The following is a 54,716-nucleotide window of genomic DNA, read 5'->3' on the forward strand; positions in this document are numbered from 1 at the left end:
TGCCCGACACGACGGATTTCAGATCGTCGAGGCTCTTGATGTCTTCGGCCATAATCACGCGCTCCGGGTGTTCTTGGCGTTCAGGACCTTGACGTCCAGAACTTCGGGCTGCTGCGCCTCGTGCGGGTGCGCGGCACCGGCATAGACGCGCAGGTGGGTCATCTGCTGCTTGCCCAGCTTGTTGCGGCTGATCATGCGCTCGACGGCCTTGATCACCACACGCTCGGGGTGGGCGCCTTCCAGCACTTGGCGCGCGGTGCGGTGCTTGATGCCGCCCGGATGGCCGGTGTGCCAGTAGTATTTCTTGTCATCGCGCTTGTTGCCGGTCATCTGCACCTTGTCGGCGTTGATGATGATGACGTTGTCACCCATGTCCATGTGGGGGGTGAAGGTCGGCTTGTGCTTGCCGCGCAGGCGATTGGCGACGATCGTGGCAAGGCGGCCCAGAACGACACCTTCGGCGTCGATCAGGATCCACTTCTTCTCGATCTCCGCCGGTTTCGCGGTATAGGTTTTCATCTTTCGTCCCTTCAGGGTCGTGAAATTCGAGATGGCGGTGTATCGGGGATCGCGGGCGATCCGTCAAGCGCGGATGCAGCGATTAAATCAAACGTTTTCAGTGGATTGATATTTAGGTATCAAGATACCACATCACAGCTTCTTGTTTTATGGTCGTTTTGGGGGAATCGAGTAGGTCATCGAACAGCGTGCCGCCGGCTCATCCGCCCCTTCGGAGAAGATCAGCGCCTCGACCACCGCCAGGCTGCGGCCCAGCTTGAGGATGCGGCACTCTGCCAGAAGATCGCGCCCCGCCGCGGGTTTTCGCATGAAATCGATCGAGGCATTGGTGGTCACCGCCAGGGCCACCGGACCGATCCTCGACAGGATCGCGCAATAGATGGCGACATCCGCCAAGGCAAAGATCGACGGGCCGCCGACCGTGCCGCCTGGGCGAAGATGCCGTTCGCCGACGCTCAGACGCGCGACCAGACGGTCTGGGGCTACGGATTCGACGCGGTGATCGCTTGCCACCTGCGGGAAATCCCGTGCCAGAAAGGCGTTCAGCGCCTGCGCGTCCATGACGATATCCATGCTTTCCCCTTTGCTTGCCGCGGCATAGGCTTTGGGCAAAGAGGGAGAGAGATCAAGATGGCAGACCTGATCGAACGGCAGGACAGCGGCCCGATCGCGCGGCTGGTGCTGAACAGTCCTGGCAACTACAACGCGCTGTCGGCCGAAATGATCGTGGCGCTGACAGATGAACTGGACCGGATCGCGGGCGATGACAGTGTCCGCGTGGTCGTCCTGGCAGCCAGGGGCAAGGCCTTCTGCGCAGGGCACGACCTGCGCCAGATGCAGGCTGCGCGCGGGGATGGGGATGGTGGGATCGCGGCCTTTGCGGATCTGTTCGATCGCTGCGCCCGGATGATGCAGATGATCCCTGCCCTGCCCCAACCTGTCATTGCCGAGGTGCAAGGCATCGCGACCGCCGCAGGCTGCCAATTGGTCGCGTCCTGCGACATGGCGGTCGCATCGGAAGGGACCCGTTTCGGGGTGAACGGCATCAATATCGGCTTGTTCTGTTCGACGCCGATGGTTGCCTTGACCCGGGCCGTTCCGGCCAAGGCCGCCTTCGAGATGCTGACGACCGGCGAATTCATCGATGCTGCCCGCGCCAGGGAACTGGGCCTGGTCAACCGTGTCGTGGCAGCCGAGTCCCTGACCGAAACGACCATGCACATGGCCGCCACCATCGCCGCCAAGCTGCCCGCCGCTGTCCGCCTGGGCAAGCGTGCTTTCCACGATCAGTTGCGCCTGGGTCTGGCTGACGCCTATGCGACGGCGGGTTCGGCAATGTGCCAGAACATCCTGCTACCCGACACGGCAGAAGGCATGGCGGCTTTCCTGGAAAAGCGCCCGCCAAACTGGTTCTGACGCATTTTCTTCTGTGTCCAAATATCCTCGGGGGTGAAGGCCGCCTGCGGCCGAGGGGGCGCGAGCGCCCCCTGCTCCGCCACCGTCAGCGCGGCCCTAGGGCCTTGACCAAATCCGTGAAATGCTCGCCCCGCTTTTCGAAGTTCGGGTACTGGTCGAAGCTGGCTGCCGCCGGTGCCAGCAACACGGTCTCGCCCGGTTGGGCTTCGGCTGCGGCGCGCGCGACGGCGGCTTCCATCGTTTCGGCAATCTCGTAGGGGGTTTGGCCGATTTCCAGCGCGAAGTCGCGGGCGGAATGACCGATCAGATAGGCCTTTGCGACTCGGTCCAGATAAGGCGCCAGCGCCCCGATCCCGCCTTCCTTGCCCAGACCACCGGCGATCCAGCGGATCCGGTCGAAGGCCTGCAGAGCCTTGGCGGCCGCATCGACATTGGTGGCCTTCGAATCGTTGACGTAGCGGATGCCCCCGATCTCGGCCACCGTCTGGCTGCGATGCGGCAGACCCGCGAAGCTGTGGAAGGCGGTCTCGATCTCTCGGGGCGCAAGGCCCACAGCGCGGCAGGCGGCATAGGCTGCGCAAGCATTCTGGTGGTTATGCGCGCCGGGCAGGCCGCGAATCTCTCGCAGGTCGATGGATGCCGCCTGCCGACCCTTGCGGTATTCGCACAGGAACCCCTTGCGCGCGAAGACCGACCAGGCCGCTCCGTCCAGCTTCTGCCCGGCCGAGACGCGGATCACCCGGTCGTCCGCAGGTCCCATCGCCAACTGGTTCGCCAGATACAGGCCCTCGATTTCGTCGATGCCGATCACTGCGCGGTCGGGACCACCTTCCGCGAACAACCGCCGCTTCGCCGCGAAGTAACCACCATGGCCGCTGTGCCGGTCCAGGTGGTCGGGCGAAAGGTTGGTAAAGACCGCGACATCCGGTGTCAGCGCGCGGGCCAGTTCGGTCTGATAGCTGGACAGTTCCAGCACCACGACCTCTCCGTCGATGGCGGGTTCCAGCGACAGCACGCCGGTGCCGATATTGCCGCCCATCTGCGTCGGACGGCCTGACTGTTCGAGGATATGGTGGATCAGCGCGGTCGTCGTGGACTTCCCATTCGACCCGGTGACGGCGATCACGCGGGGGGCGCGGTCGAAGCCTTCCCAATCCTCGGTCGCATAGCTGCGGAAGAACAGGCCGATATCGTTATCCACCGGAACGCCCAAGGCATAGGCCTTGGCGATTACCGGATGGGGTTTGGGATAGAGATGCGCAATACCGGGACTGGTGATCAGCGCGGCCACCCCTGTCCACGCATCCTCGCGGTTCAGGTCGACGATGGTCAGGCCATCGGCTGCCGCAGCCTCTCTCGTGTCGTTGCCATCGTCCCAGGCAATGACCTTCGCGCCGCCTGCTGCCAGGGCCGCGGCCGTTGCCTTGCCGGATCGGCCCAGGCCCAGAACGGCAATGGTTTGTCCTTCGACGCCTTGAACCGGGATCATCGGATGCTCCTGATGTCGCGGCCGGGGGTTTCACACCCCCGGACCCCCGTGGGATACTTATGCCAGAATGAAGATCAGCGCAGCTTCAGCGTGGCAAGCCCGATCAGCGCCAGGATGAGGGCGATGATCCAGAAGCGGATGACGATCTGCGCCTCGCCCCAGCCTTTCTTCTCGAAATGATGGTGGATCGGCGCCATCAGGAAGACCCGGCGGCCGGTGCGCTTGAAATAGGCGACCTGGATGATGACCGACAGCGCCTCGACCACGAAAAGCCCGCCGACGATGGCGAGGACGATCTCGTGCTTGGTGACGACGGCGATGGCGCCAAGCGCGCCGCCCAGGGCCAGCGACCCGGTGTCGCCCATGAAGACCGCCGCCGGGGGGGCGTTGTACCACAGGAAGCCAAGCCCGCCACCGATAAGGGCCGACACGAAGATGAGGATCTCGCCCGTGCCCGGGACGTGGTGGACGCCCAAGTATTCGGTGAAGTCCACCCGGCCCACGGTATAGGCGATGACGCCCAAGGTGCCGGCCGCAATCATCACCGGCATGATGGCCAGTCCATCCAGTCCGTCGGTCAGGTTCACGGCATTGGCGGAGCCCACGATCACCAGCATCCCGAAGGGGATGAAGAAGATCCACAGGTTTATCAGTGCATCCTTGAAGACCGGCAACGCCAGTTGGCCTGTCAGGCCTGCCGGATGCAGCCACATCGCCCAGGCCGAGGCGACAAGGGCCAGCACCAGCCCCATTGCCATCCGTTTGCGTCCAGACACGCCCTTGGTGTTCTGCTTGCTGACCTTGGCATAGTCGTCGGCAAAGCCGATCGCGGCATAGCCTGCCGTGACCAGCAGCACGATCCAGACATAGCCGTTGTCCAGCCGCGCCCAGAGAAGCGTGGAAAAGAACAGTGCCGACAGGATCAGGATGCCGCCCATCGTGGGCGTGCCCGCCTTGACGAAATGGCCTTCGGGCCCATCGTCCCGGATCGGCTGCCCCTTTTTCTGCACCCGGCGCAGATAGTTGATCAGCGGTCGCCCGAAGATGAAGCCGAAGATCAGCGCCGTGAAGAAGGCCGCGCCTGCCCGGAAGGTGATATAGCGAAACAGGTTGAAGAGGTCGCCCCCTTCCGAAAGGCCGCTCAGCCAATAGAGCATCGTTTATTCTTTCGTTTGGGATGCGAGCGTTTGCGCAGATTTCCGCAAGGCGTCAACCACGGTCGAGATCTTCGAGGACTTCGACCCCTTCACCAGCACGATGTCGCCAGGCGCGACCAGATCAGCCGCCCGCGACGCCAGCTCCGCCGCATTGTCGGCCCAGATGCCGCGTTTCGCAGAGGGCAGCGCGTCATGCAGGTGGCGCATCCGGGCGCCGGCGCTGTGGACCAGATCCACCTTGGCCATCGCCGGATCGTCGGCCATGCCGCGATGCATGGCGATCTCGTCCTCGCCCAGTTCCAGCATGTCGCCCAGGATCGCGACCCTGCGGCCGCCCTCCAGCCCCGCCAGCGTGGCAAGCCCCGCCGACAGCGAGGTCGGATTGGCGTTGTAGGCGTCGTCGATCAGGCGGATGCCGGCCAGATCCTCGACCGCGCCGCGGCCCTTGGGCGGCAGCCAGTCGCCAAGACGCTTGGCGGCTTCCTTCAGATCCGCGCCGGCGGCGCCAAGCGCGGCCAGAACGCCAACCGCGTTCAGCGCAAAATGGCTGCCCGTGGTCTGCAGGGTGAAGTCCACCGTCTCGCCGCCGATCCTGGCACGGCATTTCAAGGCGCCGTCTTCGATCCTGGCCTGCACCAGCTTGGCCTGCCCGTCTCGGCCAAAGCCCATCACCAGGGCGCCCGCCGCATCCGCACAGTCGCGCAGGATTTGCGTGACCGGCAGATCCTCGGGCAGGATGGCGTGGCCGATGGGTTCAAGGCCTTCGAAGATCGAGCCCTTCTCGCGGGCGATCCCCTCGATGGCGCCGAAGGCCTCCAGATGGGCGGCGGCCACCGTGGTGATCATGGCGACATGCGGGCGGGCCAGGCGCGACAGGGGCGCGATCTCGCCGGGGTGGTTCATGCCGATCTCGATGATGGCGAAGCCGGTGTCCTGCGGCATCCGCGCCAGCGTCAGCGGCACGCCCCAGTGGTTGTTGTAGCTGGCCTCGGCGGCGTGAATATACCCCTGCCCCGTCAGCGCGACCCGCGCCATGTCCTTGGTCGAGGTCTTGCCGACCGAGCCCGTGATGGCGATCACTTTGCCCGTCATCCGCTTGCGCCCGGCGCGGCCAAGCGCCTCCAGCGCGGCCAGCACATCGGGCACGACCAGCAGCGGCGCATCGGCGTCCACCCCGTCGGGGATGCGGCTGACCAGGGCGGCGCAAGCGCCCTTGTCCAAGGCCTGCGCGACGAAGTCATGGCCGTCGCGCGCATCGGTCAGCGCCACGAACAGGTCGCCCGACTGGATCGTGCGGGTGTCGATGGACACGCCCGTCGCAGTCCAATCCCCCTGCGCCCGCCCGCCTGTGGCGGCGGCGGCTTCCTTGGCTGTCCAAAGGCTCATATCTTGCCGTCCAGTGCTGCAACCGCGACGGATGCCTGTTCGGCATCGTCGAAGGGATAGATGTCGTTGCCGATGATCTGGCCGGTCTCGTGGCCCTTGCCGCAGATCAGCAAGGCATCGCCTGGCAGCAGCGCATCGACGCCGCGCAGGATCGCCTCGGCCCGGTCGGCGACCTCGGTGGCGTCAGGACCTGCGCCCTCAAGCACGGCGGCACGGATAGCGGCCGGATCCTCGGTCCGGGGGTTGTCGTCGGTGACGATCACGACGTCGGCGAACTGGCGCGCGGCCTCGCCCATCAGGGGGCGCTTGCCCCGGTCGCGGTCGCCGCCTGCGCCGATCACGCAGACGATGCGACCCATGACATGCGGGCGCAGCGATTGCAGCGCGGCCACGACCGCGCCGGGCTTGTGGGCGTAATCGACAAAGACCGTGGCGCCGTTCTCGCGTTGGGCCACAAGCTGCATCCGCCCGCGCACGGTCTGAAGCTCGGGCAGCGCGCGCAAGACGGCCTCGGCGGAATCGCCCGTGGCCAGCACCAGCCCCATGGCCGCCAGCACGTTTTCGGCCTGGAAGCCCCCGATCAGCGGCAGGCGCACCAGATGCGGCTGGCCCATCAGCGAAAAGCGCAGGTCCTGCCCCGTGGCGTCGTAACGCTGGCCCAGGATCCGCAGCATCGCGTTTTCATTTGTACCGACGGTCGTCACGGCCAGTCCGCGGTCGGTGGCGATGTCCAGCATCTGCCGCCCGCGCTCGCCGTCGATGTTGATGACCGCCGCCGCGCCGTCTTCCAGGATGTGGTTGAACAGCAACGCCTTGGCCGCGAAGTATTCGTCAAAGCCCGCGTGGTAATCCAGGTGGTCCTGGCTGAAGTTGGTAAAGGCCCCGGCCTCGACCCGCACGCCGTCCAGGCGGCGCTGGTCCAGGCCGTGACTGGATGCCTCCATCGCGGCATGGGTAACGCCGGCTTCCGTAGCCTCGGCCAGGATGCGGTGCAGCGTCAGGGGATCAGGCGTGGTATGGGCAAGCTTCGCCTGGTAATCGCCCTCGACCCCCATGGTGCCCAGGCTGATCGCCTTGTGGCCCAGGTGCTGCCAGATCTGGCGGGTGAAGCTGGCGACGCTGGTCTTGCCCGAGGTTCCTGTGACGGCCACGACATGGTCGGGCTGCGCCTCGAACCACAGGGCGGCGGCACCGGCCAGGGCGGCACGCGGATCTTCGGCCACAACCACTGCGCCGTCCCAGCCCGACAGCACCCCGGCAGCCATTTCGGCGCCTGCGCGGTCGGTCAGGATGGCGCCTGCGTCCATCCGAAGGGCATAAGGGATGAATTCCCCGCCGTGCAGCGCCGATCCCGGCAGGGCGGCGAACAGGTGGCCTGGCTTCACGGTGCGGCTGTCCAGCGACAGTCCGGTGACGGCCGGATCGCGCCCGTCCCTTGCCCGCAGCCCCAGCTGCGACAGCGTCTTCGTGCCTTGCCCCACTGTTTCACCCGTCATTGGTTTGCGACGACCTTTAGCTCATCGCCCGGTTGGGGTTCAACACGGGGGGCAAAGCGGGGGGCGATGACCGGCAGTTTTTCGTCGGTGACGGGTTCCAACCCGACCAGCGGCGCCAGGCGGCGGATGATGGCGGATGCGACCGGTGCGGCGGTCGCCCCCGCCGTGCGGCTTTCTCCACCCGGCCCGGTGACCGAGGGTTCGTCCAGCGTCACGATCATCACGTATTTCGGATCGCTTGCCGGAAAGACCGAGGCAAAGGTCGAAACGACCTTGTTGTCGTAATACCCGCCCGTGGGGCGCGGCTTGTCAGCCGTGCCGGTCTTGCCCGCGACCTCGTATCCCTCGACCTCGGCCTGCTTGGCGGTGCCGCGCGTCACGACCTGGCGCAGCATGTCCACGGCACGGTCGGCAGCACGTTCCGACAGGATCTGTTCGCCCTGCGGCCGGGTGCGGCCATGGATCAGCGTGGGCGTCACCTTGCGACCGCCATTGGCAATGGTGGCATAGGCCGCAGCCAGGTGCAGCGGGCTGGCGGCAAGACCGTGGCCGAAGGACACGGTGGCGGCAGTCACGGCGGGCCAGCGGGTCGGCACCAGCGGCTTGCCGGTGGGCGCCTCGACCATCTCGATCGGCAGGGGATCGAAGAAGCCCAGCTTCTGCAGGAACTCCTTTTGCCGATCCACGCCGATCATCTGCGCAATGCGAACCGTGCCCACGTTCGAGGATTTGACGATCACGTCCGTGGCCGACAACTGCGCACCATAGTTCGAAAAGTCGCTGATCCGGTATTTCCCGATCCGCATCGGCGTCGTGGTGTTGATGCCGCTGTTGGGGTTGATGATCTGCAGATCCAGCGCCTGCGCGACAGGGAAGATCTTGAAGGTCGATCCCAGTTCGTATTGGCCCTGCACGGCGCGGTTGAACAGCGGGCTGTCCGAAGGATCCCCCTTCAGCAGCGGGCGCGGGCGGTCGTTGGGGTCGAAGTCCGGCAGACTGGCCATGGCCAGGATCTCTCCCGACTGGATCTCCATCAGGATGCCGGTGGCGCCCTTGGCGCTCATCACCTCCATGCCGGATGCCAGAACCTGTTCCATGGCCGACTGCACGGAAAGGTCGATGGACAGTTGCAGCGGCGCGCCTTCGTTGGCCGGATCGCGCAACCAACCGTCGAAGGCCTTTTCCACGCCCGCGACGCCCAGAACCTCGGCGCTGCTCACGCCCTCGTTGCCGAAGCCCGATCCGCCCAGGATGTGGCTGGCGATGTGGCCGTTGGGATAGACGCGCATCTCTCTCGGGCCGAACAGCAGGCCCGGTTCGCCGATGTCGTGGACCGCCTGCATCTGTTCGGGCGACATCTTGCGCTTGATCCACATGAACTTGCGGCTGCCGGTGAAATCCCGCGTCAGCTTCGCCGCGTCCAGGTCGGGAAAGATGCGGGCCAGCTCGTTGGCCGCGCCGACCGGATCGACCATCTGGTGCGGATGGGCGTAAAGCGAATGGGTCAGCAGGTTCGTGGCCAGCACCCGGCCATGGCGATCGGTGATATCGGCCCGCTGCGACACGATCCGGGCCGACATAACCTCGCTTTGCGGCTCGATCGGATCGCTTGACGCCAGGGTGCCCATGCGCACGCCGACGACCCCAAAGGCCAGGACGAAACAGCTTGCCATCAGCGCCAATCGACCCTCGGCGCGGCGACGGGCCTTGTCCTGGGCCGCCTCGTGCCGCAGGCGGCGGTTTTCGGCCTCGATATCGTCGGGATTTTCGCCCCGGTCGCGCGCGCGGAGGATCTTGGCCAGGGGACGCAGGGGAATGCGGATCATGACGGTCACTCCTGGGGGGCGGCTTCTGCCGGTTCGGGTGGTTCGGGCGGCGCAGGCGGTTTGGGATAGTCGATATGGCCCAGGCCCACCGTCTGCCCGGCTTCGCGCGGGATCAGTTGCAGGCGGTGGAAGTTCAGGTCCACCAGTTCCCGCAGGCGTTCGGGCCGGTTGAGATAGGCCCATTCGGCGCGCAAGACGCCCAGATCCTCTCGCAATCCCGCGATTTCCCGCTGGATCTGGCTCATCTCTCCGATGGCGGCCTGGGTGCGATAATTTTCGCGATAGGCCCAGAAGGCCAGGCCCATCACCAGCAGCGCGCAGGCCAGATAGGTCAGCGGACGCATCAATGGCCCCCTTTTGGCAGGCGTGGCATGGCCAGGGCATCCGCATCGACCGCCCCTGCGGGGGCAGCGGTGCGGACCGCCACGCGCAGCAGGGCGGACCGGGCGCGGGGGTTCGCGGCCTCTTCCTCGGGGTCGGGACCGATGGCGCGGCGGAAGGGCATGGTGAAGGCCGGCGGCGCCAAGTCCTGCACCGGAGCATAGCGGCTGCCGCCGCCCGCGCTGTTCGACCGTGCCTGCATGAAGCGCTTGACGATCCGGTCTTCCAGCGAATGAAAGCTGACCACGGCCAGCTTGCCGCCGGGCTTCAAGGCGCGTTCGGCCGCGGACAGGCCATCGACCAGTTGCCGGAATTCGTCGTTCACCCAGATGCGGATCGCCTGGAAGCTGCGGGTGGCGGGATGGCTCTGCCCCGGCTTGGGGCGCGGCAGGCATGACGCCACGACCTCGGCCAGTTCGGCGGTGCGGGTCAGCGGGCGGGCGGCGACAATGGCACGGGCGATGCGGCGGGCGGCGCGCTCCTCTCCGTAATGATACAGCACGTCGGCGATCACCGCTTCGTCGGCCGTGTTCAGCAGATCGGCGGCCGACGGCCCTGCCTGCTCCATCCGCATGTCCAGCGGACCGTCGCGCAGGAAGGAAAAGCCCCGTTCGGCCAGATCAAGCTGCATCGAACTGACGCCAAGATCCAGCACCACCCCATCCAGTGATTCGCCTGCAAGTTGATCAAGATCGGAAAACGTCCCTTCGACCAGCCGCAGCCGGTCGCCGTATTCGCCGGCCCAGCCTGCCGCCATGTCGAAGACCAGCGGGTCGCGGTCCACCCCGATCATCCGGCCCGCCCCGGCATCCAGCAACCCGCGAGAGTAGCCCCCTGCCCCGAAGGTGCCGTCGAGCCAGACCCCGGATACGGGTGCAACGGCGCGAAGCAGCGGCGCAAGAAGAACGGGGACATGCGATTCGGCCATCGCCTAGCCCTCGTCCGCCTGATCGAGGAAGGACCGCGGGTCGAATTCCGGGCCGTGCTGGGTGGTGAAATCCTCCAGCGCGGTGACGTCCTTGGGCCGAGAATCAGGATGATAGACCTGGATATAGTCGCCGCGCGATTCGAAGATCGTCTCGGAACCCTCGGTAAAGCCAAGCTTCTCGCGCAGCTTCTGCGGCAGGACCAGGCGTCCTTCCTTGTCGATTTCCAGATCGGTGGACTGGCCGTTCATCAGCATTTCCAGCCAGCGACGCTGCGGGCTGCCGCGCGTCAGCTTGTCGATCTGCTCGTCGATCTCCTCGATGGCCTCGATCGTGTAAAGCTCGATCCAGTTCCACCAGTCGGGACCATAGACGGCCACCAGTTGCGTGCGTCCGGTATTGGCCGTGGCAAAGCCGGGATCGCCGGCATCGAACACGCGGCGCAGCCGGGCCGGGACGGACATCCGTCCCTTGCCATCGACCTTGACGGATTCAGTGCCTCTGAACTTCCGCGCCACTCTGGCCCTGCCTCACTGTCCGTTCTTCCGGTTGCCCGAAAGAGAAAGGGCGGACCGGGCTGCTGCCACTGCCCGATCCGCCGCCCTCGTTCCCACGTCGCGACCCCGTTTCGGGGTCCGTCCTTGTCATGCGCCACCTGGGGGAGGTGCTGCTCGCGCATGCGGACGGCTTTGTTGGAAAACGGACGCCTGTATGAAAGCCTGCTTCGCCCTTGGGGTCTTGATCGCCCCTTTACTGCCCGTTTTCGTGATCTGGTTGTGGCATGGGAATTCATGGGAAGCAATGGAATTCTGTGCCCTGTGAGGAAGCCAAAACGCGAACGGCGGATTGTCGCGACACTGTTGCAAAAGAGAAACGAATCTCTTGCGGCCCAACAGCTTGGGAGAGATTTCCCGATTCTCCTCAAAATATAGGGACCTAACATTTGTTGTCTGCGCTAATGGCAGCCAGGCCCTTCTGTTTCCACAGGAAAAGCTGTTGCCACTTATCCACAGAAAACAGCAAAGAGCATTTTTGCTGCTCACAATTGATCACGCCAGCGTGAGCAGCAGGGGGCAGGGACCAGGTTTCCGGCTATTCCCGTGTAATCCCAGGGGTGACCGTTCAGGCAATGCCGTCCTGGATCAGCCGCTGCGCCAGACGGGCATAGGCTTGGGCGGTCGCACCTTCCCCTAATGCCACGGGCCGTCCCGAATCGCCCGCCAGGCGCACCTCCAGTTCCAGCGGCAGTTCACCCAGGAAGGGCAGGCCCAGTTGCCGGGCCTCAGACGCCACGCCGCCATGGCCGAACAGATGCGCTTCGTGACCGCAGTTCGGGCAGATGTAAGTGGACATGTTTTCCACCAGCCCCAGGACCGGTGCCTTCAGCTTGTTGAACATGTCGATGGCGCGTCGCGCATCCAGCAGCGCGACGTCCTGCGGGGTGGATACGATGATGGCTCCGGTCACGGCGGCCTTCTGGCACAGGCTCAACTGCACGTCGCCCGTGCCGGGGGGCAGGTCGATCAGCAGCACGTCCAGTTCACCCCAGTTCACCTGCTGCAGCATCTGCTGCATGGCGCCCATCAACATCGGCCCGCGCCAGACCACGGCTTCGCCCTCTTTCAGCATCAGGCCGATGGACATGACGGTGACGCCATGCGCGTGCAGCGGTTCGATATGCTGGCCGTCGGGACTGGCCGGGCGGCCCGACACGCCCATCATGCGCGGCTGCGAGGGACCATAGATATCGGCGTCCAGCAGCCCCACCCGGCGCCCTGCCCGCGCCAGTGCCACGGCCAGATTCGAGGTGACGGTGGATTTGCCCACCCCCCCCTTGCCGGACCCGATGGCGACGATGTTCCTGACGCCGGGAATCGGCTGCGGCCCGGCCTGCCCGGTCGGGTGGCGCCCGATCTGCAAGGATGGCGCAGCCCCCGACGAACGGACGGGCTGGCCCTGCGGCTTGCCCGCCGGGGCGGTCATGACGATCTGGACGCGCCCGATGCCGGGCAGCGCCTCAAGCCGGCGCTTCGCCTCGGCCTCGACCGGGGCAAGGCTGCGCGCGACGCCCGCATCCGCCACCTCGAGCACGAATCTGACAGTGTCTCCCTCGACCGAAAAAGCCCGCACCAGATCCGCTTTTTCCAGGGTCCGGCCGTCCGGCAGAACGATATCAGAGATTTCCCTTAGGGCAGTTTCGCGGTTCACGGACATGTCAAGGACCTTTAGATTGGTTTACGGCAACATGGTTCAGTCGGCCCCTGGCATCAACCACCCGCCGCAATATGCGGCATCTTGGCGCCCCTCTCCCGAAAGCCGCCGATTTTTGCAGCGCAGCGTGATCGCTAACGACAGAATTCCGTCACATTACCGACATAATTCTTAACGCGATTTCTGGGGCATGACCGGCCAGTCATGCGAATGCTGCATGGCAGCAATCCCAAAGGATGCATTGTGCAGTCGCAGCATCGGCGCCATCTTGGGGACATCGAAAGGCGCCGGGCCAATCCGGGCAGGGCGCAGACGCTGAACGAAGGAATACATCATGGCTGCCATCGCCCACACCCACAACGCCGCTGCCGCTTCCGGCCTGTTCGGCCGTTTGATGGTCGCGATCCAGCACATGCAGGAAAACCGCGCCCGCCGTGCGATCTATCGCCAGACGGTTCGCGAACTGAACGTGCTGACCAACCGTGACCTGGCCGATCTGGGCATCAACCGCGCGATGATCGGTCGCCTGGCCCATGAAGCGGCTTGGGGCACGAAATAAGACAACCTTTCCGGCCCCCTCCTCCCTGGGGCACGGAACTGGCGGCATCCTTTCTCCTCCTCCCTTGAGGATGCCGCCCCAAAGACAGCGCTGGAACCCATCTCCTCCCTCGGGGTTCAGCGACAGGCGGCGGCCCTCTCTCCTCCCATTCGGGGCCGCCGCAAAAACCATATAGCCGCCCCGTTTTGCGGCACCGGAATACGGCCCGCCCTCTCCTCCTCCCATACGGGGCGCGTGCTGTCTGCGGCGAAGCCCCTCCTCCTCCCGGCTGAGCCGCACCCTATATAGCCGCCCTGATCGCGGCACCCGGATGCGACGGACCCCTCCTCCCATTGGTCCGCTCGTTGGCGGCAAAGGCCCTCTCCTCCTCCCTGGCCTTGCCGCACTCCAAACGCGGCCCCTCCCTCCTCCCTGGGCCAGCGTTCCGCGGCGGCGCCCCTCCTCCTCCCTGGGCGCCGCCGCTTTTCGTTTCAGCCCGGAACTGTGCCCCAAAGGCCGCGTTGTCGCGGACAGCCATGGGGATCGGCATGACCAAATTCCGCGTCGGATCAAAGGTCGAATGGGACTGGGGCAAAGGCACCGCCCAGGGCAAGATCACCGAATCCTTCACGGAAGCGGTCGAGCGCACGATCAAGGGCAGCAAAATCAAGCGAAACGCCGACCCGGACAATCCCGCTTATCTGATCGAGCAGGAGGACGGCGACCAGGTGCTGAAAAGCCATTCCGAACTGCGCAAGTCGACATAGACCTTTTCCAGTGAGATGGCACGGAGTAAGGGCCGGTCATGCTCAGCTATCAACACGCCTATCATGCGGGAAACCTGGCCGACCTGCACAAGCACGCGCTGCTGGCCACGGCGCTGGATTACCTGACGCGCAAGGACAAGCCGCTGTCCTATCTTGAAACCCACGCCGGACGCGGGCTTTACCGGCTGGACGCAGCCGAGGCCGTCAAGACGGGCGAAGCGCGCGCGGGCATCCAGCGGGCCGAGGCCGAAGGGTGGCTGCCAGCAGGGCATCCGTTGCTGGAGGCGCTGGCACAGGTCCGTCGCAGTCATGGTCCGCAGGCCTATCCTGGATCGCCGCTGATTGCCGCGCATTTCCTGCGGCGGGGCGATTCTGCCCATCTGGCAGAACTACACCCTGCCGAACACGAGGCGCTGATGCATGTGGCAGGCTTTGCCACCCTGCACCGCCAAGACGGTTTTCAGATGGCGCAGGCGATCTGCCCGCCCACCCCCCGGCGCGGCCTGATCCTGATCGACCCCAGTTACGAGGTGAAGGCGGACTATGCTGCCATCCCGCGCCAGGTCGCGCTGATCGCGCGCAAATGGAATGTAGGCGTGATCGCCCTGTGGTATCCGATCCTGACGGATGCTCGCCACGTCCCGATGCTGACGGCGTTGATGACAGCTCACCCCGAGGCGCTGCGGTCCGAGGTGTCGTTCCCGCCTGCCCGCGTCGGCCATTCGATGATCGGATCGGGCATGTGGGTCCTGAACGCCCCGTTCGGTCTTGGCGATGAAGCCAGCCGAATCGAAGATATCTTCCGCCGGAACGCCTGATCGGGGGATTCCCCTGCCCCACGGCCTGTGGCATGATCCCACCGCAAACCCAGAATGGCCCGTCCATGTCGCAGCGTCTTTCCATCAGCGCCACCGTGCTTCTGGCCCTGGCCGTCGCCCTGGGGCTGTATTTCGCCTTTGCCGCCGTGCAAGGCCCGTCGGGCATCCTGCGCCGAATCCAGATCGAGGCCGAAACCCTGGAACTCCAGGCGGAACGCGACCGGCTGAAGGCCGAGGTGCAAGAGATGCAGAACCTGACGCGGCGCATGTCCGACGAGTATCTGGACCTTGATCTGCTGGACGAACGCGCCCGTGAGGTTCTGGGCCTGATCCGCGCGGACGAAGTGATCCTGCGCTGACGCCGCGTCATTCTGCGAGGACGTTCGCGGATTGCACCCGTTTTCCCGATACGCTACGGATAGTTTAACGCTGAACTATTCTGACCGCGCTTTGAGGAGGAACCCCCGCATGGCCAGGAAGCCTGCCCCCGCAGCCGAGACACGCGCCGACACGCTGTCCAATGTGTCTCGCGACGAGCTGCTGCAATATTACCGCGACATGCTGCTGATCCGCCGTTTCGAAGAAAAGGCCGGCCAGCTTTACGGCATGGGCCTGATCGGCGGCTTCTGCCACCTGTATATCGGCCAGGAAGCGGTCGTGGTGGGCCTCGAAGCGGCCACCAAGGAAGGCGACAAGCGCATCACCAGCTATCGCGACCACGGCCATATGCTGGCCTGCGGCATGTCCGCGCGCGGGGTGATGGCCGAACTGACCGGGCGCGAGGGGGGATACTCCAAGGGCAAGGGCGGCTCGATGCATATGTTCAGCCGCGAAAAGCATTTCTATGGCGGGCACGGCATCGTCGCCGCGCAGGTGCCGCTGGGCGCGGGCCTGGCCTTTGCCGACAAGTACCTGGGCAATGACAACGTGACCTTTGCCTATTTCGGCGACGGCGCGGCCAACCAGGGCCAGGTCTACGAGACCTACAACATGGCCGTGCTGTGGGATCTGCCGGTGATCTTCGTCATCGAGAACAACCAGTATGCCATGGGCACCTCGATGAAGCGGTCTACGCGGTCGACCACGCTGTTCGGCCGGGGCGAAGCTTTTGGCATCCCCGGCGAACAGGTGGACGGAATGGACGTGCTGGCGGTGAAGGCCGCGGGCGAAAAGGCGGTCGCGCACTGCCGCGCGGGCAAGGGTCCGTATATCCTTGAGGTGATGACCTATCGCTATCGCGGCCATTCCATGTCCGACCCGGCGAAATACCGCACGCGCGAGGAGGTGCAGAAGATGCGCGATGAACGCGACGCCATCGAGCATGTGCGCGAACTGCTGCTGCAGGGCAAGCACGCGTCCGAGGATGACCTGAAGGCCATCGACAAGGACATCAAGGACATCGTGAACGACTCGGCCGAGTTCGCCAAGGAAAGCCCCGAACCGGCCCTGGAAGAACTGTGGACCGACATTTACGCCGAAGACCTGCCCCAGGGCAGCGCCGAAGAAGTCGCCTGAGGGAGGGCTGAGTATATGGCAACCGAAATCCTGATGCCCGCCCTGTCCCCGACCATGGAGGAAGGCACGCTGGCGAAATGGCTGAAGAAGGAAGGCGACGCGGTGAAATCCGGCGACATCATCGCCGAGATCGAAACCGACAAGGCCACTATGGAATTCGAAGCGGTCGATGAAGGCATCCTGGGCAAGATCCTCGTGTCCGAAGGCTCGCAAGGCGTGAAGGTGAACACCCCCATCGCCGTCCTGGTCGAGGAAGGCGAATCCGCTGATGACGTGAAGGCCGAGGCTCCTGCCCAGGCCGCCCCTGCCGAAGCGAAGGCGGAGGCCCCCGCCGCATCCGCCGTCGAGCAGGTCAAAACGCCCGAGCCCGACCGCAGCCCCGACTGGCCCGAGGGCACGAAGATGAAGACCATGACCGTGCGGGAAGCCCTGCGCGAGGCCATGGCCGAGGAAATGGAACGCGACGAGACCGTCTTCCTGATGGGCGAGGAAGTGGGCGAATACCAGGGCGCCTACAAGATCAGCCAGGGCCTGCTGGACAAGTTCGGCCCGCGCCGCGTGGTCGATACCCCCATCAGCGAGATCGGCTTCGCGGGCATCGGCACCGGCGCCGCGCTGGCGGGCCTGCGTCCCATCGTCGAGTTCATGACTTTCAACTTCGCCATGCAGGCGATGGACCACATCATCAACTCGGCCGCCAAGACGCTCTACATGTCTGGCGGGCAGATGGGCTGCCCCATCGTCTTCCGCGGCCCGAATGGCGCCGCCGCCCGCGTGGCGGCCCAGCACAGCCAGGACTATGCGGCCTGGTATGCCTCGGTCCCCGGGCTGAAGGTGGTGATGCCCTATTCGGCAGCTGACGCGAAGGGCCTGATGAAACAAGCGATCCGCGACCCGAACCCGGTCATCTTCTTGGAAAACGAAATCCTCTACGGCCGCAGCTTCGAGGTGCCGGACCTTGAGGACTTCACCATCCCCTTCGGCAAGGCCCGCATCGCGCGGTCCGGCAAGGACGTGACCATCATCAGCTTCGGCATCGGCATGGCCCATTCGCTGGAAGCCGCCGACAAGCTGGCGCAGGAAGGGATCGAGGCCGAGGTGATCGACCTGCGCACCCTGCGCCCGATCGACTATGCCACGATCATCGACTCGGTGAAGAAGACCAACCGCGTCGTCACGGTCGAGGAAGGCTTCCCCGTGGGCTCCATCGGCAACCACCTGTCGGCCTACATCATGGAAAACGCCTTCGATTACCTGGACGCGCCCGTGATCAACTGCACCGGCAAGGACGTGCCCATGCCCTATGCCGCCAATCTGGAAAAACACGCGCTGATCACGCCGTCCGAGGTCGTGGACGCCGTGAAAAAAGTCACTTACCGCTGAGGGGGAACGCGTCATGCCGACAGAAATCCTGATGCCCGCGCTCTCCCCCACCATGGAGGAAGGGACGCTGGCCAAATGGCTGGTCAAGGAAGGCGACGAGGTAAAATCCGGCGACATCATCGCCGAAATCGAAACCGACAAGGCCACGATGGAATTCGAGGCCGTCGATGAAGGCACCATCGGCAAGCTGCTGATCGCCGAAGGCGCGCAGGGCGTGAAGGTCAACACCCCCATTGCCGTGTTGCTGGAGGAGGGCGAGGATGCGTCCGCCGCAACCAGCCCGGCACCCGCAAAGGCAGCCCCTGCCGCCGAGGAAAAGGCCGCAGCCCAAAAAGGCTATGGCGGCCCCAATGACGCGCCGGTTGCGGGCGACATGCCCCTCGCCCAGCCCTCGCCCCCGAAGGCCCAAGGCGGCAGCCGCGTATTCGCCTCGCCCCTCGCCCGCCGCATCGCGGCCGAAAAGGGCATCGACCTGTCAGGCATCACCGGCACCGGCCCCCGTGGCCGGATCGTCAAGGCCGATGTCGAGGGCGCGAAACCCGGCGCGGCCAAGCCTGCCGCGGCACCCGCCGCCGCACCGGCAACCGCCGCCCCAGCTCCGGCCGCCGCCCAGGCAGCGAAGGGCCCGTCGGCCGACGCAATCCTCAAGATGTATGCGGACCGCGAAACGACCGAGGTTCCGCTGGATGGGATGCGCCGCACCATCGCCGCCCGCCTGTCCGAGGCCAAGCAGACCATCCCGCATTTCTACCTCCGCCGCTCGGCCAAGCTGGACGCGCTGATGGAATTCCGCGCCATGCTGAACAAGCAGCTTGAATCGCGGGGCGTGAAGCTGTCGGTCAACGACTTCATCATCAAGGCCTGCGCCCTGGCCCTGCAACAGGTGCCCGACGCCAATGCCGTATGGGCAGGCGACCGGATCCTGAAGCTGAAGCCGTCCGACGTGGCCGTGGCCGTCGCCATCGAGGGCGGGCTGTTCACCCCGGTCCTGAAGGACGCGCAGCAGAAGACGCTCTCGGCCCTGTCGGCCGAGATGAAGGATTTGGCCAGCCGCGCCAAGACGAAAAAGCTGGCCCCTCACGAATACCAGGGCGGCAGCTTCGCGATCTCGAACCTCGGCATGTTCGGGATCGAGAACTTCGACGCGGTCATCAACCCCCCGCATGGGGCGATCCTGGCCGTCGGCGCAGGCATCCAGACTCCCGTGGTGGAAAACGGCGAGGTGGTGATCCGCAACGTCATGTCCATGACCCTGTCGGTCGACCACCGCGTCATCGACGGCGCGCTTGGCGCCCAACTGCTGGAGGCCATCATCGGCCATCTGGAAAACCCGATGGGGATGCTGGCCTAAGACGATTTCAGAGAAACGAAAGGGGCGCCTCAAGAGCGCCCCATCTTTCTTCTGTGCATAAATATCCTCGGGGGGTCCGGGGGGCGAAGCGCCCCCGGCCACCGCGGGACGCAATCAACGCAGCGCGTCCTCGATTGCGCCGACGAAGGCGTCCAGGTCATCCGGCTTGCGGCTGGTAATGATGCCGCCGTCCACAACCACCTTCTCGTCCACCACATCCGCGCCTGCGTTCTTCATGTCGGTGCGAATCGATTCGTAGCTGGTCAGGCGCTTGCCCTTGGCCAGCCCCGCCTCGGCCAGCAGCCAGGGGGCGTGGCAGATCGCGGCGACCGGCTTGTCGGCATCGGCAAAGCTGCGGATCAGGGCGATGGCCGCCTGGTTCGTGCGCAGGTTGTCCGGGTTTATGACGCCGCCCGGCAGGACCAGGATGTCGTAATCCCCCGCGCCGACCTCCGCGATCGCCTTGTTGGCAGTCACCGACTTGCCCCAGTCGTCCTTGTCCCAGGCCTTGATATCGCCTGTCCTGGGGGCGGCGATGTCCACCTGATGGCCCGCGTCCTTCAGCTTTTCCAGCGGCACGAACAGTTCGGACTGTTCGAACCCGTCCGATGCCATGATCAGAATCTTTGCCATGAATGGCCTCCTTTCGTGTCAGCCCACCCAATGCGGTGCGTCTGGCGAAGTTCCGACCTATTCCGCCGGCTGACGGGGCCGGTTGACGCCGACGCGGCGGGCGATCCAGCCGGTCAGCCGCCCCTGCCCGCCATGGATCAGGGAAAACAGCGCCGGCACGAACAGCAAGGACAGCACGGTGGACAGCAGCAGCCCGCCGATCACCGCGATGGCCATGGGCGCGCGGAATTCGCCCCCCTCGCCCGTCGCCAAGGCGGACGGGATCATCCCCGCGCTCATGGCGATGGTGGTCATGACGATGGGACGCGCGCGCTTGTGGACCGCGTCCAGGATCGCGTCCTTCTTGGCCACCCCGCGTTCGATGGCCGTCAGCGCGAACTCGACCAGCATGATCGAGTTCTTGGTGACGATCCCCATCAGCATCAGGAATCCGATCACCACCGCCATGCTGATCGAATGGCCCGTGACGAACAGTGCCAGGATCGCGCCGCCGATCGCCAGGGGCAGCGACAGCAGGATCGACACCGGCGTGATGAAGTTGTGGAACAGCAGCACCAGCACGACATAGACCAGCAACACCCCCGCCCCCATTGCCGTGCCGAAGGCGCCGAAGACCTCGCCCATGATCTCGGCATCGCCAGAGGGCTGGATGCGGGTGCCGGGGGGCAGTTCGATCTGGGCCTGCAACTCTGCAACCTGCGCGCTGACGGGGCCAAGCAGTTCCCCGTCGGCCAGGTTCGCGCTGACCGTGGTCTGGAACTGGCGGTCATAACGGCCGATCTCGGTCGCGCCCGCCGACAGGGTGACATCGGCCACGGCCCCCAGCGGCACCTGCCCGGCTTGGGAATTGACCCGCAAGTTCTGCACCGTCACCAGGTCGGCACGGGCATCCGCGTTCAGGCGCACGACGATGGGGATCTGTTCGTCGCCCGCGTTGAACTTGGCCAGGTTCGATTCCATATCGCCCAGCGTCGCCACGCGCAGCGTCGTCGCCATCTCGCTGGCCGAGACGCCCAGCTGCGCCGCCACATCCGCGCGGGGCGTGATCTGGATCTCGGGCCGTTGCAGGCGGGCCGTGGTCGTCACGTTCTCAAGCGAGGGAAGCTGCGACATCGCGGTCGCCAGCCGTTCGGCGGCCAGGGCCGCGCCCTCCTCGGTTGCGCCCAGGACATTGATGGTCAGGTCGTTCTGGCCGTTCTCGTTCTGGAAGTTGATGCGCATGTCGGGCGTGTCGGACAGGCGTTGCTTCAACTCCTCCTCCAGCACGAATTGCGACCGCTCGCGCGTTTCCTTCTTGCCATAGTTGATCATCACCCGCGCCTCGGTCACGTCGGACCCGTCGCTGTAGACGAAGACCGACTGCACCTCGGGCACGTCGTCGATCTGCGCGGACAGGCGGCGGGCGGCGTCCTCGGTTCTGTCGATGGTGGCGCCGGGGGGCAGTTCGACCTGGATCTGACTGCGGCCGATGTCGGATGCGGGGATGAACTCGGTTGGGAGCAGCGTCGCGGAATAGATCGACCCCGCGAAGATCCCCACGCCGGTCAGCAGCGTCAGACCACGGTGGCGCATGGTCCAGCCGACGATGCGCATCAGGGCGCGCATGATGAAGCCGTCGCGTCCCTCGGTGCCGTGGACGGTGCCGCGCATCAGATAAGCCGCCATCATCGGCGTGATGATCCGCGCGACCAGCAGCGAAAACAGGACCGAGACCGCGACCGTCAGCCCGAACTGCTTGAAATACTGCCCCGGTATCCCGCCCATGAAGCTGACCGGCGCAAAGACCGCGACGATGGAAAAGCTGATCGCGATCACCGTCAGGCCGATCTCGTTCGCCGCTTCCTCGCTGGCCTCATAAGGCGGCACGCCCATGCCGATATGGCGGACGATGTTCTCGATTTCCACGATGGCGTCATCGACAAGGATGCCGGTCACCAGCGTAATCCCCAGCAGGCTGATCCCGTTCAGCGTGAAGCCCAGCCAGTGCATCACGAAGAAGGTCGGGATGATCGACAGGGGCAGCGCCACGGCCGCGACCAGCGTCGCACGCCAGTTGCGCAGGAACAGGAAGACCACCACCACCGCAAGCGCCGCGCCCTCGTACAGCGTGTGCATCGCGCTTTTGTAGCTGGCCTCGGTATAGGTGGTGGCGTCGTCGATCAGGCTGATGCGGACGTTGGGATAACGCTCGGCGATCTGCGCCAGCCGTTCCTTGGCCGCGTTCCCCGCCCCCAGATCCGAGGCGCCGGTGGTGCGATAGATTCCGAAGGCCACGACCGGCTGGCCGTCCAGCAGCGCGAAGCTGCGTTCCTCGGCCGGGCCGTCGATCACCTGGCCCAACTGGTCCAGCCGGATCGTGCGCCCGTCCGCGATGCTGATCGGCGCACCGGCAAGCTGTTCGACACTGTCCGCCGCACCCAGCGTGCGGATCGAATATTCGCGCCCCGCCAGGTCGCCGCGCCCGCCGCCCAGGTCGATGTTGCGGGCGCGAAGCTGGTTCGACACGTCGGCCGCCGTCAGCCCATGCGCCAGCAGGCGGTCGGGGTCCAGTTCCACCTTGATCTCGCGCGCAGCGCCGCCGATGCGGCTGGTCTTGCCGACGCCGTCCACGGTGGACAGCTCGCGCCCGATCACGTCGTCCACGAACTTCGACAGGGACTCGAGCGACTGGGTCGGATCGCTGACCGCATAGGTCAAGATCGGCATCCCCGTGACGTCCAGCCGCTGCACCAGCGGTTCGTTGATGCTTTCGGGCAATTGCTGGCGGACGTTGGACACGGCGTCCTTGATGTCGTTGACGGCCCGGTCGCTGTTCGTTTCCAGCTCGAACTCGACCACGATCACGGCGGCGCTGTCCGTCGCGGTCGAGGTGATGTGGCGCACGCCGGTCACGGATGCGATGCTGTCCTCGACCGGCTGGATCACCTGGCTGGTCAGTTCGGACGGCGCGGCGCCCGGCTGGTTGATCGTGACCTGCACCAACGGCAGGTCAATGTTGGGCATCGCCGTGACCGGCAGGCGGTTGAAGCTGTAAAGCCCGACGATCAGCAGGACCAGGAAGATCGCGACGGGCGGGACCGGGTGGCGGATCGACAGGGTGGCAAAGTTCATGGCCCGCCCCCATCGGCTGCGGCCGGGCGGACCTGGTCGCCGGTGCGGAAGAAGGCGCCGGACCGGGCGATCACCTGTTCGCCCAAGGCCAGACCTTCGATGATTTCGCGCCGCCCATCCCACAGCAGGCCCGCCCGGACAGGACGGGTTTCGACCTTGCCGTCCTTGACGACCTGCACACGTTCGCCGCTGTCGTCCGCCAGAACCGCCGAGGCTGGAACCGTTACCGCCTGCCGGCGGTCGGTGATGACCCAGCCGCTGGCGAACTGGCCGATGCGGATGCCCGTGCCGTCGTCCAGCGCGATGCGCATGACCCCCAGCCGCGTCACCGGATCGACCGAGGCCGGGACCAGCCGCACCGTCCCCCCTACCGTCCCCGCGCCCGCGACGGTGATTTCGGCCGGATCGCCCACCTTCAGGCGGCCAAGCGCGGTTTCGATCACCTCCGCCGACATCTCGACCGCGCCGTCCGCCAGCAGGACGAACAGCGCATCCCCGCCCCCGCCTGCCAAGGCGCCCAGTTCAGCGTTGCGCGTGACCACCACCCCGGCGACGGGTGCGCTGATGGTGGCACGGTCAAGATTCAGTTCCGCAATCCGCCGCGAAGCCTCGGCCTGGGCCAGGGCGGCACGGGCGACGGCCAGCCCGTCGGCCGCCGACGCCGCTTGGGCGCGGGCATTCGCCTCGGCGGCGATGGCGTCATCCAGGGCAGACTGGGATGCGGTGCCCCCCTGGCGCAGCTGGCGCACCCGTTCCAGGATCGACTGCGCCTGCGTCAGCAGGGCATCGGCGCTGTCGATGGTGCTTTGAGCCTGCCCCACGCTGGCCTCGGCCCGCAGATACTCCGCGCGCGCCTGCTCCAGCTGCGCCGACAGCGTGTCGGCGGACAGCCGGGCCAGAACCTGGCCCTTGGTCACGCTGTCGCCCGCCTCGACCAGGATTTCGGTGATTTCGGGGCCGGACACCTGGGGAAAGACCTGGACCAGCTGGCGCGCGACGATGCTGCCCGATACCGGCACGCGGGCCTGGACCTCGGCGCGAGAGGCAGCTTCGACGGTGACGGCAGGCGCCACGCGCTTCGGTGCCTCGGATGCGGTCGCGGCCTCGTTGGCCGATGCGGACAGCGGCAGGGCGAATGCGACAAGAAGGGCGAAAAGAACGCGCATGAGACAGACTGCCATGATGACTTGTCCGGCAAGATAGGTGTTGAAGGGGCCGGCAACAACGCGCCTGCGCGGCGCTGCCTAGAAGTTGACCGTGACGCCGGGCAGGTTCAGTTCCGCAAGCAGGTCGCGCAGTTCCTGCCGCGCGGCGATGTTGGACATCGACAACTGTTCGGTGCCGATATCCTTCAGGTCCAGCAACGTCAGCCCGCGCGGAAAAAGCTCGCGGAAGATGACGCGCTCGGAAAAGCCCGGCGCCACGCGAAACCCGATGCGCTTGGACAGCGCCTGCAATGCCCCGCCCACCTTGCGCTTGTTGTGCATCTGCTGCGTGCCCAGGCGGTTGCGCAGCACCAGCCAGTCGATCGGCCCCGCCCCCGCCTGCGCCCGCATCTGCCGCGCCGCCCAGACCATTTCCGCATAGATAGAGGGGCCGAGGATCTTCCCCTCGGGCGACAGGCGGGCAAGCAGGTCGAAATCGACAAAGCTGTCATTCATCGGCGTGATCAGCGTGTCGGCAAGGGTATGGGCCATCTGGCTCAGCTTCGTGTGCGAGCCGGGACAGTCCAGCAGGATAAAGTCGCAGGTCTTTTCCAGTTCGGTCAGCGCGGGCGTCAGCGGGTCGCTGCCATCGCCCATGGTGCCGATCACGGGCATGGGCAGATCCAGCCCCTCGCGCTGCAGGAAATGGGCGCGGTTTTCCAGATAGCGGCCAAAGCTGCGCTGGCGCACATCCAGATCCAGCCCGCCGACACGGTGGCCCATGCGGACAAGCGCCGTCGCCACATGCATCGAGGTGGTGGACTTGCCCGAGCCACCCTTTTCGTTGCCCACAACGATGATATGCGCCACGAAGCCGCCCCTTGCCGTCCCCTCATCCGGTGCGGACCCTAGCGGGGCCATGACATGAAAGAAAGCGGCGCCCCTGCAATCGTCGCGCGGGTGATGCGCCAAGGACGCGGGTCAGTTGGCCCGCACCGCCCCGCCCGCCGGTTCGTCCGATTTCAGCAGCAGCGCCAGGGCGCCCAGGATCGCCAGGATGCCCGGCAGCAGGACCGGGCCGGGCAATCCCTGGCCAAGCGCGGCCTCGGACAGGATCACCCAGATCGGCGTCAGATAGGTATAGGCCATGACCTTGGCCGCAGGCAGGCGCATCGCCGCGTATTGCACCAGCAGGGTGGTAAAGGCGCTGGCGAAGATCGCGACATATAAGATCGTGATCCAGACGATCGCCGGAAGCTGACCCCATGCGGTCGAGGTCAGCGCGCCCCAGCCCCAGGCAGCCGTCAGCAGCCCGCCCGCGACCAGCGTCCCCAGGCTGGAGATCAGCGGCCCCTCGTTCCGGCTCAGCTTGCGGACCAGGGCCGCGTACAGGGCGTGCAGCGCGCAGCCGATGAAATAGATGGCCTCGCCGCACCCGATCTCCATCCGCATCAGCGCCGCCGGGTCGCCGCGAAAGATCACCCACAGCGCCCCAACTCCGCCCAGGGCCAGGGCAAGCGCCAGATGCCCCGTCATCCGCTGGCGCAGCAGCAGCCAGCCGAAACCTGCCGCCATGATCGGCGTCAGCGTGAAGACGGCGCTTGCCGCCACGGCGGGGGCAGTCTTCAGCCCCTCGAACATCAGCACGAAATATCCGGCAAAGGCCCCGCCCAGCAGAAGGTATCGCCAGGGCGCCTCGATCAGCGCGCGCGGCCTGCCCCGGCGCGGCATCAGGATCGCGATCCCGGCCAGCACGCCCGCCGCGATGATGAAGCGCACAACCGTGATGGCAGCCGGGTCAATCAGGTTCGCGGCCCGGACGCCCAGCGAGAATGACCCCGCGACCAGGGTCGAAAACAGCAGCATGGCCGCATGGCCGCGCAGGGCCTGGGATCGGTTCACCCGCGGCCCAGCATGTAGAATTCATCGTTGGCGCGAAAGTCCCCTGCATTGGCCATGCGGTTGGACATGCCGAAAAAGGCCGCGATGGCGCCGATGTCCCAGATCTCGTCCCCGTCAAAGCCCGCCTCGCGCAGCGCCTGGTGATCCGCCTCGCCGATCTGATGGGCCGCGACCGTGACCTTTTCGGCATAGGCCAGCATCGCGCGCTGACGGTCGGTCAGGTCCGCCTTGCGCCAGTTGATCGCCACCTGGTCAGCGATCAGCGGGTTCTTGGCCCGGATGCGCAGGATCGCGCCGTGGGCGACCACGCAATACTGGCAGTTGTTGATGCCGCTGACCGCGACCACGATCATCTCGCGCTCGGCCTTGGTCAGGCCGGTGTCCTTGTCCATCAGCGCCGCGTGATAGGCGAAGAAGGCGCGGAATTCGTCGGGACGATGTGCCAGCGCCAGGAAGACATTGGGCACGAAGCCCGACTTCTCGGCCACCTTGGCAATGGCGTCCTGCATGTCCTGGGGCAGGGTTTCAAGATCGGGCACCGCGAAGCGGCTTATGGGTTGGGTCATGGGGGTTCCTCCGATGCGGCCACCTTGGCCTGCGGCTTGCAGACTGTGAAGGGGTCATGCGTCGCGCAGGGCCGCCACGGCCGCCTGGACCTTGAGCGTGCGGTGCAGATCGACATGCGTGACCAGCCACAGACGCGATTCCCATTCCGGCAGGGCCATCACCTCGATCAGGCCGTTGGCGCGGGACGGCGAAAGTGGGCCGATGGCGAGGCCAGCGCGGATCACGGCCTCGCGGGCCGATTCGTCATTGGCGGTCATGACGATCTGCCGCGGGTCCACGCGGTCCTGCAACCAACGCATCAGCGGCGCATTGCGCGCCTGCGGCCCCATCAGGACCATACGGTGCCCGTCGATCCCCGTCACCTCTCCATGCGCCGCGACATAGGCGGGCGCGGCATAGATCGGATGGCGCACCGTGCCCATCGGGCGGACGACATAATCCGGTTCCGTCGGCTGGCTGCCCGCGCGGATCGCGACATGCGCCTCTCCGGCGTCCAGGCGGAACAGGCGCACATCGGTGACATAGTTCACCCGAAGCCCAGGATGCTGGCGCATCAGCCGGATCAGCCGGGGCATGACCACATCGGCCAGTTCGGGAAGCGAGGTCACGACCAGTTCGCCCTCGATCCGGTCGCCTCCGCCCGCGATCTGAGCGGTCAACTGGGCAAAGCGCTCATCCGCGTCGCCCGCGACCTTCAGCATCGCCTGCCCCGCCTCGGTCAGGGCATAGCCGCGGGGGTGGCGCTGAAACAGCTTGACGCCAAGCTGCGCTTCCAGCCCGTCGATGCGGCGGATGACGGTGGCGTGGTGGACGCCCAAGGCCTCGGCCGCGCCGCTGACGGTGCCGCTGCGCGCGACGGCCAGCGCAATGCGAAGGTCGTCCCAACTTTCAATCGTCATGTGCTCTCCGCACAGATATTGCGCGTTTATCGCCATTTCGCCGCTGTCGGCCTAGCCCTAAATCAGTATCAACGCACCAAACCTGAACGGACAAGCCGATGAACATCCTGCATATCGACAGCGCCATTACGGGCGAGGCCTCGGTCTCGCGCAAGCTGACGGCCGACATCGTGGCCAAGCTGACCGCGACCAATCCAGACGCGACCGTCACCCATCGCGACCTGAACGACGGTGTTCCGGCCATCGACAGCGCCTGGTTTGAAGCCGTGCGCATGGCCCCCGAAAGCCCGACGGCCGAGCAGCAGCGCCTGATCGCCATCTCGGACGCCTATCTGGCCGAGGTGCAGGCCGCCGACGTGCTGGTGATCGGACTGCCCGTCTATAACTTCAACCTGCCCGCGCAGTTGAAGAACTGGCTGGACCAGATCGCCCGCGCCGGCAAATCCTTCCGCTATACCGCTGAAGGTCCCGAAGGTCTGCTGAAGGGCAAGCGCGCCATCATCGCCTACAGCGCGGCGGGCACGCCCATCGGGTCGGACTTCGACCATGCCTCGGGCTATGTCCGCTTCATGCTGGGTTTCCTGGGCATCACGGATGTGGACTTCGTGGCCGCCGACCGACTGGCGATGGACCGCGACGCAGGGCTGGCCCGCGCCCAAGAGGCCCTGGAAAACCTCGCCGCGTAATCCCGCAAGTGTAACAAGTGCGACGGCCTGCGTTGACTCGCGGGCCGTTTTTTCGTATCAGCCCCCGGATTCCCGGAAGGATTGGCCTTCCGGTCCCTTCCTTGCGTGGGGATCGCCCTCCGTCAGCGCGTCGCGCCCACGGGGGCTGCAGTGTTTTGGACCGAAGGAGGCCCGGCGATGTTCGAGAACCTTTCCGACCGTTTGGGCGGCGTCTTCGACCGGCTGACCAAGCAGGGCGCCTTGACCGAGGACGACGTCACCGCCGCCATGCGCGAAGTCCGCGTGGCCCTGCTGGAGGCTGACGTCTCGCTGCCGGTCGCGCGCAACTTCGTCAAGGCGGTCACCTCCAAGGCCACCGGGTCCGCCGTCACCAAGTCGATCACCCCTGGCCAGCAGGTCGTCAAGATCGTCCATGACGAACTGATCAAGGTGCTTCAGGGCGAGGATGCGCCCGACGCCCTGCGCATTGACAACCCGCCCGCGCCGATCCTGATGGTCGGCCTGCAGGGCTCGGGCAAGACCACCACCACCGCGAAGCTTGCCCTGCGCCTGAAGGACCGCGAGAAGAAGCGCGTGCTGATGGCGTCCCTGGACACCAACCGCCCCGCCGCGATGGAGCAGCTGGCGATCCTGGGCAGCCAGATCGGCGTTGACACCCTGCCCATCGTACCGGGCCAGACCGCTACCCAGATCGCGAGCCGCGCCAAGCAGCAGGCCTCGCTTGGCGGCTATGACGTGGTGATGCTGGACACCGCCGGTCGCCTCCACATCGACCAGGCGCTGATGGACGAGGTCCAGGCGGTGCGCGACATCGCCCAGCCGCGCGAAACGCTGCTGGTCGTCGATGGCCTGACCGGCCAGGACGCCGTGAACGTCGCGACCGAGTTTGACCAGAAGGTCGGCGTCTCGGGCGTGGTGCTGACCCGGATGGACGGGGACGGGCGCGGCGGTGCCGCGCTGTCGATGCGTGCCATCACCGGCAAGCCGATCCGCTTCGTGGGTCTTGGCGAAAAGATGGACGCGCTGGAAACCTTCGACGCACAGCGCGTCGCGGGCCGGATCCTCGGGATGGGCGACATCGTGGCCCTGGTCGAGAAGGCCCAGCAAGTGCTGGAGGTCGAGCAGGCCGAGCGCATGATGAAGCGCTTCCAGAAGGGTCTGTTCAACATGAACGACCTGAAGGGCCAGCTTGAACAGATGCAAAAGATGGGCGGGATGCAGTCCATCATGGGCATGATGCCCGGCATGGCCAAGATGGCCAAGCAGGCCGAGGCCGCGGGCATGGACGACAAGGCCATTGCCCGGCAGATCGCGCTCATCAATTCGATGACGAAGAAGGAACGGGCCAATCCCGACATGCTGCAGGCCAGCCGCAAGAAGCGGATCGCGGCCGGCGCGGGGATGGAAGTGTCGGAACTGAACAAGCTTCTGAAGATGCAGAAGCAGATGGCCGACACGATGAAGAAGCTGGGCAAGATGGGCAAGGGCGGCATGCTGAAGCAGGCCATGCGCGCCATGACCGGCAAGGGCGGCGGGTTGCCCGACCTGGAAAACTTCGACCCCGCCAAGATGGCCGAGGCGCAGAAGATGCTGCAGGACCCCAAGGGCCTGGGCGGTCAGTTGGGCAAGGCAGGCCTGCCGGGCGGTCTGTCCGGCATGTTCGGGAAGAAGTGATGGACGACCACACCGATCCCGCCGCCCGCGCCGCGGCCCTTTTGCGCGATCACCGCGCCAGCATCGACCGGCTGGATGCGATCATCGTCTATACGCTGGCCGAACGATTCAAGCACACCCAGTCCGTCGGCCGTCTCAAGGCCGAACACGATCTTCCGCCGTCCGATCCTGCCCGCGAAGCGCAGCAGATCGAGCGGCTGGAACGCCTCGCGCGCGAGGCCGACCTCGACCCGGAATTCGCGCGCAAATTCCTGAACTTCGTGATCGCCGAGGTGATCCGGCACCACGAAACCTTTCAATCCTGACGGCGGGATCCCCGCCATCGCAACCCGTAGGGTGGGGTTCCACCCCACCACAGCGCCATCCTAAGGAGAAACCCAATGGCAACGAAAATCCGTCTGGCCCGTGGCGGCAGCAAGAAGCGCCCGCACTACGCCATCGTCGTGTCCGATTCGCGCATGCCGCGTGACGGCCGCTTCCTGGAAAAGCTGGGCACCTACAACCCGCTGCTGGCGAAAGACAGCGAAGACCGCATCAAGCTGGATCTGGACCGCGCCAAGCACTGGCTGGACCACGGCGCCCAGCCGACCGACCGCGTGGCCCGCTTCCTGGAAGCCGCTGGCGTGCGTGAAAAATCGACCCGCGCCAACCTGAAAAAGGGCGAGCCGGGCAAGAAAGCCACGGCCCGCGCCGCCGAAAAGGCCGCGAAGGCCGCCGCTCCGGCCGACGCCGAGTGATCTGATCGGGCGGGGGCACACCCCGCCCTTTTCGTCCGAGGGGGCCGGATGTCACAAGACCGTATCTGCGTGGGCGCGATTGCCGGGGCCTTCGGGGTTCAGGGCGAGGTGCGGCTGAAAAGCTTCTGCTCGGAACCCGCCGACATTGCGAAATACATTCCCCTGACCACCGAGGACGGCAAGCGCAGCTTCACCGTCAAGCTCACGCGCCCCGTCACGGGCGGCCTTGGCGCGCGCTTGTCGGGCGTCGCGACCCGAGAGGATGCCGAGGCGCTGAAGGGCACCACTCTCTGGGCGCCGCGATCCGCCCTGCCCTCGCTTCCCGACGATGAATTCTACCACGCCGATCTGATCGGGCTGGAGGTCGTCGATACCGGCGGCGCGGTCCTGGGCCGCGTCCGCGCGATCTTCGACCACGGCGCGGGCGACATCCTGGAAGTCGTGGGCGGCAAGGACGTGCTGCTGCTGCCCTTCACCCGCGCGGTGGTGCCGACCGTGGATCTGGCCGCGCGCCGCATCGTGGCCGATCCCCCCGCGTCCGACGAATGACCGACAAGCCCAAGTCCCACGGCCGACTGTCCATCAGCGCCAGCCTGCGCCCGCGCGAGTTGATGGCTGAACCGCAGGTGCAGGGCGCCTGGACCGCCAGCATCGTCACCCTGTTCCCCGAGGCTTTCCCCGGCATCCTGGGCCTGTCGCTGACCGGCAAGGCGCTGGCGCAGGGCCTATGGAACCTGCGCACCGTCCCCCTGCGCGATTTCGGCATTGGCCGTCACCGCAATGTCGATGACACACCGGCGGGCGGTGGCGCGGGCATGGTGATCCGCGCCGACGTGATGGACGCCGCCCTGCGCGAGGCGCGGCAAGGCCCGCCTCGCCCGGTGATCTACATGTCCCCGCGCGGCGCGCCGCTGACGCAAGCCCGCGCCCGCGGCCTGGCCCAAGGCAACGGCGTCACGCTGATCTGCGGCCGGTTCGAGGGGGTGGACCAGCGCGTCCTGGACGCCCATGATGTCGAGGAAATCAGCATCGGCGACTATGTCCTAACCGGAGGAGAGATCGCCGCTCAGGTCTTGATCGACGCGACGGTTCGCCTTATACCGCGCGTGCTGGGGAATCACGACTCTCTGGCCGAGGAATCCTTTTCCATCGGCAACAGGGGGCTTCTGGAGGCCCCCCAGTTCACGAAGCCCGCCCAGTGGGAAGGCCGCGAGATACCGGAGGTTCTGCTGTCCGGCAATCACGCGGCCATTCATCGTTGGAGGGCCGGTGAGGCCGAAAGGCTGACAAAGGAACGCCGCCCCGACCTGTGGCGGGCATACCAGGACGGTATGGACCCGGCAAAGGACCGACAGCTCTCGGGCGCATCAGACCAATCGCGGACACGCCGCGAGCATGACAAGGAACCCAGGCGATGAACCTGATCGCAGAACTCGAAGCCGAGCAGATTGCACAGCTCGGCAAGACCATCCCGGATTTCAAGGCCGGCGACACCGTGCGCGTCGGCTACAAGGTGACGGAAGGCACGCGTTCGCGCGTCCAGATGTATGAAGGCGTCTGCATTTCCCGCAAGGGCGGCAGCACCCTCAGCGCAAGCTTCACCGTGCGCAAGATCAGCTTTGGCGAAGGCGTGGAACGCGTGTTCCCGCTGTATTCGACCAATGTCGACTCGATCGAGGTCGTGCGCCGCGGCAAGGTCCGCCGCGCCAAGCTGTATTACCTGCGCGACCGTCGCGGCAAATCGGCCCGGATCGTCGAGAAAACCAACTACCGTCCGCTGTCCGACGCGAAAGCCTGAGGATCCTTCCGATGAAAAAAGACATCCATCCCGACTACCACACCATCGAGATCAAGATGACCGATGGCACCACCTACCAGACCCGCTCGACCTGGGGTTCGGAAGGCCAGACCATGGCGCTGGACATCGACCCCACCTCGCATCCGGCCTGGACCGGCGGCTCGGCCAAGCTGATGGACACCGGCGGTCGCGTGTCGAAGTTCAAGTCGAAATATGCGGGCCTGGGCTTCTGATCGCTCCTCCCCCGATTTGCGAAACGCCGCCCCATTCGGGCGGCGTTTTCATTTGCAGCGGAGAAAGGGTGCGCCGCCCCCGTCCCTGCGGGACTCCCCCGGGATATTTGGATAAAGGTGAAAGCGGCAGGTGTCAGGCTGCTTCCACGCTGGGTTCAACCAAGGCCACGATATCCATCATGATCGTGTTCAGCTGGAAATCCTTGGGCGTATAGACCCGCGCCACGCCCATGGCGCGCAGGCGCGCCGCGTCGTCGTCGGGGATGATGCCGCCGACGATCACCGGGAGATGGGCCAGACCTGCCGCGCGGATGCGCGCCATCACATCCTCGATCAGCGGCAGGTGGCTGCCCGACAGGATCGACAGGCCGATCACGTGGGCGTTTTCCTCGGCCGCGCGGGACACGATCTGCTCGGGCGTCAGGCGGATGCCTTCATAGGTGATGTCCATGCCGCAGTCCCGCGCGCGGAAGGCGATCTGCTCGGCGCCGTTGGAATGGCCGTCCAGCCCCGGCTTGCCGACCACGAATTTCAACCGGCGGCCCAGACGGGCACTGACGGCATCGACGGCCTCTCGGATCCCCTCCAACCCTTCGGTGCGGTTCGAGGGGCTTGAGGACACGCCGGTCGGGCCGCGATATTCGCCATGGACCTGCCGCATGATGCCCGCCCATTCGCCGGTCGTGGCGCCCGCCTTGGCAGCCGCAATCGACCAAGGCATCACGTTTTCCCCCCGCCGCGCCGCATCGCGCAGCGCGCCCAGCGCAAGCTGCACCGCGCCTTCGTCGCGGGCCGCACGCCAGGCTTGCAGCCGCGCGATCTGGTCCTGTTCCACCGCCGGATCGACGACCATGATGCCGCCGTCCCCCGCCACCAGCGGCGAGGGTTCACCCTCCTGCCAGCGGTTGACGCCGACGACGACGGTTTCGTTCGTCTCGATCCGGCCCAGGCGTTCGGCATTCGATTCGACCAGCCGCGCCTTCATATAGTCGATGGCGGCAATTGCCCCGCCCATGTCGTCCAGCAGGCGCAATTCGTCGCGCGCGCCCTGCTTCAACTCCTCGACCTTGGCGGCAATCACCGGGTTGCCGTCGAACAAGTCGCCATATTCCAGCAGGTCGGTCTCATAGGCCAGGATCTGCTGCATCCGCAGCGACCACTGCTGGTCCCAGGGACGCGGCAGGCCCAGAGCCTCGTTCCAGGCCGGAAGCTGAACCGCCCGCGCCCGCGCGTTTTTCGACAGCGTGACCGCCAGCATTTCCAGCAGGATGCGATACACGTTGTTTTCGGGCTGCTGTTCCGTCAGCCCAAGGCTGTTGACCTGCACGCCATAGCGGAAGCGGCGGTACTTCTCATCTGCGATGCCATAGCGGTCGCGGGTGATCTCGTCCCACAACTCGGTGAAGGCGCGCATCTTGCACATCTCGGTGACAAAGCGGATGCCCGCATTCACGAAGAAGCTGATGCGGCCGACCATCTCGGGGAAGCTTTCAGCCGGAACCTTGCCCTTCAGGTCGTCCAGAACGGCGATGGCGGTCGCCAGGGCATAGGCCAGTTCCTGCTGCGGCGTGGCCCCGGCCTCCTGCAAATGATAGGAACAGACGTTCATCGGGTTCCACTTGGGCAGGTGCTGCCGGGTATAGGCCGCGACATCCGTGATCATCGCCAGCGAGGGCTTGGGCGGGCAGATATAGGTGCCGCGCGACAGGTATTCCTTGATCAGGTCGTTCTGGACGGTGCCCTGCAAGGCGGCGATATCTGCCCCCTGCTCCTCGGCCACCGCGATATAGAGCGACAGCAGCCAGGGCGCCGTCGCATTGATCGTCATCGAGGTGTTCATCTGTTCCAGCGGGATCCCGTCGAACAGCGCCCGCATGTCGCCCAGGTGGCAGATCGGCACGCCGACCTTGCCCACCTCGCCCCGCGCCAGCACATGATCGCTGTCATATCCGGTCTGGGTCGGCAGGTCGAAGGCCACCGATAGCCCCGTCTGACCCTTGGCCAGGTTGCCGCGATATAGCGCGTTCGACTTGGCGGCGGTGGAGTGACCCGCATAGGTGCGGAACAACCAGGGTTTGTCCTTGTCGGCCATGCGGCTCCTCGCAACAATATTTCCACTTGCCAATCGATACCGAAACAAACATGCGCCGTCAATTCGCCGCGATGCGGCGCAAACCTGCGCCATTCGGACATTTTATTACTTCTTTGCCATCAATGTTGTTGCAATCTTGCGCAATCCTCTCTTACCTCTGGGATCAGAACGCGGCGATTCTGCGCCGCAGCAGATGCAGGAGAAGCTGATGGCCCTCGACTCCCCCTCCCCGATTGCCCCTTACGATGCCCCTGTGAAGGATCTTTACGACATCGGCGAGATGCCGCCCTTGGGCCATGTGCCCGCCAGGATGCACGCCTGGGCGATCCGCCGCGAACGCCAGGGCGAACCCGACAAGGCCATGCAGCTTGAGGTCGTGGACACCCCCACCATCGACAGCAACGAGGTGCTGGTCTTGGTGATGGCGGCGGGCGTCAACTACAACGGCATCTGGGCAGGCCTCGGGGTGCCCATCAGCATGTTCGACGTCCACAAGCAGCCCTATCACATCGCGGGTTCCGACGCTTCGGGCATCGTCTGGGCGGTGGGCGACAAGGTGAAACGCTGGAAGGTCGGCGACGAGGTCGTGATCCACTGCAACCAGGACGACGGCGACGACGAGGAATGCAACGGCGGCGATCCGATGTATTCGCCCACGCAGCGCATCTGGGGATATGAGACGCCGGACGGCAGCTTCGCGCAGTTCACCCGCGTCCAGTCCCAGCAGCTGATGCCCCGCCCCAAGCACCTGACCTGGGAGGAATCGGCCTGCTATACCCTGACGCTGGCCACCGCCTACCGGATGCTGTTCGGGCACGAGCCGCATGAACTGAAGCCCGGCATGAACGTGCTGGTCTGGGGTGCCTCGGGGGGCCTCGGGTCCTATGCCATCCAGCTGATCAACGCGGCAGGCGGCAATGCCATCGGTGTCATATCCGAGGAAGACAAGCGCGACTTCGTCATGGGCCTGGGCGCCAAGGGCGTCATCAACCGCAAGGAATTCAATTGCTGGGGGCAACTGCCCATTGTGAACACGCCCGAATACAAGGACTGGTTCAACGAGGTCCGCAAGTTCGGCAAGGCCATCTGGGACATCACCGGCAAGGGCAACAATGTCGACATCGTCTTCGAACACCCAGGCGAGGCGACCTTCCCGGTCAGCACCTTCGTCTGCAAGAAGGGCGGCATGGTGGTGATCTGCGCGGGCACCACGGGCTTCAATTGCACCTTCGATGTGCGTTACCTGTGGATGCACCAGAAGCGAATCCAGGGCAGCCACTTCGCGCATCTGAAACAGGCCAGCGCCGCCAACAAGCTGATGCTGGAACGCCGCCTGGATCCCTGCATGTCCGAGGTCTTTCCCTGGGCCGAAATCCCGCAGGCCCATGTCAAGATGATGAAGAACCAGCACAAGCCCGGCAACATGTCCGTGCTGGTCCAGGCGCCCACCACCGGGTTGCGCACCTTCGAGGACGCGCTGGAAGCCCGACGGAGCCTATAGCCGAAACTCCTGGAACCGGAAGGGGCTGCCATCGTGCGGCCCTTTCCCATGGGCTTTTTCTTCGGCCGTTCCTCAGATTTCGGCCTTGCGCCGATCAACGGTGCGGCACTGCCATTCCTGCACCGTTTCCCTGGGATGGCTCTCGATCCATTCGGCCATGACCTGCTGGCCGTGGACCATGCAGGCCATCAGGTTCGTCTCGACGAAGATCAGGCTGCGGTCCTGGCAGCGCACGGGCACGGCCGACAGGCAGCTTACGAAAAACAGTTCGATCATCACACCTACCACTCCTTTTCCCGTTGCGCGTGCCGGGCCTTGAGAATGGAACATGTTTCCCATTCAGGTGTGATTGCGCCGTGAAAGAAGAACAGGATCCTGAGATTTTTCGATGTTTGCCGGGCAAATTGGCCGAATCAACGGCGGCTTGCCTGAGACACGATCAGATTGCCGTATCCGCTTCCTCGGCCAGACTGCATTTCCAGGATTTCACCTGATCGTTCGGATGGGCTTGGACCCAGCGCGCCAGTTCGTTCTGGCTTTCCAACATGCAGGTCTGAAGGCCGTTTCTTTCCTCGAACAGCAGGCGGTGCTCGGTGCAGTGCTGCGGTTCGCTGATCAGGCAGGTGACAAAGAACAGTTCGATCATCGCGCGTTCCCCTTGATGATTCCCTATACACGCCGCAAAACCCGAAAAGTTGCGCCTGATTGGCAATATTGCGGATCAAGCAAGCAGATTGTCCAAATCCTGCGCGAAACCTTATTCATTTTATTAAAAATAATGGGTAACAGGCGGTCGGCCAGAAAAAAGGAAGGCTAATGGTCCAGATTGGCAACACGCCGACCCCCCATCCATCACGAGGCCGTCCGCCGCAACGCCGGCGAGGCCGAGTTCCACCAGGCGGTGCGCGAAGTGCTGGAAAGTCCCGGGCCGGGTGGTGGCCAGGCATCCAGAATACCTTGGCCGCGCCCTGATCGAGCGGATCTGCTAACCCGAACGGCAGATCATCTTCCGCGTGCCCTGGACCGACGACCAGAACCGCTTGCAGTTCAACTCGGCCATGGTTCCCTGAAAGGGCGGCTTGCGGTTCCACTCGCCGGTGAATGTCGGGCTCATCAAGTTCCTGGGCCTTGAGCAGACCTCCAAGAACACCCTGACCAGGCTGCCGATCGGCGGCGGCAAGGGCGGGTCCGACTTCGACCCAAGGAGCCGGTCCCGTGCCGAGATCATGCGCCTCTGCCAAAGCCTCATGACCAAGCTTTACCGGCACCGGGGTGAATATACCGACGTTCGTGCCGGTGACATGGCGTCGGCACGCGCAGGATCGGATGTATGTTCGGACAGTACAAGCGACTGACCAACCGATACGAGGCGGGCGTGCTGACCGGCAACGGCCTGTTCTATGGCGGCTCAGGCTATGGCAACACCTATTTCACCCGGGCCATGCTGCAAAGGCGGGGCAACGACTCCGACGGCAAGACGGTGGGCGGGCTTCATGCGCGTGGCCCACCGATGCTGGCCTTCGGGGTGATCTGACCCAGCCGCCGACAAGGCGGCTTCGCTTTTCGGGCGGGGCGGGATAAGACCGCCCCATGAACGTCCCCGCCCCCATCCTGTCCCCTGACCAGGCCGATGCCTGGGACGCCCTGGCCGAAGCCTTCGGCGCGTCCGGCATCGACCTGATCGCCGAGGAACTGCACCCTCCGCAACCCGGCAATGGCCGCGTGATGGCGGTGATCGGCAAGGCCGGATCGGGCAAGACGCTGCTTTTGTCGCAGATCACCAAGGCCCTGCGCGATGCGGGGGTCGAGATCGTCAGCGGCGATTACGAGGGCCGCCGCCGCAAGGACCGGCGCAGCGTGGCGATCCTGGCGCCCACGAACAAGGCGGCCTTCGTGCTGCGGATGCGCGGCGTGCCCGCGACCACGATCCACCGCATCCTTTACACCCCCGTCTACGACCCCGAATACGAGAAGCTGGCCGAATGGCTGACCGGCACCGGCGACCGCCCCGCCGTCGAGGGGATGACGGAGTCGGCATTGGACCGGGCCAAGGCCTTCTATGACCAGCACACGTCCATTCCCGGAGCGCTTGCGGCGGCCGGTCTGCGCGGGTCCGACTTCATCCGCGGCTGGAAGCGGCGCGAGGATGCCCTGGACGTGGGTCTGATCGACGAGGCGTCCATGCTGGACGAAAAGCAGTTCGAGGACCTGCGCGAGATTTTCCCACTGCTGGTGCTGTTCGGCGATCCGGCCCAGCTTGCCCCGGTGGGCCAGTCCGGGGAGATGGTCTTCGACAAGCTGGCCCCTGCCCAGCGGCTGGTCCTGAACCGCATCCACCGGCAGGCTGACGACAGCCCGATCCTGGACCTGGCCCATGCGCTTGCCGATGAGGGCCTGACCTTCGAAGGCTTCGAAAGCCTGATCCGCGCAGCCGCGCGCCGCGACGACCGGGTGGTTTGGGCCGAACGCGTGGAAAGCGACCTGATGGCGCGCAGTCCGGTGCTGGTCTGGCGCAATGCAACGCGCATCCGGCTGATCCACGCCTTTCGCGCGGCCTATGGCGCACCCGGCGACGCGCTGCTGCCCGGAGAGCCGCTGATCTGCGACGGGCTGGAACTGCCCCTGAAGCACCGCAAGAAGCGCATCGACCTGGAGGCGCGGGGGCTGATCAAGGGCGCGCAGGTCGTCTATCTGGGACCGGGCCGCAAGCCGGGCTTTTCCCGGCTGCACGTGATCGGGGCCGAGGACCCGCGCCTGTCCGCCGCCAGCATCGTCAAGATAGAACTGCCGGACGAGGAAGAACCTTTCATCCCCTATGCCGCACGCATGGGCGCGACCTTCCTGCATGGTGCTGCGGTGACGATCCACAAGTCGCAAGGCAGCCAATGGCCCGACGTGCAGGTCTTCGGCCCCGACATCAGCGCCGCTGCCTGGTCCAACCGGACGGAGGCCGGCATCCCTTTGTGGAAGCGGCTGGCATACGTCGCCATCACGCGGGCACAGGAGCGGCTGCTGTGGGTCACGAAGGCGCGGCTGGCCCGTCCTACGGCGCCGCTGGGGACGGATGACCTGGAAGGGCTGGTGGCGGATCTGGCGTTGGCGGCCTACGAGGAATAGCGTCCCGCGAAGGCCGGGGGCCAGCCCCCGGACCCCCGGGATATTGAAGCCAAAGTGAAAAGACTTGTCAGCGCGCCGCCTTGCGGTGGTCCAGGCGTTCGATGGCCAGGCGCAGCGCCTCGACCAGTGCTTCCTTGGGGATCCCTGTTTCGTGCGACAGGCGCATGATGCCGAAATGCACGCGGGCCAGTTCCTGGTAATACCGGGTGAAGGTATAGTTGATCGACGCGCCCACCACGGCCCCGAAGATCGGCGCGGCCTGGGCGGCCAGCTTCTGTCCCATCGACACCGACAGGCGCGGCGCGACCTTGCTGATCAGGCCCTGCACGGTCTGGCCGGTGACCGACATCCGGGCGGCCAGCAGGCCCAGATCGGTGGAGTCGTCCTCGGCCATGGGGCCGGCGGCTGCAAAGATGCGCAGGCATTCCATACGCACTTCGTCGCTTTCGGGATCCAGCCCGTGTTCGACGGCGATATCCAGCATCGCCCGCAGCAGCAGCGTGATCGTGAAGGGCAGTTCCACCATGGCGCCCGCGAAGCCGCCCACCCCGCCCGCCGCGCCGCTGACGGTCGATGCCATGCGGTTGAACCAGTCCCCCCTGTCGCGCACCATGCGCCGCGAGGTGGAGGCCGCCGCAAAGGCCCGGTTCAGCGCCGCGCGGGTGATCCGGTCCATGCGGCTGCGCACGAAACCCGGCAGCTTTTCGATCAACCCCTCGGCGCTGTTGCCGACGACGGTCATCAGTTCCATACCCAGACCGCCGGCATCCAGATAGCGCCGCGCCAGGCGGTCGATCTGGATATGCACGGAAGGGTCATTGATCGGCGGAAGCACCAGCTGCGGATTGGTCGCCATCGTCATCCTCTTGCGAAACAGCCACATCGGGGGACGCCACGGTGACACAGGCCAGATCTGCGTCAAGGCTACGCGCCTGCCGCGCCATGGCCTCAACCGCGCCCGGCGCCGTCTCTCGCGTCACCTGCCCCGCCACCCCAACCCAGGCGCCCGGAGAGAGTTCCAGCCCCAACACCCGGTCCGGGTTTGTGGGCGGGGGCATGACGACGTCGTCCAGCCTGGCAAAGCCGAACCGGCGGTAATAGGGCGCGTCCCCCACCAGCAGCACCCGGCCCCAGCCCAGCTTGCGCGCGCGGGCCAGGCTGTCGCGCATCAGAAGCCCGCCCAGGCCCTCGCCCTGCGCGGTCGGGTGGACGGCGATCGGTCCCAGAAGCAGCACCGGCTTGCGAGCCACGCGCACCGGCCAGAAGCGGATCGCGGCCTGCAGGATGCCATCGGCGCGCAACACCAGGCACAGATCGGCCACCTTGGGCACCCCGTCCCGCAGGCGGTAGGACGACAGGGCGGTCCGGCCCGGCGCAAAGCACAGGTCGTAAAGGGCCTCGACCTCGGGTTCGTCGGCGGCGGTTTCGGGGCAGATCTCGTACATCGCGCCTCCTGTCGGTCTTGGCGGACCCTTAGCACGGGCTTGCAGGTGATGAAACATCCGGGCCATTGCGGCGAGGTCCGGCAGATGGCAGGTTGTCGGCGCGCGTGAAAACAGGAGGCCCGCGATGTTCTACCGCCCCGAAAACGGCCACGGGCTGCCGCACAACCCCTTCAACGCCCTTGTCGCGCCCAGGCCGATCGGCTGGATCTCCACGCGCGGTTCGGCCGGAGACAATCTGGCGCCCTATTCCTTTTTCAACGCGGTGGCCTATGTCCCGCCGCAGGTGATGTTCGCATCGACAAGCGCCAAGCCTGATCGCAACGGCACCAAGGACAGCGTGGCCCAGGTCATCGAATCCGGCGTCTTCTGCGTCAACATCGCCACCGGCGACCTGCGCGACCAGGTGAACGCGTCCTCGGCCCCGCTGGCCGCCGGGATCAGCGAATTCGACGCGGCAGGGATCGCGGCGGCGGAATGCGACACCATCGCCTGCCCGCGCGTCGCCGCCGCCGCCGCCGCTCTGGAATGCCGGATGACGCGCGTGGTGCCCCTGGCGGGCGAGGCGAACTACGTCGTCTTCGGCGTCGTCACGGGCGTCCATATCCGCGACGACTGCGTGGTGAACGGCCGCTTCGACCCGCGTCCTGCGGGCGGCTGGATTGCGCGGCTGGGCTACAGGGATTACTGCGCCGTCACCGAATTGTTCGAAATGGAACGCCCTGCATGAGCCTGAACGTCAAGGATTACATCCGCACCATCGTGGACTTTCCCCATGAAGGGATCATGTTCCGCGACGTGACCACGCTGTTCGCGGACGCCCGCGGCTTCCGCATCGCCATCGACCAGTTGCTTGCCCCCTATGCGGGCGCGCGGATCGACAAGGTGGTGGGGCTGGAGGCGCGCGGCTTCATCCTGGGCGGCGCGGTGGCGCATCAATTGTCCACCGGGTTTGTCCCGATCCGCAAGAAGGGCAAGCTGCCCGGCGCGGTGATCAGCCAGGCTTACCAACTGGAATATGGCGAGGCTGTGGTCGAGGTCCATGACGACGCCTTGCGCCCGGGCGAGCGGGTGCTGATCGTGGACGACCTGCTGGCCACCGGCGGCACGGCGGCGGCGGGGATTTCGCTGTGCGAGAGGCTGGGCGCGAAGGTGGTGGGCTGCGCCTTCGTGATCGACCTGCCGGAGCTGGGCGGGCGGAAGGTGCTAGAGGGGTTGGGGCATGAGGTTCATGCGCTGACGAGTTTCGAGGGAGAGTAAAAGGCGGCGCTATTACGCTACTTCTCCCATCCAAAGACGGTCTGAGGGCTTGATATTGCGTCAGCTTTCATTTTTTCAGATAACTCTTTTACCATACTGTCCACATCAAGCCTCGGATAAAGCCGTTCAATGATGGATGAGGCTACAAGACCAACTTGCTTCTCAGAGGTCTCAACCCTTCGACGCAAGATGTTCATGCGAGACATCAACAAAAGGCGCGCTTCTTGAGTAAACATGTTTCTGACTTCCTCTCTAAAGAAATGATGAGCAAAATAGTCTCTTTTCTTTTTTAGAAGCCCAAGTTCTTCCTGAAGTGCTGAAATTAGGTGGCAATCATCTAACAACCGCAACAAGCCTCCAAAGGTGGAGTCATGAGCCTTTTTCTCTAAGGAATCGTAATGTAACCGCCATTCCTCTTGATTTTTGATCTGACCCTTCGAAAAAATCTGACCAAGCTTCCAAAATACATAGCAGCTTTGTAGAGAAGTTTCTAAAAGAGAATAGGCGGAGAAAAGCAATCCGAAATGAGCAAGCAATTCTTTTTCCAACATAATGCCGTCAGAGCACAGTTCAGGAAAATCTTCAAACAACAGCGAGATATCGGGCTCATCTGCCATCAGCGCTCTATTCTTCCTGTACCATTGCACATTCAGTAGGGTGCGTGATTTCACGCACCGTCAAGCCATCAGTAATGGTGCGTGCAAGCACGCACCCTACGCCAAAATCACCCCCGGGTTCATGATCCCCGCCGGATCCAGCGCGTCCTTGATCGCACGTATCGCGGCCAGCCGCGTCGGATCGCCCCATTCGGCCAGGTCCGCCGCCTTCAGCCGCCCTACCCCGTGTTCCGCAGAGAACGACCCGCCCCGCGCCACGACCATCTCATGCACCGCGCGGGACAGGTCGCGGCGGATGGGGTCATAGGCGTCCCGGGTCTTTCCCTCGACCGGGAACAGGTTGAAATGCAGGTTGCCGTCGCCCAGGTGGCCGAAGCAGTTGATGCGAAGATCGGCCATGCCCGCCAGCATCGCCCTGCAATCGCGGATGAAGCGGGCGATTTCCGACAGGGGCAGGCTGATGTCGTGGCTGGCGATGGCGCCGATGTGGCGGTTGCCCTCGGGGATCGTCTCGCGGATCGCCCACAACTCGGCGGCCTGCTGGCCGGATTGCGCGATCACCCCATCGCTGACAAGGCCGGCCTCGGCCGCATCGGTGAACAGCGTCTCGAGCGCGTGGTCCGCCGACAGGCCGGATGGCAGGCCGACCTCGATCAGGACCAGCCAGTCGGGGCGGTCGGCAAAGGGCTGGCGCAGGTCGGGAAAGGCCACGTCCAGAAAGCGCAGGCCCTGCCCCGATATCAGTTCAAAGGCCGTCACGCCGCCGGCCATCCGGGCCTGGGCCAGCGACAGCAGGGTCAACGCGGCCTCGGGCGATTCGACGACCAGCATGGCGACGCCGACCTCGGGCGGGACCGGGGCCAGCACCAGGGATGCGGCGGTGATGATGCCCAGCGTGCCCTCGGCCCCGATCAGCAGGTCGCGGATGTCATAGCCGGTGTTGTCCTTTCGCAGCCGCTTCAGGTCGTGCATGACCTGCCCCTGCGGCAGCACCGCCTCGATCCCCAGGCACAGCGCGCGGGCATTGCCATAGCGCAGCACGTTCACGCCCCCCGCATTGGTGCCCAGCACCCCGCCGATCTGCGCAGACCCTTGGGATGCAAGTGCCAGCGGAAACTGCCGACCGACGCTGGCGGCGGCCTCGCGGACCTGTTGCAGGGTGGCGCCGGCCTCGGCCACGATGACGCCCTCCTCGGGGAACACATCGCGGATCGCAGTCATGCGTTCCATCGACAGGACCAGCGGCACCGTGCCGTCAGGCATCACCTGCCCGCCCACCAGGCCCGTGCCGCCGCCACGGGGGACGATCGGCACGCGGGCGTCCGCGCAGGCGCGGACGATGGCCGCGACCTCATCCACCGTTCGGGGCGCGGCGATCACCCCTGCCCGCCCCTTGAAGCGGCCGCGCGGTTCTTCCAGATAGGCCGGGGCGATCTCTCGCACCACGCCCTCGGGCAGAAGGCGGGCAAGGGCTTCGGTGGCGTCGTTCAGCATGGCCCCATCCTATCGGGCGTCGGAACGACCGCGCCGGTCGCCGCGCAGGTTGGCGTAAAGCACATGGTTGCGCCACCGTCCGTCGATCTGCAGATAGCTTTGCGCGACGCCTTCATACTTGAAGCCCGACTTTTCCAGCACCCCGCGCGAGGCAGCGTTTTCCGGCAGGCATGCGGCCTCGATCCGCGACAGATCCAGGGCGGTGAAGGCATGATGCACCAGCACGCCAATCGCCTCGCGCATGTAACCCTGCCGGGCGAAGGGTTGTCCGATCCAGTATCCGATGGTGCCCGATTGCGCGGGACCGCGGCGGATGTTGTCCAGCGTGATCGCCCCCAGCAACACGCCGTCGCGGCGGACCAGGAACAAGGGCAGCGCCGTGCCCCCCCGGCTGGCGCGCGCGGCCCAATAGACGCGATTGACAAAGCTTTTGCGCGACAGGTGGTCGGGCGACCAGACGGGTTCCCACGGCGTCAGGAAATCCCGGCTGGACTGGCGCAGGCCCGTCCAGGCATGGAAATCCCCATGGGCAGGCAGGCGCAGCACGATCCGCTCGGTTTCCAAGCTTACGGGCCGCTGCCGCAGGAACATCAGGCGGCAAGCCTTTCAGCCAAGGATTCCCGGGCTGGCGCGGCCTTGACAGGTCCATACAGCGCCAGTGCCGGCCGAGCCCGTGCGATCAGGCCTTCGGCGTGGGCGCGCACCTCGGCCACGGATACGGCCGCAATGCGGTCCGCAACCTCTGCGGCGTCGGGCACCCGGCCCCAGATCGCCAAGGTCCGCGCCATGCGTTCGGCCTGGGCCGAGGGGCTTTCCAGCGACATCAGCAGGCTTGCACGCAGCTGCGCCTTGGCGCGGGCGACCTCGGCCTCGGACATGTCGGCGGCGGCGCGCTTCACCTCGTCGATGGTCAGGGTGGCAAGGTCCGCCAGATCCTCGGCCCCCGTCCCGGCATAGATGGTCAGCATCCCGGTGTCGTCATGGAAGCCCGACTGCGCGAAGATCGTGTAGCACAGGCCCCGTTCCTCGCGGATCTTCTGGAACAGGCGGGACGACATACCGCCGCCAAGCGCCGATGAAAAAATCTGCGCGGCATAGAAATCGGGCGCCAGATAGCCCGGCCCTTCAAGCGCCAGGGCGAAATGGGCCTGTTCCAGCTTCTTGACCTTGCGGGTTTCCAGTCCCTGCCACCGGGCGGCTTCGCGCAGGGCCTGGGCCACGGGGGCCAGATGCCCGAAGGCGCGTTCGGCCAGCCGCACGATCCGGTCGTGATCGACCGCGCCCGCCGCCGCCACGATCATCTGGCCGGGGCCGTAGTTTTCGGCGACAAAGCCTGCCAGGTCGGCACGCCCGAAGCTGCTGACGCGTTCGGCAGGACCAAGGATCGTGCGGCCCATCGGCTGGTTGGGATAGGCAGCCTCTTGCAGCCAGTCGAAGATGATGTCGTCGGGCGTGTCCATCGACTGCCCGATTTCCTGCAGGATCACGCCGCGCTCGACCTCGATCTCTCGTTCGTCGAAGACCGGGTTCAGCACGATATCAGACATCACGTCAAAAGCCAGATCGACATCATCCTCCAGCACGCGGACGTAATAGGCCGTCGCATCGCGCGAGGTATAGGCGTTGATATAGCCGCCCACATCCTCGATCGCCTCGGCGATCTGCAGGGCGGTCCGCGTCGCGGTGCCCTTGAAGGCCATGTGTTCCAGGAAATGGGCGATGCCGTTTTGTTCCGGGCGTTCGTTGCGCCCCCCCGCATTGACCCAGATCCCCAGGGCAGTGGAATGAAGCCCCGGCATCAGGCGCGTGGCGATGCGCAAACCGTTGGGCAGGGTCGTGACGTGCAGGTTGGGGTCTTTGTTCACTGGGTTCTCCGGTCAAGGATCAGCGATTTAAGCGCCTCGACGTCGTTTTCAACCCGCGTGACGCGTTCGGGCAGGTCGAACAGGGTCGCCATGTGCGGCGGCAGCGGCGGGCGCAGGCCGATGGCGGCTTCCACCGCGTCAGGGAACTTGGCCGGATGGGCGGTGGCCAGCGTCACCATGGGCACGCCGGGTTCGACATGCTGGCGCGCGACCGCCACGCCCACGGCGCTGTGCGGACACAGGATTTCGCCGGTCTCCGCGCGGATGGTGCGGATCATCGCCAGGGTCTGATCCTCGGACACGCGGCCCGACAGGTATTGCTCGCGCAGGGCCTGAAGCGCGCCCTGGCTGATGGTAAAGCCGCCTTGCTTCAATTCATCCATCAGTTGCCCGATGGCCGCCGTGTCGCCGCCATAGGCCAGATACAGCGCGCGTTCGAAGTTGGAACTGACCTGGATGTCCATGGAGGGGCTGATGGACGGCTCGACCGTGCCCACCCGGTATTCGCCGGTGGTCAGCGCACGGTGCAGGATATCGTTCTGGTTCGTCGCCACGATCAGGCGGCGGATCGGCAGGCCCATGGCCCGCGCGATGGACCCCGCGAAGATGTCGCCGAAATTGCCGGTGGGAACGGTGAAGTCCGTCTCGCGCATCCCCAGACTGGCGCAGGCCGTGAAGTAATAGACGATCTGCGCCACCACGCGCGCCCAGTTGATGCTGTTGACGCCCGCCAGGCCCACCTGGTCGCGGAAGGCATGGTCGTTGAACAGGTCCTTCAGCCGCGCCTGGCAGTCGTCGAAATGCCCGGTTACGGCAAGCGCGTGAACATTGGCGGCGTCCGGCGTCGTCATCTGGCGGCGCTGCACCTCGGACACGCGGCCATGGGGGAACATGATGAAGACATCGACATTGTCGATGCCTTTGAAGGCCTCGATGGCCGCCGACCCGGTATCGCCCGAGGTCGCGCCGACGATGGTGATCCGCTGGCCCGATCGCTTCAGCGCGATCTCGAACAACTGGGCGATCAACTGCATCGCGAAGTCCTTGAAGGCCAGCGTCGGGCCGTGGAACAGTTCCAGCAGGTGATGGCCGGGGGCAAGCTGGCGCAGGGGCGCCTTGGCGCTGTGTTCGATGCGCCCATAGGCGCGGTCGATGGCACCGCGCAGTTCGGCGTCGGTGAAGCTGTCGCCGGTAAAGGGGCGGACGACGCGGAAGGCCACTTCTTCGTAAGGCAGGCCGTCGAGGTCGTTTAGTCCGCCGAATGCCGGGATCGTCTCGGGCAGGTACAAGCCGCCGTCACGGGCAAGGCCGGACAGCATCGCCCCTTCGAAGTTCAGCACCGGGGCCTGACCCCGCGTCGAGACGTAGCGCATCCGTATTCCCTCAGTATTTCCGCTGCCTGATACGCCAGATCAGACCAAGTGTCATCCCTGCCCAGGTCGCGGCGATCAGGAACCACTGGATCGCATAGGACAGGTGGTTGTTGGGTATCCCCTCGATGGCGACGGGGATCGGCTGGACCCCCTGGGCATCGCCTTCGACAAAGCTGGCGACCACCAGCACGGGTTCTGTGTCCAGCACCTCGGCCATGGCGGATACGTCGCGGGCGAACCAGATGTTTTCGTCCAGGTTCGGATCCGGCGTGGCATTGCCCTTTTCATCGGGCCAATGCAGGTTGCCGCGGACGGTCAGCCGGGTGGGGCCGCGTTCCGCATGGCGCAGTTCCTGCGGAACGAAGCCACGGTCCAGCATGATCGCCCGCCCATCGTCCGTCACAAACCGCGACACGACCTGATAACCGCCGCCCTGTTCCTTGGTATGGGACAGCACGTCGATCTCGGCCCCCGTGGTGGTGCCGCTGACGGTGACGGGCAGATACTTCATCGACGGATCGATGGCGGCGGGCAAGGGCACCGGTTCGGCGTCGATGCTGGCCTGGATCTGTGTCAGCATGCCTTCCTTCCACTCCATCCGGCGCAGCTGCCACAGGCCAAGCTGGATCAGGATCGCGCAGCCGACGATGCCGAGGATCAGGGGAAACAGGATGCGGCGCATGAGATGAAGCCAGTCGCAATGAAAAACGCGCGGGGTCCGCCCCCGCGCGCTGTGTGTCAGGTCAGGCGGGGATCAGCTGCCCCAGACATAGACCACGGCGAACAGGAACAGCCAGACCACATCGACGAAGTGCCAGTACCAGGCGGCCGCCTCGAAGCCCACGTGCTTTTCCTGGCTCATCTGGCCATTCAGCAGACGCAGCAGGCAGACCGCCAGGAAGATCGTGCCGATGATGACGTGGAAGCCGTGGAAGCCCGTCGCGAGATAGAAGGCGCTGGCATAGGAGGTGTCCGCCAGACCAAAGGCCGCGTGGCTGTATTCATAGGCTTGCAGGAACGAGAAGATCACGCCCAGGACCACCGCGACGATCAGCCCGTTGATGGTCGTCTTGCGGTCGTTGTCGTGGACAAGCGCGTGATGCGCCCAGGTCACGGCCACGCCCGACAGAAGCAGGATCAGCGTGTTGATGAAGGGCAGATGCCAGGGATCGAAGGTGACGATCCCTTCCGGCGGCCAGACGCCGTCCTTGATGGGGCTTTCCGGTCCCATCGGATACATCGCGTTCTTGATGAAGTTCCAGAACCAGGCGACGAAGAACATCACCTCGGAGATGATGAACAGGATGAAGCCGTATTGCAGGCCGATGCGCACCACCGGGGTATGATCGCCGGCCTGGCTTTCGCGGATCACGTCCGCCCACCAGCTGTACATCACATACAGCACGCCGACAAAGCCGATCAGCGCCAGCCAGGGTCCATCGACGGGAATGCCAAACAGGGTGACATCACCCGCGTGCATCCAGCCCACCGCGCCATAGAGCATGAAGAAGGCCGAGATGGCAGCGACGAAGGGCCAGATCGACGGCGGAAGGATATGGTAATCGTGGTTCTTTGCGTGCGCCATGAGCTGTCCCCGTCGGCTCCTCAAGTATTCAATTGACGTTATCGGCCGGCTTGGCGTCAAGCGCCGCCTGCTTCGGCTCGGTCCGGTGGAAGGTATAGGACAGGGTGATGTCCCTGATCCAGCTTGCATCGCGGTCCTTGATCAGTTCCGGGTCCACATAGAAGCTGACCGGCATCTCGATCCGCTCGCCCGGCTGCAAGGTCTGTTCCGTGAAGCAGAAGCACTCGATCTTGCTGAAGTAATAGCCCGTCACTTCCGGCGCGACGTTATAGCTGGCGGTGCCGGTGATGGGCACGTCCGAATTGTTGATCGCCTCATAGAAGGCCAGGCCATTCTCGCCCAGCTTGACCTCCATGCTGGTCTGCATGGGGCGGAAGGTCCATTCCAGGTTCTTGTCCACATTGGCGTCGAAGCGCACGCGGATCGTTTCGTCCAGAACCTGATCGGGCGCGGCCGCGGCGACCTGCGTGGTGCCGCCAAAGCCCGTAACGCGGCAGAACCAGTCATAAAAGGGAACGGCGGCCCAGGCGAGGGCGCCCATCGTGACGACGACCCCCACCAGCCAGGTCACGGTCTTCGTTTCGGGGGACATGCGGCTCATGGGCGCGGCTCCTCGCCAGGAAGTTCCGACACGCGGGGCTGATGATCGAACGCCTCCAGCATGTCACCCTGCTGCACCTTGACCACGGTCAGACCGAAGACCAGGGCGACAAAGGCCACCAGCACCAACCCCAGTCCGACATTGCGGGACCGGCGGCGCTTGTGGATTTCGTGTTCGGCGTTCAGCGGCATTACCAGCCCCCCGTCCAATGCTGCACCAGAAGGGCCGTGAAGTGCAGGAACAGGTAATAGAGCGACAGCTTGAAGACGCGCTTTTCGACGGCATAGCCATCGGCGACGGCCGTTTCCTCGGACCGGCGCAGGATCTGCCAGCCGCCATGGATGAACAGCGCGTTCAGCACGATCGACGCCGCCAGATAGACCGGCCCTCCGACCGAGGTCAGACCCAGCCAGATGGCAAAGGGCGCCAGCACCAGCGTATAGGCGAAGATATGGCGGCGCGTTGCCGGGCGGCCATGGGTGACCGTCAGCATCGGCACCTTGGCATTGTGATAGTCGGACTTCATGAACAGCGCGAGCGCCCAGAAATGCGGCGGCGTCCAGAAGAAGATCAGTGCGAACATCAGCAGCGATTCGATGCTGATCCCGCCCGTGGCGCAGGCCCAGCCGATCATCGGGGGGAAGGCACCGGCCGCGCCCCCGATCACGATGTTCTGCGGCGTCCAGCGTTTCAGCCAGATCGTATAGACCACGGCATAGAAGAAGATCGTGAAGGCCAGGAAGCCTGCGGCAAACCAGTTCGCCGCCAGCCCCAGCATCATCACCGCAAAGCCCGCAAGGATCAGGCCCAGCGACAGCGCGGCGCCCCCTTCGATCCGGCCAGCAGGGATCGGGCGGTCCTGCGTGCGCCGCATCACCGCGTCGATGTCGGCGTCATACCACATGTTCAGCGCGCCCGACGCCCCGCCGCCAAGCGCGATGAACAGGACCGAGCAGAAGGCGATAAAGGGATGCACATCGACCGGCGCGACCAACAGGCCGACGAAGGCCGTGAAGACGACCAGCGACATCACCCGCGGCTTCAGCAGCGCGACGAAATCGCGGAACTCGGCCTCGGGGGCGCCTTCATAGGTGTTGATGTCGGTCATCTCGTCTTCGGTCTGGCTTTGTCGCTGGTCAGGCCGACGGTCAGTCGGCCTTGGCCACCTGAACATCGGCCGCGGTGGATTCCACGGCTGCGGTTGCAGGTGCGCCTTCCAGGGTTCCCCCCTGCTCGGCGACCCATTGGGCATAGACTTCGGGGCTGACCGCCTTCACGACGATCGGCATATAGGCGTGGTTGATGCCGCACAACTCGCTGCACTGGCCGAAATAGACCCCTTCCTGGTCCACATTGAACCAGGCCTGTGCGATGCGGCCCGGAACGGCGTCTTGCTTCACGGCGAAGGCGGGGATGGTCCAGCTGTGGATCACGTCGTTCGCGGTCACCTGCAGCAGGACTGTCTGGCCGACCGGCACGACCACGGCGGTGTCGGTGGCCAGCAGGTATTCATCCTCGGAATAGCCGTAATCCGCCAGTTCTTCCCTGGTCAGCATGATCGAATCGAAGCTGATCCCGTTTTCGGGATATTCATAGGACCAGTACCACTGGTTGCCGATGGCCTTGATCACCACGTCGGGATCGGCCGGCATTTCCTGGCTGCGGAACAGCGCGGGCAATGAAAACGCGCCGATCGTCACCAGAATCAGCACGGGGACCAGCGTCCAGGCAATCTCCAGCGGCGTGTTGTGCGTGAACCTGGCCGGCACTGGGTTCGACCGCTTGTTATAGCGCAGGATCACGATCAGCAGCAGCGCGCAGACCACAACCGTGATCACGGTGATGATGATCAGCACGAAGTGATCCAGCCACTGCTGGTCGCGGGCCAGTTCGGTCGCCGCCGGCTGGAAATTCACGCCGCGCGGTTCGGGCTTGCCGATCACGGGCAGTTCACCCAACACATCCTGCGCAAAGGCCGACCCGGCTACCATTCCCGCCGTCGCAAGCCCGGAAGCTGCCGCGACTGTCCGGCGAATCATCGCTATTGCCATCATCCCATCCCGTTATCCTGGCGCGGCCGCGCGACCGCAGGGCGCCCAAGGGCGGCCCTTTTCCTTTAACAATCTCCGTTCTATGACCATATCTCGACCCCACGGGCAAGTGATACATAAGCCTGCCTCTGCAAATTACCGGCATTGGGCCGCCAGAAGGATGAACCCCGCCATGAGCCGAACCCCCTTCGATCCCTTCGCGACCAACCTGGACCGCGACCGCGCCCTGGCGATCCTGCGCGAAGCGACAGCGGGGGCCGAGGATGGAGAGCTGTTCCTTGAACATACGGTGTCTGAATCGCTGGTGTTCGACGACGGGCGGCTGCGCAATTCGGGCTATACCGCCGAGCAGGGCTTCGGGTTGCGGGCCGTGCGCAGCGAGGTGACGGGCTATGCCCATTCGACCGAGATTTCCGAACCCGCCCTTCGCCGCGCGGCGGAAACCGCGCGGCTTGCGGTGGGCCAGGGCGGCGGCGTGATGGCGCCTGCCGCACCCATGAAGGTCCAGCCGCTCTATATGGCTGCGGACCCGGCTGAAGGAATTCCTTTCGCCCAACGGATCGAGCTTCTGCGCCAGATCGACGATTACGCCCGCTCGCGCGATCCTCGCGTGGTGCAGGTGACCGTTTCTCTTGCCTCGTCCCTGCAACAGGTGGCGATCCTGCGGCCCGAGGGGGGATTGGTGACGGATATCCGCCCGATGGCGCGGCTGAATGTCAGCGTGATCGTGGAAAACAACGACCGTCGCGAATCCGGCGGCCATGGCGGCGGCGGGCGCGTGTCGCTGGCGGGCCTGATGGATCCGGCCCACTGGCAGCCCGCCGTGGACGAGGCCCTGCGGATCGCCTTGGTCAACCTTCGGTCCGTTCCTGCCCCTGCCGGTGTCATGGACGTGGTGCTTGGCCCCGGCTGGCCCGGCATCCTGTTGCACGAGGCGGTGGGCCACGGGCTTGAAGGCGATTTCAACCGCAAGAAGGCAAGCGCATTCGCCGGGTTGATGGGACAACGTGTCGCAGCCCCCGGCGTGACCGTGGTCGATGACGGCACCATCCCTGACAGGCGCGGCAGCATCGGCGTCGATGACGAGGGCATGCCCCCTGCCCGAAACGTGCTGATCGAGGACGGGATTCTCGTCGGCTACATGCAGGATCGCCAGAACGCCCGGCTGATGGGGGTGGACCCGACCGGCAACGGCCGGCGGCAAGGCTTCTCGCACGCGCCGATGCCGCGCATGACCAACACCTATATGCCCGGCGGCGACGCGGACCCGGCGGCGATCCTCGCCGACCTGAAGGACGGCATCTATGCCGTGGGCTTTGGCGGCGGCCAGGTGGACATCACCAACGGCAAGTTCGTGTTTTCCTGCACCGAGGCTTACCGCGTGAAGGACGGCGTGGTCGGCGACCCGATCCGCGGGGCCACGCTGATCGGCGACGGCGCAACCGCGCTGCAACAGGTGCGCGCCATCGGCAACGACATGGCGCTGGATCCGGGCATCGGCAATTGCGGCAAGCAGGGCCAGTGGGTGCCGGTGGGCGTGGGCCAGCCGACGCTGCTGATCGGCGGGCTGACGGTGGGCGGCTCGGCCGCGTAGGGGTCGCTAACCAGTTGTTAACCGCTGCGGCGTAATGCTGATTCCCGGACAAGGGCCGGAGGCAGCATGGATACCGGACATCTTCCTTTCGATACGCGCCGCGCGCAGGACGACGACCTGTCGGTGCTGCGCCTGATCCGGTCGCGCCGGGTGGGACCGGCGACCTATCACCGGCTGGTGGCGGAACACGGCAGCGCGCGGGCTGCACTGGATGCACTGCCCGAGATCGCGGCGGCGGCGGGCATCGCCGGTTATGAGGTCTGCCCCGAAGGTGTTGCGGCCGCCGAACTGGCGGCGGGGCGCAAATGCGGCGCCCGGCTGATCCGCATCGATTCGCCCCTTTATCCCTCCGCGCTGCGCGAGATCGACGGGGCACCACCGATCCTGTGGGTCCGCGGCGATCCGTCATGGCTGTCCAGGAATCCTGTGGCGGTGATCGGGGCGCGCAACGCCTCGTCGCTGGGGCTGCGGATGGCGCGCGGCATGGCGACGGGCCTGGGGGAAGCGGGCCATACCGTTGTTGCGGGCCTGGCGCGCGGGATCGACACCGCAGCCCATAACGCGGCCCTGCCCACCGGCACGATCGCGGTTATGGCCGGGGGCGTCGATGTGATCTATCCGGCGGAAAACGTCATCCTGGCCGCGCAGATCGCCGAAAAAGGCGCGCTTGTGTCCGAACAGCCGCCCGGCACCGAACCGCAGGCCCGCCATTTCCCGACCCGCAACCGCATCGTCTCGGGTCTGTCGCAAGCCGTCGTGGTGATCGAGGCCGCGCATCGGTCGGGCACGCTGATCACGGCCAAGAACGCGCTTGACCAGGGACGCGAGGTCATGGCCGTGCCGGGGCATCCGATGGACGCCCGCGCGGGTGGCTGCAACCAGTTGATCCGCGACGGCGCGATCCTGGTGCGCAACTCGGCCGATGTCTGCACGGCGCTTGGCCAGGAGCCAGAGCTTGCCGGAATGGCCGAGGCGCCCGCGGCCCCGGCGCTGTCCCCTGCCCTGCGTCCCGAACCCGCCGATCCGGCGCAGATCGAGGCGCGGATCCTGTCCCGCCTCGGGCCTTCGCCCTCGGATGAAAACGACGTGATCCGCGACCTGGGCCTGCCGGCCGCTGCGGCAAGTGCGGCGATCCTGTCGCTGGAATTGCAGGGCCGACTGCTGCGGGTGCCGGGCGGGCGGCTGGCACTTGGCTGACGGCCGCACACGCGGCGGGTGATTTCCGCAGGTTGACACTGGCAGGCCCCGGACCCATGTTCCCGGCCCATCGCAAAGGTGCCCTCGAGGTTAAGAATGCCCGTCGTCGTCGTTGAATCCCCGGCCAAGGCCAAGACCATCGAGAAATACCTCGGCGGCGATTATCGCGTGCTGGCCTCTTTCGGCCATGTCCGCGACCTGCCCCCCAAGGACGGCAGCGTCGATCCCGATGCCGATTTCGCGATGAAATGGGAGGTCGCGGCAGACAGCCGCAAGCACCTCAAGGCGATCAAGGACGCGCTGAAGGACGACCAGACCCTGATCCTGGCCACCGACCCGGATCGTGAGGGCGAGGCGATTTCC

At 65.5% G+C, this 54,716-nt stretch carries 60 protein-coding genes and 1 pseudogene (2 of these 61 running past the window's edge); 26 read left to right on the forward strand and 35 right to left on the reverse strand.

Annotated elements, in window-relative coordinates; all coding sequences use genetic code 11:
* The 3 genes from rpsI to RAH32_RS09115 form a co-directional block, all read right to left on the reverse strand.
* Nucleotides 1–52, reverse strand: partial view of a 30S ribosomal protein S9 gene (gene rpsI, locus RAH32_RS09105; RefSeq protein ID WP_103174743.1) — the beginning only. It extends 455 nt beyond the left edge of the window; only the first 52 of its 507 coding nucleotides appear in the window; it begins with the start codon at nt 50–52; the stop codon falls past the left edge of the window.
* A gap of 2 nt (nt 53–54) precedes the next feature.
* Complete coding sequence (gene rplM / locus RAH32_RS09110) at nt 55–519, reverse strand: 50S ribosomal protein L13 (protein WP_207471185.1); 465 nt, start codon at nt 517–519, stop codon at nt 55–57.
* Between the two features lie 147 nt (nt 520–666).
* Complete coding sequence (locus tag RAH32_RS09115) at nt 667–1,092, reverse strand: PaaI family thioesterase (protein WP_306607295.1); 426 nt, start codon at nt 1,090–1,092, stop codon at nt 667–669.
* Between the two features lie 57 nt (nt 1,093–1,149).
* On the opposite strand from RAH32_RS09115, the gene RAH32_RS09120 reads away from it, so the two are divergent.
* Nucleotides 1,150–1,935 carry an enoyl-CoA hydratase gene (locus RAH32_RS09120; protein WP_306607297.1) on the forward strand — a complete coding sequence of 262 codons (786 nt, stop codon included), beginning with the start codon at nt 1,150–1,152 and terminating at the stop codon, nt 1,933–1,935.
* A gap of 85 nt (nt 1,936–2,020) precedes the next feature.
* Here the strand turns inward: RAH32_RS09120 and murD are convergent, their stop codons facing one another.
* The 9 genes from murD to RAH32_RS09165 form a co-directional block, all read right to left on the reverse strand.
* Nucleotides 2,021–3,424 (reverse strand): UDP-N-acetylmuramoyl-L-alanine--D-glutamate ligase, encoded by a 1,404-nt coding sequence (gene murD / locus RAH32_RS09125; protein WP_306607300.1) that lies wholly within the window; start codon nt 3,422–3,424, stop codon nt 2,021–2,023.
* A gap of 74 nt (nt 3,425–3,498) precedes the next feature.
* Entirely contained in the window at nt 3,499–4,581 is a 1,083-nt protein-coding gene (gene mraY / locus RAH32_RS09130; protein ID WP_306607302.1) for a phospho-N-acetylmuramoyl-pentapeptide-transferase, read from the reverse strand.
* 3 nt (nt 4,582–4,584) lie between these two features.
* Nucleotides 4,585–5,967 (reverse strand): UDP-N-acetylmuramoyl-tripeptide--D-alanyl-D-alanine ligase, encoded by a 1,383-nt coding sequence (locus tag RAH32_RS09135; RefSeq protein ID WP_306607304.1) that lies wholly within the window; start codon nt 5,965–5,967, stop codon nt 4,585–4,587.
* Nucleotides 5,964–7,463 (reverse strand): UDP-N-acetylmuramoyl-L-alanyl-D-glutamate--2,6-diaminopimelate ligase, encoded by a 1,500-nt coding sequence (locus RAH32_RS09140; protein ID WP_306607306.1) that lies wholly within the window; start codon nt 7,461–7,463, stop codon nt 5,964–5,966. The genes RAH32_RS09135 and RAH32_RS09140 overlap by 4 nt, the downstream gene beginning before the upstream one ends.
* Complete coding sequence (locus RAH32_RS09145; RefSeq protein WP_306607308.1) at nt 7,460–9,289, reverse strand: peptidoglycan D,D-transpeptidase FtsI family protein; 1,830 nt, start codon at nt 9,287–9,289, stop codon at nt 7,460–7,462. The genes RAH32_RS09140 and RAH32_RS09145 overlap by 4 nt, the downstream gene beginning before the upstream one ends.
* Nucleotides 9,290–9,294: 5 nt before the next feature.
* Nucleotides 9,295–9,633: a cell division protein FtsL gene (gene ftsL / locus RAH32_RS09150; RefSeq protein WP_306607310.1), complete on the reverse strand. Its 339-nt coding sequence runs from the start codon at nt 9,631–9,633 to the stop codon at nt 9,295–9,297.
* A complete protein-coding gene (gene rsmH, locus RAH32_RS09155; RefSeq protein WP_306607312.1) occupies nt 9,633–10,598 on the reverse strand; it encodes a 16S rRNA (cytosine(1402)-N(4))-methyltransferase RsmH in 966 nt (321 codons plus the stop codon). Before rsmH ends, ftsL begins: the two co-directional genes overlap by 1 nt.
* 3 nt (nt 10,599–10,601) lie before the next feature.
* Nucleotides 10,602–11,114 carry a division/cell wall cluster transcriptional repressor MraZ gene (locus RAH32_RS09160; RefSeq protein WP_306607314.1) on the reverse strand — a complete coding sequence of 171 codons (513 nt, stop codon included), beginning with the start codon at nt 11,112–11,114 and terminating at the stop codon, nt 10,602–10,604.
* A 604-nt stretch (nt 11,115–11,718) separates the two neighbouring features.
* Nucleotides 11,719–12,810 (reverse strand): Mrp/NBP35 family ATP-binding protein, encoded by a 1,092-nt coding sequence (locus RAH32_RS09165; protein ID WP_306607316.1) that lies wholly within the window; start codon nt 12,808–12,810, stop codon nt 11,719–11,721.
* Nucleotides 12,811–13,141: 331 nt separating this feature from the next.
* On the opposite strand from RAH32_RS09165, the gene RAH32_RS09170 reads away from it, so the two are divergent.
* The 7 genes from RAH32_RS09170 (at nt 13,142) to RAH32_RS09200 (ending at nt 19,179) form a co-directional block, all read left to right on the forward strand.
* Nucleotides 13,142–13,366, forward strand: a complete 225-nt coding sequence (locus tag RAH32_RS09170; protein ID WP_306607318.1) for a DUF1127 domain-containing protein — start codon at nt 13,142–13,144, stop codon at nt 13,364–13,366.
* 515 nt (nt 13,367–13,881) lie between these two features.
* Entirely contained in the window at nt 13,882–14,112 is a 231-nt protein-coding gene (locus tag RAH32_RS09175) for a hypervirulence associated TUDOR domain-containing protein (protein ID WP_306607320.1), read from the forward strand.
* A 38-nt stretch (nt 14,113–14,150) separates the two neighbouring features.
* Entirely contained in the window at nt 14,151–14,930 is a 780-nt protein-coding gene (rlmJ, locus tag RAH32_RS09180) for a 23S rRNA (adenine(2030)-N(6))-methyltransferase RlmJ (protein ID WP_306607322.1), read from the forward strand.
* Nucleotides 14,931–14,995: 65 nt separating this feature from the next.
* Complete coding sequence (locus RAH32_RS09185; protein ID WP_306607324.1) at nt 14,996–15,289, forward strand: FtsB family cell division protein; 294 nt, start codon at nt 14,996–14,998, stop codon at nt 15,287–15,289.
* Nucleotides 15,290–15,398: 109 nt separating this feature from the next.
* Entirely contained in the window at nt 15,399–16,445 is a 1,047-nt protein-coding gene (pdhA, locus tag RAH32_RS09190; protein WP_306607326.1) for a pyruvate dehydrogenase (acetyl-transferring) E1 component subunit alpha, read from the forward strand.
* Nucleotides 16,446–16,460: 15 nt separating this feature from the next.
* A complete protein-coding gene (locus tag RAH32_RS09195) occupies nt 16,461–17,828 on the forward strand; it encodes a pyruvate dehydrogenase complex E1 component subunit beta (RefSeq protein ID WP_306607327.1) in 1,368 nt (455 codons plus the stop codon).
* A 13-nt stretch (nt 17,829–17,841) separates the two neighbouring features.
* Complete coding sequence (locus RAH32_RS09200) at nt 17,842–19,179, forward strand: pyruvate dehydrogenase complex dihydrolipoamide acetyltransferase (protein ID WP_306607329.1); 1,338 nt, start codon at nt 17,842–17,844, stop codon at nt 19,177–19,179.
* 114 nt (nt 19,180–19,293) lie between these two features.
* On the opposite strand, the gene RAH32_RS09205 is transcribed toward RAH32_RS09200, so the two are convergent.
* The 7 genes from RAH32_RS09205 to RAH32_RS09235 form a co-directional block, all read right to left on the reverse strand.
* Complete coding sequence (locus tag RAH32_RS09205; protein WP_306607331.1) at nt 19,294–19,812, reverse strand: type 1 glutamine amidotransferase domain-containing protein; 519 nt, start codon at nt 19,810–19,812, stop codon at nt 19,294–19,296.
* A gap of 57 nt (nt 19,813–19,869) precedes the next feature.
* Nucleotides 19,870–22,923, reverse strand: coding sequence for an efflux RND transporter permease subunit (locus RAH32_RS09210; protein WP_306607334.1), 3,054 nt, complete (start codon nt 22,921–22,923; stop codon nt 19,870–19,872).
* Nucleotides 22,920–24,089: an efflux RND transporter periplasmic adaptor subunit gene (locus RAH32_RS09215; protein WP_306607336.1), complete on the reverse strand. Its 1,170-nt coding sequence runs from the start codon at nt 24,087–24,089 to the stop codon at nt 22,920–22,922. Before RAH32_RS09215 ends, RAH32_RS09210 begins: the two co-directional genes overlap by 4 nt.
* 78 nt (nt 24,090–24,167) lie before the next feature.
* Nucleotides 24,168–24,938: a division plane positioning ATPase MipZ gene (locus RAH32_RS09220; RefSeq protein ID WP_306607338.1), complete on the reverse strand. Its 771-nt coding sequence runs from the start codon at nt 24,936–24,938 to the stop codon at nt 24,168–24,170.
* A 111-nt stretch (nt 24,939–25,049) separates the two neighbouring features.
* Nucleotides 25,050–25,970, reverse strand: a complete 921-nt coding sequence (locus RAH32_RS09225; protein WP_306607340.1) for a DMT family transporter — start codon at nt 25,968–25,970, stop codon at nt 25,050–25,052.
* Entirely contained in the window at nt 25,967–26,536 is a 570-nt protein-coding gene (locus tag RAH32_RS09230) for a peroxidase-related enzyme (protein WP_306607342.1), read from the reverse strand. Before RAH32_RS09230 ends, RAH32_RS09225 begins: the two co-directional genes overlap by 4 nt.
* A gap of 54 nt (nt 26,537–26,590) precedes the next feature.
* On the reverse strand, nt 26,591–27,436 hold the full coding sequence (locus tag RAH32_RS09235; protein WP_306607344.1) for a LysR family transcriptional regulator: 846 nt from the start codon (nt 27,434–27,436) through the stop codon (nt 26,591–26,593).
* Nucleotides 27,437–27,534: 98 nt separating this feature from the next.
* Here RAH32_RS09235 and RAH32_RS09240 point away from each other — a divergent pair, with 98 nt between their 5' ends.
* From RAH32_RS09240 to rpmE, 8 genes are all read left to right on the forward strand, one after another.
* Nucleotides 27,535–28,122 (forward strand): FMN-dependent NADH-azoreductase, encoded by a 588-nt coding sequence (locus tag RAH32_RS09240; RefSeq protein ID WP_306607346.1) that lies wholly within the window; start codon nt 27,535–27,537, stop codon nt 28,120–28,122.
* A 177-nt stretch (nt 28,123–28,299) separates the two neighbouring features.
* A complete protein-coding gene (ffh, locus tag RAH32_RS09245; protein WP_306607349.1) occupies nt 28,300–29,796 on the forward strand; it encodes a signal recognition particle protein in 1,497 nt (498 codons plus the stop codon).
* On the forward strand, nt 29,796–30,101 hold the full coding sequence (locus RAH32_RS09250; protein WP_167621371.1) for a chorismate mutase: 306 nt from the start codon (nt 29,796–29,798) through the stop codon (nt 30,099–30,101). The genes ffh and RAH32_RS09250 overlap by 1 nt, the downstream gene beginning before the upstream one ends.
* 75 nt (nt 30,102–30,176) lie before the next feature.
* Nucleotides 30,177–30,533, forward strand: coding sequence for a 30S ribosomal protein S16 (gene rpsP / locus RAH32_RS09255; protein WP_306607355.1), 357 nt, complete (start codon nt 30,177–30,179; stop codon nt 30,531–30,533).
* Between the two features lie 48 nt (nt 30,534–30,581).
* Nucleotides 30,582–31,082: a ribosome maturation factor RimM gene (rimM, locus tag RAH32_RS09260; protein ID WP_306607357.1), complete on the forward strand. Its 501-nt coding sequence runs from the start codon at nt 30,582–30,584 to the stop codon at nt 31,080–31,082.
* On the forward strand, nt 31,079–31,951 hold the full coding sequence (gene trmD / locus RAH32_RS09265; RefSeq protein WP_306607359.1) for a tRNA (guanosine(37)-N1)-methyltransferase TrmD: 873 nt from the start codon (nt 31,079–31,081) through the stop codon (nt 31,949–31,951). The genes rimM and trmD overlap by 4 nt, the downstream gene beginning before the upstream one ends.
* Nucleotides 31,948–32,331, forward strand: a complete 384-nt coding sequence (gene rplS / locus RAH32_RS09270; RefSeq protein ID WP_306607361.1) for a 50S ribosomal protein L19 — start codon at nt 31,948–31,950, stop codon at nt 32,329–32,331. Before trmD ends, rplS begins: the two co-directional genes overlap by 4 nt.
* An 11-nt stretch (nt 32,332–32,342) precedes the next feature.
* Nucleotides 32,343–32,564, forward strand: coding sequence for a 50S ribosomal protein L31 (gene rpmE / locus RAH32_RS09275; RefSeq protein ID WP_306607363.1), 222 nt, complete (start codon nt 32,343–32,345; stop codon nt 32,562–32,564).
* A 133-nt stretch (nt 32,565–32,697) separates the two neighbouring features.
* Here the strand turns inward: rpmE and RAH32_RS09280 are convergent, their stop codons facing one another.
* Nucleotides 32,698–34,656, reverse strand: coding sequence for a protein meaA (locus RAH32_RS09280; RefSeq protein ID WP_306607365.1), 1,959 nt, complete (start codon nt 34,654–34,656; stop codon nt 32,698–32,700).
* Between the two features lie 208 nt (nt 34,657–34,864).
* Between RAH32_RS09280 and ccrA the strand changes: the two genes are divergently transcribed.
* Entirely contained in the window at nt 34,865–36,157 is a 1,293-nt protein-coding gene (ccrA, locus tag RAH32_RS09285) for a crotonyl-CoA carboxylase/reductase (RefSeq protein WP_306607367.1), read from the forward strand.
* A gap of 72 nt (nt 36,158–36,229) precedes the next feature.
* Here ccrA and RAH32_RS09290 read toward each other — a convergent pair whose 3' ends face one another.
* Entirely contained in the window at nt 36,230–36,433 is a 204-nt protein-coding gene (locus RAH32_RS09290) for a hypothetical protein (protein WP_306607369.1), read from the reverse strand.
* 112 nt (nt 36,434–36,545) lie between these two features.
* On the opposite strand from RAH32_RS09290, the gene RAH32_RS09295 reads away from it, so the two are divergent.
* A complete protein-coding gene (locus RAH32_RS09295) occupies nt 36,546–36,974 on the forward strand; it encodes a hypothetical protein (RefSeq protein WP_306607371.1) in 429 nt (142 codons plus the stop codon).
* Nucleotides 36,975–37,142: 168 nt separating this feature from the next.
* Here RAH32_RS09295 and RAH32_RS21650 read toward each other — a convergent pair whose 3' ends face one another.
* The gene (locus RAH32_RS21650; protein ID WP_306607766.1) at nt 37,143–37,271 is read right to left on the reverse strand and encodes a hypothetical protein; all 129 of its coding nucleotides are present in this window, start codon (nt 37,269–37,271) and stop codon (nt 37,143–37,145) included.
* Here RAH32_RS21650 and RAH32_RS21655 point away from each other — a divergent pair.
* The 3 genes from RAH32_RS21655 to RAH32_RS09315 are packed head-to-tail and all read left to right on the forward strand — an operon-like array spanning nt 37,255 to nt 39,274.
* A complete protein-coding gene (locus RAH32_RS21655) occupies nt 37,255–37,512 on the forward strand; it encodes a Glu/Leu/Phe/Val dehydrogenase dimerization domain-containing protein (protein ID WP_306607743.1) in 258 nt (85 codons plus the stop codon). The genes RAH32_RS21650 and RAH32_RS21655 overlap by 17 nt on opposite strands.
* Complete coding sequence (locus RAH32_RS21660) at nt 37,488–37,691, forward strand: hypothetical protein (protein WP_306607373.1); 204 nt, start codon at nt 37,488–37,490, stop codon at nt 37,689–37,691. The genes RAH32_RS21655 and RAH32_RS21660 overlap by 25 nt, the downstream gene beginning before the upstream one ends.
* A gap of 56 nt (nt 37,692–37,747) precedes the next feature.
* On the forward strand, nt 37,748–39,274 hold the full coding sequence (locus tag RAH32_RS09315) for an ATP-dependent DNA helicase (protein WP_306607375.1): 1,527 nt from the start codon (nt 37,748–37,750) through the stop codon (nt 39,272–39,274).
* A gap of 67 nt (nt 39,275–39,341) precedes the next feature.
* Here the strand turns inward: RAH32_RS09315 and RAH32_RS09320 are convergent, their stop codons facing one another.
* Together RAH32_RS09320 and RAH32_RS09325 are read right to left on the reverse strand one after the other, a co-directional pair.
* A complete protein-coding gene (locus RAH32_RS09320) occupies nt 39,342–40,130 on the reverse strand; it encodes an EcsC family protein (protein ID WP_306607377.1) in 789 nt (262 codons plus the stop codon).
* 115 nt (nt 40,131–40,245) lie between these two features.
* Nucleotides 40,246–40,719 (reverse strand): annotated as a pseudogene (locus tag RAH32_RS09325) (GNAT family N-acetyltransferase); the annotation flags it as partial.
* 124 nt (nt 40,720–40,843) lie between these two features.
* Between RAH32_RS09325 and RAH32_RS09330 the strand changes: the two are divergent.
* Both RAH32_RS09330 and RAH32_RS09335 read left to right on the forward strand, forming a co-directional pair.
* Nucleotides 40,844–41,446, forward strand: coding sequence for a flavin reductase family protein (locus tag RAH32_RS09330; RefSeq protein ID WP_306607379.1), 603 nt, complete (start codon nt 40,844–40,846; stop codon nt 41,444–41,446).
* Nucleotides 41,443–41,976 (forward strand): adenine phosphoribosyltransferase, encoded by a 534-nt coding sequence (locus RAH32_RS09335; RefSeq protein ID WP_306607381.1) that lies wholly within the window; start codon nt 41,443–41,445, stop codon nt 41,974–41,976. Before RAH32_RS09330 ends, RAH32_RS09335 begins: the two co-directional genes overlap by 4 nt.
* Before the next feature lie 17 nt (nt 41,977–41,993).
* Here RAH32_RS09335 and RAH32_RS09340 read toward each other — a convergent pair whose 3' ends face one another.
* From RAH32_RS09340 to coxB, 11 genes are all read right to left on the reverse strand, one after another.
* The gene (locus tag RAH32_RS09340; RefSeq protein ID WP_306607383.1) at nt 41,994–42,593 is read right to left on the reverse strand and encodes a hypothetical protein; all 600 of its coding nucleotides are present in this window, start codon (nt 42,591–42,593) and stop codon (nt 41,994–41,996) included.
* A 96-nt stretch (nt 42,594–42,689) separates the two neighbouring features.
* On the reverse strand, nt 42,690–44,087 hold the full coding sequence (locus RAH32_RS09345; RefSeq protein ID WP_306607385.1) for an FAD-binding oxidoreductase: 1,398 nt from the start codon (nt 44,085–44,087) through the stop codon (nt 42,690–42,692).
* Nucleotides 44,088–44,096: 9 nt separating this feature from the next.
* On the reverse strand, nt 44,097–44,678 hold the full coding sequence (locus tag RAH32_RS09350; protein WP_306607388.1) for a GNAT family N-acetyltransferase: 582 nt from the start codon (nt 44,676–44,678) through the stop codon (nt 44,097–44,099).
* The gene (locus RAH32_RS09355; RefSeq protein WP_373429690.1) at nt 44,678–45,952 is read right to left on the reverse strand and encodes a M16 family metallopeptidase; all 1,275 of its coding nucleotides are present in this window, start codon (nt 45,950–45,952) and stop codon (nt 44,678–44,680) included. Before RAH32_RS09355 ends, RAH32_RS09350 begins: the two co-directional genes overlap by 1 nt.
* Nucleotides 45,949–47,325 (reverse strand): threonine synthase, encoded by a 1,377-nt coding sequence (gene thrC, locus RAH32_RS09360; RefSeq protein WP_306607390.1) that lies wholly within the window; start codon nt 47,323–47,325, stop codon nt 45,949–45,951. Before thrC ends, RAH32_RS09355 begins: the two co-directional genes overlap by 4 nt.
* Before the next feature lie 10 nt (nt 47,326–47,335).
* The gene (locus RAH32_RS09365) at nt 47,336–48,007 is read right to left on the reverse strand and encodes an SURF1 family protein (RefSeq protein WP_306607392.1); all 672 of its coding nucleotides are present in this window, start codon (nt 48,005–48,007) and stop codon (nt 47,336–47,338) included.
* Nucleotides 48,008–48,079: 72 nt separating this feature from the next.
* Nucleotides 48,080–48,910, reverse strand: a complete 831-nt coding sequence (locus RAH32_RS09370; protein WP_306607394.1) for a cytochrome c oxidase subunit 3 — start codon at nt 48,908–48,910, stop codon at nt 48,080–48,082.
* Between the two features lie 28 nt (nt 48,911–48,938).
* Nucleotides 48,939–49,511, reverse strand: a complete 573-nt coding sequence (locus RAH32_RS09375) for a cytochrome c oxidase assembly protein (RefSeq protein ID WP_306607396.1) — start codon at nt 49,509–49,511, stop codon at nt 48,939–48,941.
* Nucleotides 49,508–49,702 carry a hypothetical protein gene (locus RAH32_RS09380; RefSeq protein WP_306607398.1) on the reverse strand — a complete coding sequence of 65 codons (195 nt, stop codon included), beginning with the start codon at nt 49,700–49,702 and terminating at the stop codon, nt 49,508–49,510. The genes RAH32_RS09375 and RAH32_RS09380 overlap by 4 nt, the downstream gene beginning before the upstream one ends.
* A complete protein-coding gene (cyoE, locus tag RAH32_RS09385) occupies nt 49,702–50,619 on the reverse strand; it encodes a heme o synthase (RefSeq protein WP_306607400.1) in 918 nt (305 codons plus the stop codon). Before cyoE ends, RAH32_RS09380 begins: the two co-directional genes overlap by 1 nt.
* A 40-nt stretch (nt 50,620–50,659) precedes the next feature.
* Nucleotides 50,660–51,550, reverse strand: a complete 891-nt coding sequence (coxB, locus tag RAH32_RS09390) for a cytochrome c oxidase subunit II (RefSeq protein ID WP_373429691.1) — start codon at nt 51,548–51,550, stop codon at nt 50,660–50,662.
* A gap of 184 nt (nt 51,551–51,734) precedes the next feature.
* On the opposite strand from coxB, the gene tldD reads away from it, so the two are divergent.
* From tldD to topA, 3 genes are all read left to right on the forward strand, one after another.
* Complete coding sequence (gene tldD, locus RAH32_RS09395) at nt 51,735–53,156, forward strand: metalloprotease TldD (RefSeq protein WP_306607404.1); 1,422 nt, start codon at nt 51,735–51,737, stop codon at nt 53,154–53,156.
* Nucleotides 53,157–53,222: 66 nt separating this feature from the next.
* Nucleotides 53,223–54,353: a DNA-processing protein DprA gene (gene dprA / locus RAH32_RS09400; RefSeq protein ID WP_306607406.1), complete on the forward strand. Its 1,131-nt coding sequence runs from the start codon at nt 53,223–53,225 to the stop codon at nt 54,351–54,353.
* A 96-nt stretch (nt 54,354–54,449) separates the two neighbouring features.
* On the forward strand, nt 54,450–54,716 hold the 5' end (the start) of the coding sequence (gene topA / locus RAH32_RS09405; protein WP_306607407.1) for a type I DNA topoisomerase. 2,412 nt of this gene lie beyond the right edge of the window; only the first 267 of its 2,679 coding nucleotides appear in the window; its start codon is at nt 54,450–54,452; its stop codon lies off the right edge, out of view.

Source organism: Paracoccus yibinensis (assembly GCF_030846195.1).
GTDB lineage: Bacteria > Pseudomonadota > Alphaproteobacteria > Rhodobacterales > Rhodobacteraceae > Paracoccus > Paracoccus yibinensis.

Excerpts from the sequence above, each read along its gene's own strand:
- rplM (WP_207471185.1), bottom strand. The coding sequence starts at position 519 with ATGAAAACCTATACCGCGAAACCGGCGGAGATCGAGAAGAAGTGGATC.
- RAH32_RS09115 (WP_306607295.1), bottom strand. The coding sequence starts at position 1,092 with ATGGATATCGTCATGGACGCGCAGGCGCTGAACGCCTTTCTGGCACGG.
- RAH32_RS09120 (WP_306607297.1), top strand. The coding sequence starts at position 1,150 with ATGGCAGACCTGATCGAACGGCAGGACAGCGGCCCGATCGCGCGGCTG.
- murD (WP_306607300.1), bottom strand. The coding sequence starts at position 3,424 with ATGATCCCGGTTCAAGGCGTCGAAGGACAAACCATTGCCGTTCTGGGC.
- mraY (WP_306607302.1), bottom strand. The coding sequence starts at position 4,581 with ATGCTCTATTGGCTGAGCGGCCTTTCGGAAGGGGGCGACCTCTTCAAC.
- RAH32_RS09135 (WP_306607304.1), bottom strand. The coding sequence starts at position 5,967 with ATGAGCCTTTGGACAGCCAAGGAAGCCGCCGCCGCCACAGGCGGGCGG.
- RAH32_RS09140 (WP_306607306.1), bottom strand. The coding sequence starts at position 7,463 with ATGACGGGTGAAACAGTGGGGCAAGGCACGAAGACGCTGTCGCAGCTG.
- RAH32_RS09145 (WP_306607308.1), bottom strand. The coding sequence starts at position 9,289 with ATGATCCGCATTCCCCTGCGTCCCCTGGCCAAGATCCTCCGCGCGCGC.
- ftsL (WP_306607310.1), bottom strand. The coding sequence starts at position 9,633 with ATGCGTCCGCTGACCTATCTGGCCTGCGCGCTGCTGGTGATGGGCCTG.
- rsmH (WP_306607312.1), bottom strand. The coding sequence starts at position 10,598 with ATGGCCGAATCGCATGTCCCCGTTCTTCTTGCGCCGCTGCTTCGCGCC.
- RAH32_RS09165 (WP_306607316.1), bottom strand. The coding sequence starts at position 12,810 with ATGTCCGTGAACCGCGAAACTGCCCTAAGGGAAATCTCTGATATCGTT.
- RAH32_RS09170 (WP_306607318.1), top strand. The coding sequence starts at position 13,142 with ATGGCTGCCATCGCCCACACCCACAACGCCGCTGCCGCTTCCGGCCTG.
- RAH32_RS09175 (WP_306607320.1), top strand. The coding sequence starts at position 13,882 with ATGGGGATCGGCATGACCAAATTCCGCGTCGGATCAAAGGTCGAATGG.
- rlmJ (WP_306607322.1), top strand. The coding sequence starts at position 14,151 with ATGCTCAGCTATCAACACGCCTATCATGCGGGAAACCTGGCCGACCTG.
- RAH32_RS09185 (WP_306607324.1), top strand. The coding sequence starts at position 14,996 with ATGTCGCAGCGTCTTTCCATCAGCGCCACCGTGCTTCTGGCCCTGGCC.
- pdhA (WP_306607326.1), top strand. The coding sequence starts at position 15,399 with ATGGCCAGGAAGCCTGCCCCCGCAGCCGAGACACGCGCCGACACGCTG.
- RAH32_RS09195 (WP_306607327.1), top strand. The coding sequence starts at position 16,461 with ATGGCAACCGAAATCCTGATGCCCGCCCTGTCCCCGACCATGGAGGAA.
- RAH32_RS09200 (WP_306607329.1), top strand. The coding sequence starts at position 17,842 with ATGCCGACAGAAATCCTGATGCCCGCGCTCTCCCCCACCATGGAGGAA.
- RAH32_RS09205 (WP_306607331.1), bottom strand. The coding sequence starts at position 19,812 with ATGGCAAAGATTCTGATCATGGCATCGGACGGGTTCGAACAGTCCGAA.
- RAH32_RS09210 (WP_306607334.1), bottom strand. The coding sequence starts at position 22,923 with ATGAACTTTGCCACCCTGTCGATCCGCCACCCGGTCCCGCCCGTCGCG.
- RAH32_RS09215 (WP_306607336.1), bottom strand. The coding sequence starts at position 24,089 with ATGCGCGTTCTTTTCGCCCTTCTTGTCGCATTCGCCCTGCCGCTGTCC.
- RAH32_RS09230 (WP_306607342.1), bottom strand. The coding sequence starts at position 26,536 with ATGACCCAACCCATAAGCCGCTTCGCGGTGCCCGATCTTGAAACCCTG.
- RAH32_RS09235 (WP_306607344.1), bottom strand. The coding sequence starts at position 27,436 with ATGACGATTGAAAGTTGGGACGACCTTCGCATTGCGCTGGCCGTCGCG.
- RAH32_RS09240 (WP_306607346.1), top strand. The coding sequence starts at position 27,535 with ATGAACATCCTGCATATCGACAGCGCCATTACGGGCGAGGCCTCGGTC.
- ffh (WP_306607349.1), top strand. The coding sequence starts at position 28,300 with ATGTTCGAGAACCTTTCCGACCGTTTGGGCGGCGTCTTCGACCGGCTG.
- RAH32_RS09250 (WP_167621371.1), top strand. The coding sequence starts at position 29,796 with ATGGACGACCACACCGATCCCGCCGCCCGCGCCGCGGCCCTTTTGCGC.
- rpsP (WP_306607355.1), top strand. The coding sequence starts at position 30,177 with ATGGCAACGAAAATCCGTCTGGCCCGTGGCGGCAGCAAGAAGCGCCCG.
- rimM (WP_306607357.1), top strand. The coding sequence starts at position 30,582 with ATGTCACAAGACCGTATCTGCGTGGGCGCGATTGCCGGGGCCTTCGGG.
- trmD (WP_306607359.1), top strand. The coding sequence starts at position 31,079 with ATGACCGACAAGCCCAAGTCCCACGGCCGACTGTCCATCAGCGCCAGC.
- rplS (WP_306607361.1), top strand. The coding sequence starts at position 31,948 with ATGAACCTGATCGCAGAACTCGAAGCCGAGCAGATTGCACAGCTCGGC.
- rpmE (WP_306607363.1), top strand. The coding sequence starts at position 32,343 with ATGAAAAAAGACATCCATCCCGACTACCACACCATCGAGATCAAGATG.
- RAH32_RS09280 (WP_306607365.1), bottom strand. The coding sequence starts at position 34,656 with ATGGCCGACAAGGACAAACCCTGGTTGTTCCGCACCTATGCGGGTCAC.
- ccrA (WP_306607367.1), top strand. The coding sequence starts at position 34,865 with ATGGCCCTCGACTCCCCCTCCCCGATTGCCCCTTACGATGCCCCTGTG.
- RAH32_RS09290 (WP_306607369.1), bottom strand. The coding sequence starts at position 36,433 with ATGATCGAACTGTTTTTCGTAAGCTGCCTGTCGGCCGTGCCCGTGCGC.
- RAH32_RS09295 (WP_306607371.1), top strand. The coding sequence starts at position 36,546 with ATGTTTGCCGGGCAAATTGGCCGAATCAACGGCGGCTTGCCTGAGACA.
- RAH32_RS21650 (WP_306607766.1), bottom strand. The coding sequence starts at position 37,271 with ATGAGCCCGACATTCACCGGCGAGTGGAACCGCAAGCCGCCCTTTCAG.
- RAH32_RS21660 (WP_306607373.1), top strand. The coding sequence starts at position 37,488 with ATGTTCGGACAGTACAAGCGACTGACCAACCGATACGAGGCGGGCGTG.
- RAH32_RS09315 (WP_306607375.1), top strand. The coding sequence starts at position 37,748 with ATGAACGTCCCCGCCCCCATCCTGTCCCCTGACCAGGCCGATGCCTGG.
- RAH32_RS09320 (WP_306607377.1), bottom strand. The coding sequence starts at position 40,130 with ATGGCGACCAATCCGCAGCTGGTGCTTCCGCCGATCAATGACCCTTCC.
- RAH32_RS09330 (WP_306607379.1), top strand. The coding sequence starts at position 40,844 with ATGTTCTACCGCCCCGAAAACGGCCACGGGCTGCCGCACAACCCCTTC.
- RAH32_RS09335 (WP_306607381.1), top strand. The coding sequence starts at position 41,443 with ATGAGCCTGAACGTCAAGGATTACATCCGCACCATCGTGGACTTTCCC.
- RAH32_RS09340 (WP_306607383.1), bottom strand. The coding sequence starts at position 42,593 with ATGGCAGATGAGCCCGATATCTCGCTGTTGTTTGAAGATTTTCCTGAA.
- RAH32_RS09345 (WP_306607385.1), bottom strand. The coding sequence starts at position 44,087 with ATGCTGAACGACGCCACCGAAGCCCTTGCCCGCCTTCTGCCCGAGGGC.
- RAH32_RS09350 (WP_306607388.1), bottom strand. The coding sequence starts at position 44,678 with ATGTTCCTGCGGCAGCGGCCCGTAAGCTTGGAAACCGAGCGGATCGTG.
- thrC (WP_306607390.1), bottom strand. The coding sequence starts at position 47,325 with ATGCGCTACGTCTCGACGCGGGGTCAGGCCCCGGTGCTGAACTTCGAA.
- RAH32_RS09365 (WP_306607392.1), bottom strand. The coding sequence starts at position 48,007 with ATGCGCCGCATCCTGTTTCCCCTGATCCTCGGCATCGTCGGCTGCGCG.
- RAH32_RS09370 (WP_306607394.1), bottom strand. The coding sequence starts at position 48,910 with ATGGCGCACGCAAAGAACCACGATTACCATATCCTTCCGCCGTCGATC.
- RAH32_RS09375 (WP_306607396.1), bottom strand. The coding sequence starts at position 49,511 with ATGAGCCGCATGTCCCCCGAAACGAAGACCGTGACCTGGCTGGTGGGG.
- RAH32_RS09380 (WP_306607398.1), bottom strand. The coding sequence starts at position 49,702 with ATGCCGCTGAACGCCGAACACGAAATCCACAAGCGCCGCCGGTCCCGC.
- cyoE (WP_306607400.1), bottom strand. The coding sequence starts at position 50,619 with ATGACCGACATCAACACCTATGAAGGCGCCCCCGAGGCCGAGTTCCGC.
- coxB (WP_373429691.1), bottom strand. The coding sequence starts at position 51,550 with ATGATTCGCCGGACAGTCGCGGCAGCTTCCGGGCTTGCGACGGCGGGA.
- tldD (WP_306607404.1), top strand. The coding sequence starts at position 51,735 with ATGAGCCGAACCCCCTTCGATCCCTTCGCGACCAACCTGGACCGCGAC.
- dprA (WP_306607406.1), top strand. The coding sequence starts at position 53,223 with ATGGATACCGGACATCTTCCTTTCGATACGCGCCGCGCGCAGGACGAC.